This window comes from Sphingomonas taxi (assembly GCF_000764535.1).
GTDB classification, from domain to species: Bacteria; Pseudomonadota; Alphaproteobacteria; order Sphingomonadales; family Sphingomonadaceae; genus Sphingomonas; species Sphingomonas taxi.
Genome location: NZ_CP009571.1, coordinates 1855001 through 1911914 on the forward strand (window position 1 = coordinate 1855001; position 56914 = coordinate 1911914).

The 56914-nt window shown below is 67.1% G+C and carries 52 protein-coding genes and 2 tRNA genes (2 of these 54 cut by a window edge); 19 read left to right on the forward strand and 35 right to left on the reverse strand.

Features of this window, described 5'->3' with window-relative positions:
• Positions 1–1009 carry the 3' portion of a BaiN/RdsA family NAD(P)/FAD-dependent oxidoreductase gene (locus tag MC45_RS08335; protein WP_038661738.1) on the forward strand. It extends 167 nt beyond the left edge of the window, so only the last 1009 of its 1176 coding nucleotides appear in the window; the start codon falls outside the window, past its left edge; it ends in the stop codon at positions 1007–1009.
• 4 nt (positions 1010–1013) lie between these two features.
• Here MC45_RS08335 and MC45_RS08340 read toward each other — a convergent pair whose 3' ends face one another.
• Entirely contained in the window at positions 1014–1724 is a 711-nt protein-coding gene (locus tag MC45_RS08340; protein WP_081974387.1) for a M23 family metallopeptidase, read from the reverse strand.
• Positions 1725–2070: 346 nt separating this feature from the next.
• Between MC45_RS08340 and MC45_RS08345 the strand changes: the two genes are divergently transcribed.
• Positions 2071–3027, forward strand: coding sequence for an isopenicillin N synthase family dioxygenase (locus tag MC45_RS08345; RefSeq protein ID WP_038661741.1), 957 nt, complete (start codon positions 2071–2073; stop codon positions 3025–3027).
• Positions 3028–3096: 69 nt separating this feature from the next.
• Here MC45_RS08345 and MC45_RS08350 read toward each other — a convergent pair whose 3' ends face one another.
• The 5 genes from MC45_RS08350 to hflK all read right to left on the reverse strand — a co-directional run bounded on the left by MC45_RS08350 (position 3097) and on the right by hflK (position 9920).
• Positions 3097–4311, reverse strand: coding sequence for a M20 metallopeptidase family protein (locus MC45_RS08350; protein WP_038661744.1), 1215 nt, complete (start codon positions 4309–4311; stop codon positions 3097–3099).
• A 205-nt stretch (positions 4312–4516) separates the two neighbouring features.
• Positions 4517–6142: a helicase HerA-like domain-containing protein gene (locus MC45_RS08355; RefSeq protein WP_038661747.1), complete on the reverse strand. Its 1626-nt coding sequence runs from the start codon at positions 6140–6142 to the stop codon at positions 4517–4519.
• Positions 6143–6250: 108 nt separating this feature from the next.
• On the reverse strand, positions 6251–7807 hold the full coding sequence (locus MC45_RS08360; protein WP_038661750.1) for a Do family serine endopeptidase: 1557 nt from the start codon (positions 7805–7807) through the stop codon (positions 6251–6253).
• 116 nt (positions 7808–7923) lie between these two features.
• On the reverse strand, positions 7924–8799 hold the full coding sequence (hflC, locus tag MC45_RS08365; protein WP_038661752.1) for a protease modulator HflC: 876 nt from the start codon (positions 8797–8799) through the stop codon (positions 7924–7926).
• Positions 8796–9920: an FtsH protease activity modulator HflK gene (hflK, locus tag MC45_RS08370; protein ID WP_038661755.1), complete on the reverse strand. Its 1125-nt coding sequence runs from the start codon at positions 9918–9920 to the stop codon at positions 8796–8798. Before hflK ends, hflC begins: the two co-directional genes overlap by 4 nt.
• Before the next feature lie 70 nt (positions 9921–9990).
• On the opposite strand from hflK, the gene MC45_RS08375 reads away from it, so the two are divergent.
• Genes MC45_RS08375 through MC45_RS08390 form a run of 4 tightly spaced genes read left to right on the forward strand, consistent with a single transcriptional unit; the run spans position 9991 to position 12183 of the window.
• On the forward strand, positions 9991–10944 hold the full coding sequence (locus tag MC45_RS08375) for an Mrp/NBP35 family ATP-binding protein (RefSeq protein ID WP_038661758.1): 954 nt from the start codon (positions 9991–9993) through the stop codon (positions 10942–10944).
• Positions 10945–10954: 10 nt separating this feature from the next.
• Positions 10955–11386, forward strand: coding sequence for a CoA-binding protein (locus MC45_RS08380; RefSeq protein WP_038661761.1), 432 nt, complete (start codon positions 10955–10957; stop codon positions 11384–11386).
• Positions 11387–11443: 57 nt separating this feature from the next.
• Positions 11444–11791, forward strand: coding sequence for a hypothetical protein (locus MC45_RS08385; protein WP_038661764.1), 348 nt, complete (start codon positions 11444–11446; stop codon positions 11789–11791).
• The gene (locus MC45_RS08390) at positions 11788–12183 is read left to right on the forward strand and encodes a hypothetical protein (protein ID WP_038661767.1); all 396 of its coding nucleotides are present in this window, start codon (positions 11788–11790) and stop codon (positions 12181–12183) included. The genes MC45_RS08385 and MC45_RS08390 overlap by 4 nt, the downstream gene beginning before the upstream one ends.
• Positions 12184–12215: 32 nt before the next feature.
• Here the strand turns inward: MC45_RS08390 and MC45_RS08395 are convergent, their stop codons facing one another.
• A complete protein-coding gene (locus MC45_RS08395; protein WP_038661770.1) occupies positions 12216–13511 on the reverse strand; it encodes a homoserine dehydrogenase in 1296 nt (431 codons plus the stop codon).
• Between the two features lie 140 nt (positions 13512–13651).
• On the opposite strand from MC45_RS08395, the gene MC45_RS08400 reads away from it, so the two are divergent.
• Complete coding sequence (locus tag MC45_RS08400) at positions 13652–15619, forward strand: OPT family oligopeptide transporter (RefSeq protein WP_038661773.1); 1968 nt, start codon at positions 13652–13654, stop codon at positions 15617–15619.
• Between the two features lie 125 nt (positions 15620–15744).
• Positions 15745–15921: a hypothetical protein gene (locus tag MC45_RS08405; protein ID WP_156143806.1), complete on the forward strand. Its 177-nt coding sequence runs from the start codon at positions 15745–15747 to the stop codon at positions 15919–15921.
• Between the two features lie 152 nt (positions 15922–16073).
• Here MC45_RS08405 and MC45_RS08410 read toward each other — a convergent pair whose 3' ends face one another.
• The 3 genes from MC45_RS08410 to queF form a co-directional block, all read right to left on the reverse strand.
• Positions 16074–17357 carry a glycoside hydrolase family 130 protein gene (locus MC45_RS08410; RefSeq protein ID WP_038661779.1) on the reverse strand — a complete coding sequence of 428 codons (1284 nt, stop codon included), beginning with the start codon at positions 17355–17357 and terminating at the stop codon, positions 16074–16076.
• Between the two features lie 55 nt (positions 17358–17412).
• Positions 17413–19683, reverse strand: a complete 2271-nt coding sequence (locus tag MC45_RS08415) for a glycosyltransferase (protein WP_038661782.1) — start codon at positions 19681–19683, stop codon at positions 17413–17415.
• Between the two features lie 123 nt (positions 19684–19806).
• Positions 19807–20253 carry a preQ(1) synthase gene (gene queF / locus MC45_RS08420; RefSeq protein WP_038661785.1) on the reverse strand — a complete coding sequence of 149 codons (447 nt, stop codon included), beginning with the start codon at positions 20251–20253 and terminating at the stop codon, positions 19807–19809.
• A gap of 29 nt (positions 20254–20282) precedes the next feature.
• Here queF and MC45_RS08425 point away from each other — a divergent pair, with 29 nt between their 5' ends.
• From MC45_RS08425 to metC, 3 genes are all read left to right on the forward strand, one after another.
• Positions 20283–21827, forward strand: a complete 1545-nt coding sequence (locus tag MC45_RS08425) for a cryptochrome/photolyase family protein (RefSeq protein WP_038661789.1) — start codon at positions 20283–20285, stop codon at positions 21825–21827.
• Between the two features lie 64 nt (positions 21828–21891).
• Positions 21892–22746, forward strand: coding sequence for a 3-mercaptopyruvate sulfurtransferase (gene sseA, locus MC45_RS08430; RefSeq protein ID WP_038661791.1), 855 nt, complete (start codon positions 21892–21894; stop codon positions 22744–22746).
• Complete coding sequence (metC, locus tag MC45_RS08435) at positions 22736–23938, forward strand: cystathionine beta-lyase (protein ID WP_038661793.1); 1203 nt, start codon at positions 22736–22738, stop codon at positions 23936–23938. Before sseA ends, metC begins: the two co-directional genes overlap by 11 nt.
• A gap of 40 nt (positions 23939–23978) precedes the next feature.
• Here the strand turns inward: metC and MC45_RS08440 are convergent, their stop codons facing one another.
• Genes MC45_RS08440 through MC45_RS08455 form a run of 4 tightly spaced genes read right to left on the reverse strand, consistent with a single transcriptional unit; the run spans position 23979 to position 28654 of the window.
• A complete protein-coding gene (locus MC45_RS08440; RefSeq protein ID WP_038661796.1) occupies positions 23979–24389 on the reverse strand; it encodes a DUF3035 domain-containing protein in 411 nt (136 codons plus the stop codon).
• The gene (gene lspA, locus MC45_RS08445; RefSeq protein ID WP_038666936.1) at positions 24382–24891 is read right to left on the reverse strand and encodes a signal peptidase II; all 510 of its coding nucleotides are present in this window, start codon (positions 24889–24891) and stop codon (positions 24382–24384) included. Before lspA ends, MC45_RS08440 begins: the two co-directional genes overlap by 8 nt.
• Positions 24884–27670, reverse strand: a complete 2787-nt coding sequence (ileS, locus tag MC45_RS08450) for an isoleucine--tRNA ligase (protein WP_038661799.1) — start codon at positions 27668–27670, stop codon at positions 24884–24886. Before ileS ends, lspA begins: the two co-directional genes overlap by 8 nt.
• 57 nt (positions 27671–27727) lie before the next feature.
• Entirely contained in the window at positions 27728–28654 is a 927-nt protein-coding gene (locus MC45_RS08455) for a bifunctional riboflavin kinase/FAD synthetase (protein ID WP_038661802.1), read from the reverse strand.
• 80 nt (positions 28655–28734) lie between these two features.
• On the opposite strand from MC45_RS08455, the gene MC45_RS08460 reads away from it, so the two are divergent.
• A complete protein-coding gene (locus MC45_RS08460; RefSeq protein ID WP_038661805.1) occupies positions 28735–29391 on the forward strand; it encodes a prolyl hydroxylase family protein in 657 nt (218 codons plus the stop codon).
• 162 nt (positions 29392–29553) lie between these two features.
• Here the strand turns inward: MC45_RS08460 and MC45_RS08465 are convergent, their stop codons facing one another.
• The 6 genes from MC45_RS08465 to lon form a co-directional block, all read right to left on the reverse strand.
• The gene (locus MC45_RS08465) at positions 29554–32397 is read right to left on the reverse strand and encodes a TonB-dependent receptor domain-containing protein (protein ID WP_038661808.1); all 2844 of its coding nucleotides are present in this window, start codon (positions 32395–32397) and stop codon (positions 29554–29556) included.
• Positions 32398–32504: 107 nt separating this feature from the next.
• Positions 32505–34136 (reverse strand): hypothetical protein, encoded by a 1632-nt coding sequence (locus tag MC45_RS08470; RefSeq protein WP_038661810.1) that lies wholly within the window; start codon positions 34134–34136, stop codon positions 32505–32507.
• 421 nt (positions 34137–34557) lie between these two features.
• On the reverse strand, positions 34558–34890 hold the full coding sequence (locus tag MC45_RS08475) for a hypothetical protein (protein WP_038661813.1): 333 nt from the start codon (positions 34888–34890) through the stop codon (positions 34558–34560).
• Between the two features lie 169 nt (positions 34891–35059).
• Positions 35060–35134 (reverse strand) — tRNA-Val (locus MC45_RS08480).
• Between the two features lie 51 nt (positions 35135–35185).
• Positions 35186–35458, reverse strand: coding sequence for an HU family DNA-binding protein (locus tag MC45_RS08485; RefSeq protein ID WP_038661816.1), 273 nt, complete (start codon positions 35456–35458; stop codon positions 35186–35188).
• Between the two features lie 150 nt (positions 35459–35608).
• Complete coding sequence (gene lon / locus MC45_RS08490; protein ID WP_038661819.1) at positions 35609–38002, reverse strand: endopeptidase La; 2394 nt, start codon at positions 38000–38002, stop codon at positions 35609–35611.
• A gap of 150 nt (positions 38003–38152) precedes the next feature.
• Here lon and MC45_RS08495 point away from each other — a divergent pair, with 150 nt between their 5' ends.
• Both MC45_RS08495 and MC45_RS08500 read left to right on the forward strand, forming a co-directional pair.
• Positions 38153–39856, forward strand: a complete 1704-nt coding sequence (locus MC45_RS08495; RefSeq protein WP_038661822.1) for a M1 family metallopeptidase — start codon at positions 38153–38155, stop codon at positions 39854–39856.
• Positions 39857–39870: 14 nt separating this feature from the next.
• On the forward strand, positions 39871–40107 hold the full coding sequence (locus MC45_RS08500; RefSeq protein WP_038666939.1) for a hypothetical protein: 237 nt from the start codon (positions 39871–39873) through the stop codon (positions 40105–40107).
• A gap of 279 nt (positions 40108–40386) precedes the next feature.
• Here the strand turns inward: MC45_RS08500 and MC45_RS08505 are convergent, their stop codons facing one another.
• The 8 genes from MC45_RS08505 to MC45_RS08540 all read right to left on the reverse strand — a co-directional run bounded on the left by MC45_RS08505 (position 40387) and on the right by MC45_RS08540 (position 48584).
• Positions 40387–41475: a calcium:cation antiporter gene (locus MC45_RS08505; protein ID WP_038661825.1), complete on the reverse strand. Its 1089-nt coding sequence runs from the start codon at positions 41473–41475 to the stop codon at positions 40387–40389.
• 124 nt (positions 41476–41599) lie between these two features.
• Entirely contained in the window at positions 41600–42244 is a 645-nt protein-coding gene (locus tag MC45_RS08510; protein WP_038661828.1) for a hypothetical protein, read from the reverse strand.
• Positions 42245–42324: 80 nt separating this feature from the next.
• Positions 42325–42861 (reverse strand): hypothetical protein, encoded by a 537-nt coding sequence (locus tag MC45_RS08515; RefSeq protein ID WP_038661831.1) that lies wholly within the window; start codon positions 42859–42861, stop codon positions 42325–42327.
• A gap of 562 nt (positions 42862–43423) precedes the next feature.
• Positions 43424–44695 (reverse strand): ATP-dependent Clp protease ATP-binding subunit ClpX, encoded by a 1272-nt coding sequence (gene clpX / locus MC45_RS08520; RefSeq protein ID WP_037533125.1) that lies wholly within the window; start codon positions 44693–44695, stop codon positions 43424–43426.
• A gap of 120 nt (positions 44696–44815) precedes the next feature.
• Entirely contained in the window at positions 44816–45505 is a 690-nt protein-coding gene (locus MC45_RS08525; protein WP_038661833.1) for an ATP-dependent Clp protease proteolytic subunit, read from the reverse strand.
• A gap of 56 nt (positions 45506–45561) precedes the next feature.
• The gene (locus MC45_RS08530; RefSeq protein ID WP_038661835.1) at positions 45562–46494 is read right to left on the reverse strand and encodes a glycosyltransferase family 2 protein; all 933 of its coding nucleotides are present in this window, start codon (positions 46492–46494) and stop codon (positions 45562–45564) included.
• A 271-nt stretch (positions 46495–46765) separates the two neighbouring features.
• Positions 46766–48427, reverse strand: coding sequence for a trigger factor (tig, locus tag MC45_RS08535; RefSeq protein ID WP_038661838.1), 1662 nt, complete (start codon positions 48425–48427; stop codon positions 46766–46768).
• A gap of 72 nt (positions 48428–48499) precedes the next feature.
• A tRNA-Leu gene (locus MC45_RS08540) sits at positions 48500–48584 on the reverse strand.
• A gap of 111 nt (positions 48585–48695) precedes the next feature.
• On the opposite strand from MC45_RS08540, the gene MC45_RS19535 reads away from it, so the two are divergent.
• Both MC45_RS19535 and MC45_RS08545 read left to right on the forward strand, forming a co-directional pair.
• Positions 48696–48857 (forward strand): hypothetical protein, encoded by a 162-nt coding sequence (locus tag MC45_RS19535; RefSeq protein ID WP_169742536.1) that lies wholly within the window; start codon positions 48696–48698, stop codon positions 48855–48857.
• 2 nt (positions 48858–48859) lie between these two features.
• A complete protein-coding gene (locus MC45_RS08545; protein ID WP_038661840.1) occupies positions 48860–49084 on the forward strand; it encodes a hypothetical protein in 225 nt (74 codons plus the stop codon).
• Between the two features lie 422 nt (positions 49085–49506).
• On the opposite strand, the gene MC45_RS08550 is transcribed toward MC45_RS08545, so the two are convergent.
• From MC45_RS08550 to gatC, 7 genes are read right to left on the reverse strand one after another with little or no spacing between them, the layout of a single operon-like run.
• Positions 49507–50148, reverse strand: a complete 642-nt coding sequence (locus MC45_RS08550; RefSeq protein WP_245640887.1) for a peptidylprolyl isomerase — start codon at positions 50146–50148, stop codon at positions 49507–49509.
• A 16-nt stretch (positions 50149–50164) separates the two neighbouring features.
• On the reverse strand, positions 50165–50449 hold the full coding sequence (locus MC45_RS08555; RefSeq protein WP_038661843.1) for a barstar family protein: 285 nt from the start codon (positions 50447–50449) through the stop codon (positions 50165–50167).
• A gap of 10 nt (positions 50450–50459) precedes the next feature.
• Entirely contained in the window at positions 50460–51929 is a 1470-nt protein-coding gene (gene gatB, locus MC45_RS08560) for an Asp-tRNA(Asn)/Glu-tRNA(Gln) amidotransferase subunit GatB (protein WP_038661846.1), read from the reverse strand.
• Positions 51926–52336 carry a type II toxin-antitoxin system VapC family toxin gene (locus tag MC45_RS08565; protein WP_038661849.1) on the reverse strand — a complete coding sequence of 137 codons (411 nt, stop codon included), beginning with the start codon at positions 52334–52336 and terminating at the stop codon, positions 51926–51928. Before MC45_RS08565 ends, gatB begins: the two co-directional genes overlap by 4 nt.
• On the reverse strand, positions 52333–52629 hold the full coding sequence (locus MC45_RS08570) for an AbrB/MazE/SpoVT family DNA-binding domain-containing protein (RefSeq protein ID WP_052075582.1): 297 nt from the start codon (positions 52627–52629) through the stop codon (positions 52333–52335). Before MC45_RS08570 ends, MC45_RS08565 begins: the two co-directional genes overlap by 4 nt.
• Before the next feature lie 46 nt (positions 52630–52675).
• The gene (gatA, locus tag MC45_RS08575; RefSeq protein ID WP_038661851.1) at positions 52676–54172 is read right to left on the reverse strand and encodes an Asp-tRNA(Asn)/Glu-tRNA(Gln) amidotransferase subunit GatA; all 1497 of its coding nucleotides are present in this window, start codon (positions 54170–54172) and stop codon (positions 52676–52678) included.
• Entirely contained in the window at positions 54172–54474 is a 303-nt protein-coding gene (gatC, locus tag MC45_RS08580; protein WP_038661854.1) for an Asp-tRNA(Asn)/Glu-tRNA(Gln) amidotransferase subunit GatC, read from the reverse strand. Before gatC ends, gatA begins: the two co-directional genes overlap by 1 nt.
• Before the next feature lie 131 nt (positions 54475–54605).
• On the opposite strand from gatC, the gene MC45_RS08585 reads away from it, so the two are divergent.
• The 3 genes from MC45_RS08585 to MC45_RS19280 form a co-directional block, all read left to right on the forward strand.
• Positions 54606–55715, forward strand: a complete 1110-nt coding sequence (locus MC45_RS08585) for a DUF3089 domain-containing protein (RefSeq protein WP_038661857.1) — start codon at positions 54606–54608, stop codon at positions 55713–55715.
• On the forward strand, positions 55712–56173 hold the full coding sequence (gene ruvX / locus MC45_RS08590) for a Holliday junction resolvase RuvX (RefSeq protein WP_038661860.1): 462 nt from the start codon (positions 55712–55714) through the stop codon (positions 56171–56173). The genes MC45_RS08585 and ruvX overlap by 4 nt, the downstream gene beginning before the upstream one ends.
• Positions 56174–56529: 356 nt before the next feature.
• Positions 56530–56914: the start of a hypothetical protein gene (locus MC45_RS19280; RefSeq protein WP_156143807.1), read on the forward strand. 1625 nt of this gene lie beyond the right edge of the window; 385 of the gene's 2010 nt are visible here — the first part of the coding sequence; the start codon lies at positions 56530–56532; its stop codon lies off the right edge, out of view.

Consider the following 56914-nt stretch of genomic DNA (forward strand, 5'->3'; position numbering starts at 1 on the left):
GCACACCGCGCCGGACCGCTACGTCTCCGCCAATCCGCATTTCGCCAAATCGGCGCTCGGGCGATATACCGCGAGCGATTTCACCGCGCTGGTCGAGCGCCACCGGATCGCCTGGCATGAGAAGACGCTGGGGCAATTGTTCTGCGACGGCTCGGCCCGGCAGATCGTCGCGATGCTTCTCGACGAATGCGACGCGGGACGCGTCGACGTCGCGCTGTCCACGCCCTTCGGCGAAATCGGCCATGACGGCGCCGCGTTCACCGTCGCTTTGCCGGACCGCGTCGTTCGCGCGCCGCGGCTGGTGATCGCCACCGGTGGACCATCGATCCCCAAGCTCGGCGCCACCGGTGCCGCTTACGATCTCGCCCGACGATTCGGACTCAAGGTGGTCGAGCCGCGGCCCGCATTGGTGCCACTGACGCTCGGCGGCGACGAGGCGTTGTTTCGGACCTTGTCGGGCGTTGCCGCCGATGTCGTGGCGAGCGCCGGCAAGGCGCGGTTCCGCGAGGCGGCGTTGTTCACGCATCGCGGCCTATCGGGCCCTGCGATCCTGCAGGTGTCGAGCTATTGGCGACCGCGCGAGCCGATCGGCATCGATTTCGTGCCGGATGCGGATCGCGACTGGCTGCTGACCGCAAAGCGTATGCAGCCCCGTGCGACGCTGCGGCGGGCGCTGGCAGCGACGCTGCCGGACCGTCTCGCCGAGGCGCTGGCCGAACGGCTCGATCTGTCGGTCGAACTCGGCAACGTTCCCGACCGCCGGCTCGACGAGGCGGGGCGACGCTTGTCGGATTGGCGGTTCACGCCCAACGGCAGCGAGGGATTCGCCAAGGCCGAAGTGACCGTCGGCGGGATCAGTACCGCCGATCTGTCGTCCCAGACGCTGGAAGCGCGCCGCGTCCCCGGCCTGCATGCGATCGGCGAGGCGGTCGACGTGACCGGCTGGCTCGGCGGCTATAATTTCCAATGGGCCTGGGCGAGCGGCTGGGCCGCGGCGCAGGCGCTCTAGACGATCAATCCTGCGCGGCGGGGCCGTCGGTCGAGACCGGGATGGCATGCACGGCGCGATCCTGCGACGCGAGCAGATAGTCGGCGGTCGTCAGGAACGGAATCGGGTTGACCGCATGGCCGTCGATGCGGACCTCATAATGGAGATGCGGACCGGTCGAACGACCGGTCGAGCCCATCAGCGCGATCAACTGGCCGCGGGTGACGCGGGCGCCGTCCTCGACGAGGATCTTGGACAGGTGGCCGTAGCGAGTCGCGATGCCCTTGCCGTGGTTGATCTCGACCATATTGCCATAGCCGCCGAGTCGCGAAGCGTGATCGATGATGCCGTCGGCGGTAGCGTAGATCGGCGTGCCGACCGGACCGGGGATGTCGACGCCGGCGTGCATCGCCGCGGTGCCGCGGAACGGGTCGGAGCGGATGCCGAAGTTGCTGGTGAACTGGAGATGCTGAACCGGCTGGACCGAGGGGATGGCGATCGCGCCCTGCGGCCGCGTATCGAGCTTCTTCCAGCTCTGGAACAGGGTGCGGAACTGCGCGTCGGCCTTGAGGTCGGCCTGTGCCTCGGCGCCGTTGGCATCGAGCATCGGGCCGCCCTTGCCCTGCGCCGCGACCGTGGCCCGCGGGGTGCCGTCTTCCGCCTGTGCTGCGCCAAAACCGAGGGTCATCGCACCGAGCGTGGCGACGATCGTGGCTGTACGGGCGAAAATGCTCATCGGACCCCAATATGATGCGCCGCGCCCGTGATGACGGGTGCGACCTATTCCCTCGTCTCGAAACCGCAGCCCCACCGCGTCCCTGACGGCCGATATGTGCCCGCATTTCGCGGGTAACCACAAGAGCCGCTGCCCGGTCGCCGCGATCAAGCGGCTTGGGGCTGCGCCGAGTCGATGCGACACCGTCACATCGCCTGGATCGCGCGGGTTAGAAGACGGGGAACGGAGCCGGCGGTTCGGTCCGGGTTGACGGCCGTCGGCCGGGTGGCCGGGACGGCACGCCGGGGGGCATGACGCGCCCGATCGGGCGGCCTATAACGCGCGCTTCATCAAATGGATGGCTTGCATGCTCGACTCCACTTCCGCCCAGGTTCCCACGCTCAGCCTCGCCGATCAGGCCGGCGACCCCGATGGCTTCGCCGCAGCCTTCGGCGAATCGTTCGAGCGGTTCGGTTTTGCGATCGTCGCCGATCACGGCGTGCCGCAGGATCTGATCACCCGCGCCTGGCGCGAGACCGAGGCGCTGTTCGCGCTGCCCGAAGCGGAGAAGCGCGCCTATTTCGTCGCGGGCGGCGGTGGCGCGCGCGGCTACACGCCGTTCAAGACCGAGATCGCCAAGGACGCCAAGCACGTCGATCTCAAGGAATTCTGGCACATCGGTCGCGAGCTGCCGGCGGGGCATCGCTACGCCGACACGATGGCGCCCAATATCTGGCCGACGCGCCCCGAGGGCTTCAAGGACACGTTCCTCGAACTGTTCACCGCCTTCGACCGCGCGGGCGACCGGTTGCTGTCGGCGATCGCGCGGCATCTCGGCCTCGCGCCCGACTGGTTCGATCCCGCGGTGAAGGACGGCAATTCGGTGCTCCGCCTGCTCCATTATCCGCCGATCCCCGCGGATGCCGAGGGCGTCCGCGCCGGCGCGCATGAGGACATCAACCTCATCACGCTGCTGCTCGGCGCCGAGGAGGCGGGGCTGGAACTGCTCGACCGCGCGACCGGCCAGTGGCTGGCGATCAGGCCGCCCGAGGGCGCGATGGTGGTCAACGTCGGCGACATGCTGCAGCGGCTGACCAACCACGTGCTGCCGTCGACCACGCATCGCGTCGTCAATCCGCCGGTCGAGCGCCGCGGCCATTCGCGCTATTCGATGCCCTTCTTCCTGCACCCCGCGCCCGATTTCCTGATCGAGACGCTGCCGCAGACGATCAGCGCGGAGAATCCGAACCGCTATCCGCAACCGATCACGGCGCACGACTATCTGCATCAGCGGCTGGTGGAGATCGGCTTGATCAAGGGGTAGGCGCAGCGGCGGCCGGATCGGAGCGATGGGGACGGAAACTTCCGCCCCATCGGTTCATCGCGGTTCTCGTCAGTCGAACCCGCGTTCGAGATAGCGCGTCGCGACCGCGCAATGCATCGCGACGCCCTTCGCCATGACCGATTCCTCGATCGTCATCCGCGTATTGTGGAGCGGCGGGTTGGTCGCCGGGTCGCTGCCGGCGGGGGCGACGCCGAGGAAAGCGAAGGCGCCGGGGAATTTGCGCAGCACGTAGGAGAAATCCTCCGCGCCCATCATCGGCTGCGGCATCGGTGCGAAGGGCCGGCCGAGCTCGCCCGCCACTGTCTCGATCAGCGCCGCGCCGCGCGGGTCGTTGACCGTCACCGGATAGCCTTCGTCGATCCACGCTTCGGCGGTGGCGCCATGCGCCGCGGCGATATTCTCGGCGATCCGCTTGACCGCGGCGCGCATCGTCGTGCGCGTCGCCTCCGACAAGGTGCGCAAGGTGCCGAGCATGCGGACCTCGCCCGGGATGATATTGTGCGCCGAACCCGCCTCGATCTTGGTGATCGAGAGCACTGCGGGATCGGTGACCGCGATTGCGCGCGCGACATAGGTCTGGAAGGCGGTGACGATCTCGCAGGCGACCGGCACCGGATCGATGCAATCGTGTGGCATCGCGGCGTGGCCGCCCGCGCCGCGTACGACGACGTGCACCGTATCCGCCGATGCCATGATCGATCCGGCGCGGGTGATGACGACGCCGGCGGGGGCATTGGGGGTGATGTGCAACGCGAAGGCGGCGTCGGGTGCGGCGACGTCGAGCAGGCCGTCGTCGATCATGAAGCGCGCGCCGTGATGGCCCTCCTCGCCCGGCTGGAACATGAAGACGACGGTGCCGGGGAGCTGATCGCGGCGCGCGGAGAGCGCACGGGCGGCGCCGACCAGCATCGCGGTGTGCGAATCATGGCCGCAGGCGTGCATGCGGCCGGGGATGGTGCTGGCGAAGGGCAGGCCCGTCTCCTCTTCCATCGCCAGCGCGTCCATGTCGCCGCGCAGCAGCACGGTGCGGCCATTGTCGCCCTTCTGCCCGCGCAGGATCGCGATCAGGCCGCTGGTCGATTTGCCCTCGTGATATTCGAGCGGCAGGCCGGCGAGCGCCGCCTTGATCTTGTCGGTGGTGCGGCGGCAGTCGAGGCCGATCTCCGGCTCGGCATGGATCGCGCGGCGCAGGGTGACGATGTCGGCGAGCTCGGCTTCGCCGGCCGCGGTCCAGTCGCTGAGAATGGGGTCGTCGAGGGACATGATGAGGCTCCGTTTCGGGCGCCAGTTTGCGCCGGAGCGGGGATGTTGTCGAGCTTTGGGGTGTGCTCCACGTAACCCGTCATCCCGGCGGAAGCCGGGACCCATGGATACGGAACGTCGACGGTTGCGTGAAACAGCAAATTTGCCGTGACCGTGGGTCCCGGCATTCGCCGGGATGACGAAGATGGGGACGAACGACCCCCCTTCACCGCATCAGATTGCCCAGCACGCTACGCAGCACCGTTCCGACCAGACCGCCGCCCGCCGACGAGCGCCGCGAGCCCGACCCGAACACCTGCTTGCCGATCTCGTTGGCGACCTGCCGCCCGATCGACGAACTCGCCGCGCGCGTGGCCGAGGTCATGGCCTTCGACCAGGGCGAGTTGGCCGCCTCGCGCGCTGCCGCCGCGTCCGCCTTGGCCTGCGCCGCCTGCGCGCGCGCCGCTTCCTTGGCGGCCTGCGCATCCGCCTTGGCCTGCACCGCCGCCGCCTTGGCGGCATCGTCCTGCGCGCGCGCCGCCGCGGCGGAAGCCGCGGCCTCCTGCGTCTTGGCCGCGAGAATCTCCTCCGCCGATTCGCGATCGATCGCGGTGTCGTATTTGTCGCCGACCGCGTCCGTCTGGATCATCACCGCGCGTTCCTGCGGCGTCACCGGGCCGACGCGGCTGGCAGGCGGCTTGATCAGCGTGCGTTCCACCGGCGCCGGCGACCCGTCCGCCTGCAACAGCGACACCAGCGCCTCGCCGACCTTCAATTCGGTGATCGCGGTGGCGACGTCGACGCCGGGATTGGCGCGGAACGTCTCCGCCGCCGAACGCACCGCCGCCTGATCGCGCGGCGTGAAGGCGCGTAGCGCATGCTGGACGCGGTTGCCGAGCTGGCCGGCGACCGTGTCGGGGATATCGATCGGGTTCTGCGTGATGAAATAGATGCCCACCCCCTTGGAGCGGATCAGGCGGACGACCTGTTCGATCTTGTCGAGCAGCGCCTTGGGCGCGTCGTCGAACAGCAGATGCGCCTCGTCGAAGAAGAAGACGAGCTTGGGCTTGTCGGGATCGCCGACCTCGGGGAGATGCTCGAACAATTCGCTCATCAACCACAGCAGGAAGGTGCTGTAGAGCTTCGGCGCGGCCATGAGCTTGTCGGCGGCGAGGATGTTGACGATTCCCCTGCCCCGGTCGTCGGTGCGGATGAAATCGTCCATTTCCAGCGCGGGTTCGCCGAAGAAATGATCGCCGCCCTGCGTGCGCAACTGGAGCAGCGCGCGCTGGATCGCGCCGATCGATTGCTTCGAGACGTTGCCGTAGGTGGTGGTGAGTTCGTCGGCACGGTTCGCGCAATGCGCCAGCATCGCCTGCAGGTCGTCGAGGTCGAGCAGCAGCAGCCCTTCCTTGTCGGCGACGTGGAAGGCGATCGTCATCACCCCCTCCTGCACCTCGTTGAGGTCCATCAGGCGGCTGAGCAACAGCGGCCCCATTTCGCTGACCGTGGTGCGGATCGGGTGGCCCTGTTCGCCGTACAGGTCCCAGAATTGCACCGGCATATCGGCATAGGCCCAGTCGGTCTCGCCGATCTCGGCGGCACGCGCGGCGAAGGCGGCATGCGTCTTGGCCTGCGGCGAACCCGCCATCGCGAGGCCGGACAGGTCGCCCTTCACGTCCGCAACGAAGCTCGGCACCCCGACCTTCGAGAACCCCTCGATGATCCCCTGCAGGGTCACCGTCTTGCCGGTGCCGGTCGCACCGGCGATCAGGCCGTGGCGGTTAGCGCGCTTGAGGTCGAGCAGCTGCGGCTTGCCGCCGCCAAGGCCGATGAAGATGCCGTCGCTCATGTCCCGCTCCTGTGCTGGTGCCGGAGACCTACCCCGGCGTGCGGGCAAAAGGAAAGGGCCGCCGCTCGGGAGAGCGACGACCCTTCACCTGCACCGTTATGGCCAGGCTTACTTGATCTTCACCGGGATGAAGCCCGGGATCCGGCCGCGCTGCACCAGCAGCAGGACCTGCGGACGACCCGCCGCCTTCGCCTGCGCGACGAGACGGGCGACGTCGGCCGCGGTGCGGACCGGCGTGCTGTTGACCGCCTGGATCACGTCGCCGCGCTTGATCTTGCCGTTGGCGTCGCTCGAGGCGTCGACCGAGGCGACCACCACGCCCTGTACGGTGGGATCGACGCCGACCGCGCGGGCGATCCCCGGGGTCAGCGGCTGGACGTTGAGGCCGAGCGGCGCCGAGCCGCCCTGGGTCGTGCCGGCGTCGTCATCGTCATTGCCGTCCGTCTGCGAATCGTTCGGCCCGAACCCGCCGGAATCCTCGCCACCATTGGCCAGCGCCTTCAGCTGGTCGTTCGACGGACGCGTCGCGACCTGGATGTTGAGCGACGTCGGCTGACCGGCGCGCAGCACCTCGAACCGGGCGGTCGTGCCCGGCTGGAGGTTCGAGACGAGACGCGTCAGCGTCTGGTCGGGCGTGACCTGCTGGCCGTTGATCTTGGTGACCACGTCGCCTGCACGCAGGCCACCCTTGGCCGCCGGACCGGCCGGCTCGACGCGCGCGATCAGCTCGCCCTGGTTCTTCGGAATGCCGAGCGCCGCGGCGGCATCGTCGTTCACCGCACCGCCGATCGACACGCCGATATAGCCGCGGGTGATCTTGCCACCCTTCATGAACGTCTCGATGATCGGCTTGGCGGTCGCCGCGGGAATGGCGAAACCGATGCCGATATTGCCGCCCGACTGGCTGAAGATCTGCGAATTGACGCCGATCACATTGCCGTTGAGGTCGAACATCGGGCCGCCCGAATTGCCCTGGTTGATCGAGGCGTCAGTCTGGATGAACTGATCATAGGCGCCGCCCTGACCGGTGACGCGGTTGATCGCCGAGATGATGCCCGCGGTCACCGTGCCGCCGAGGCCGAAGGGCTCGCCGATCGCCAGCACCCAGTCGCCGACGCGGGCACGGCTCGAATCGCCCCACTTCACGAACGGCAGGCCGGCGGCATCGATCTTGAGCAGCGCGAGGTCCGAATCCTGGTCCTTGCCGATGACGCGTGCGGTATATTCCTTGTTGTTGCTCAGCGTGACGGTGATCGAATTGACCGTCGCGCCCTCCGCACCCGGCGCGATGACGTGATTGTTGGTCACGACATAGCCGTCAGGCGAGATCAGGAAGCCCGAACCGAGCGACGCGCCCTCGCGCTTCACCGGGGCGCCACCCTGGCCACCGCCCATGCCGCCGAACAGATCGCCGAACGGCGTGCCCGAGAAGGGATTGGCCGGCTGGCGCTGGACGATCGTCTGCTTGGTCGAGATGTTGACCACCGCGGGCTGCAGCTTGGCGACCATGTCGGCGAAGCTCATCGGCGCACCGGCCTTGGGCGCCGCCGCCTGGATCGCGCCGGGCTCGTTCTGAGCCTGTTGCGCGGTGCTCGGCTGCAGCGCCAGCGTGGCGGTCGCGCCACCGAGGAGAAGCGCACTGGTAATGGCGTAGGCGTAGCGCACTAGGAGAAAATCCTCTTCATGAAGGGCGATCGGAATTGGTGCCTTAGTGGACCCAAACGCCTGAACGCCGCTTGAATGTTCATACGCCCGAAAGCTGGGGGCTCAATCCTTGCGGATCAACGCCCCCTGCCCTCGAACTCACGCAAGTAACTGTTTCCGGGTGACAAGATGATGGACGTCGAACCGCTTGGCGCGGGTCCGCCATCCGCCCCGAAGGTGTGGCGATAGGACTGCATGGCGCGGTAGAAGTCGTAGAAGTCGGCATCCTTGGTGAAGCTTTGCGCATAGATGCGCGCCGCCGCCGCATCCGCCTCGCCGCGGATGATCTGCGCTTCCTTCTGGCCCTGCGCGCGGATCGTCGTCGCCTGCTGCTGGCGGGCGGTCGCCATCCGGGCGAGCGCGCGGTCAAGCGGGCTGCCGTCGGGCAGATCGGCATGCTTGATCCGCACGTCGACGATCTGCACGCCATATTGGCTGGCGAGCCGCTGCATGCGGGTCTGGATATTGTCCATCACCTGGTCACGCTCGGGGCTGAGCAGCGTCGCGAACGGCTGATTGCCGAGCTCGTTGCGGATCGAGCTGCCGAGCAGCGGGCGCAGCGCCTCGGTGATCGCCGCCTCGGTCTGCGAGGTGCTGCCGGTGGCGTTCACCGCCTTCAGCGGATCGATGATCCGGAAGCGCGCATAGGCATCGACCTCGAGCCGGAGCTGGTCGGACGAGAGCACCTGCTGGTTGTCGTAATCGACGTCGAGCACGCGCTTGTTGAGCCAGACCAGCCGGTCGATGAACGGGATGCGCAGGATCGGGCCGGCACCGGTACGGCCGAACTGCTCGTTCGGTTTCCACGCGTTGACGGTGCGCACCGGCTGTTCGAAGCGCAGGATGACCGCCTGCTGCGTCTCCGGCACGATGGTGATCGTCGCCGAGAACAGGATGACGAGGACCAGCGCGGCGAGGCCGAGCGCGATCGGGTGACGCCAGAGGCCGTTCACTGGCCGCCTCCCGTCGCAGGTGCAGGCTGCACCTGGGTCGCCTGCGCCGGCGCAGCATCGGGCAATCGCCGCGCGCGGTCGAGCGGCAGATAGGGCACGACGCCATTGGCTTCGACGATCGTCTTGTCGGACTTGGCCAGCACGGCCTCCATGGTCTCGTAATACATGCGGCGGCGCGTCACCTCGGGAGCGAGGCGATACTGTTCGTACACCTTGTCGAACTGCGACGCTTCGCCTTCGGCGCGGGCGACGACCTGCTTGGCATAGGATTGCGCCTGGTTGCGGACGCCCTGCGCATCCTGCTGCGCGGCGGTGACGTCCTTGAACGCATCGTTGACGCGCGCGGGCGGATCGGCCTGCTTGATGCCGACGCCGACGACGACGATGCCCGACTTATAATCGTCGAGCACCTTCTGCATCCGCTCCTGTACCTGGTTCTCGATCAACGCGCGGCCCGGCCCGAGCGCCGAGTCGAGGCTGACGTTCGCCACCACTTCGCGCATCGCGCTCTCCGCGGTGGCGCGGACGGTGTCGCGCGGCCGGTCGATCTGGAACACGTAATTCTGCGGGCTCGATATCTTCCAGCGTACCGCATAGGCCAGATCGATGATGTTCTGGTCGCGGGTCAACATCAGATTCTCGGTGCCGCTCTCCGGGAAGTTCTCGATCCGGATATTCTGCACGTCGACCTTGACGACCCGTGCGATCGGCGCCGGCATCGTCATCGCGATGCCGGGATCGAGCGTACCCGAATACCGGCCGAGATAGGTGACGACGCCGCGTTCCTGCGGCGCGATCGGGTGGATCGAGGTGTAGAGGATCCAGACCAGCAGGATGATCCCCGCGCCGATCAGCCACAGCGCCCGCGCGTTGGGCGCGCCGGGCAGGCCACCCATGCCGCCGCCATTGCCGCCCCCGCCGCCGCCGCGCGCCTTGCGCAGGAAGTCGTCGAGCGCGGTCGGCTTGGCGCCGGTCTTCCGGGCGCCGGGCGGCAGCGACCACGGGTTGCGCGGACCGCCGTTGGCGCCGCCATTGGCGTCATCGCCCTGTCCCCAGGGACCCTTGGGCGTCTCGGCAGCGAGAATGGGAGGGCGGCTTTTGCGGCCCGGCAGGATATTCATCCTTTCCTTATAAGAAGGCGGACGCGGAAAAACAGTGGCAAGCCGCCGGCGCGGGCCTATCTGGTGCCGCATGACACAAGACGTAACGATTGCCGCGGTCCGCGCCGCCGCGGGCGAGCGGGCGACGGTCCGCTTCGAGGGCACGCGCGCCGGCATCGTGCTGGACGCGACCGGGCTCGGCGGCGCCGAGCGCGATGCGCTGGAAGCCGCGGTCCGCGCCGCGGCGAGCGCGGCCTGGGCGGGCGAGGTGCGGCTGGTGGTCACCGCCGAGCGCATCCATCGTCGCCTGCTTGCGGTGGCGAGCGGCAAGGGCGGCGTCGGCAAATCGACGCTCGCCGCCAATCTCGCCATCGCGCTGAAAGCGCGCGGGCGGCGCGTCGGTCTGGTCGACGCCGACATCTACGGCCCGTCGCAGCCGCGGCTGATGGCGGCGGAAGACCAGCGGCCGACCGCGAAGGACAAGGTGCTCGACCCCGTCCCCACCCCTTATGGCGTGCCGATGCTGTCGATGGGCCAGCTCATCCAGCCGGGCAAGGCGATCGCGTGGCGCGGGCCGATGGCGGCGGGCGCGCTCACCCAGCTGGTCGATGCCGATTGGGGCGCGACCGACACGCTGGTGCTCGACCTGCCGCCCGGCACCGGCGACGTGCAGCTCACCATGGTGCAGAAGCACAAGCCGGCGGGCGCGATCATCGTCTCGACGCCGCAGGATCTGGCGCTGATCGACGCGACGCGTGCGATCGACCTGTTCGACAAGGCGGGCATTCCGATCATCGGTATCGTCGAGAATATGGCGGGCTATGTCTGCCCGCATTGCGGTGAGCTGTCCGATCCGTTCGGCAACGGCGGCGCGCAGGCGACCGCGGAGCGGCTCGGCCTGCCCTTCCTGGGCCGGGTGCCGCTGGCGATCGGCATCCGCACCGCCTCCGATGCCGGTCAGCCGCCGGCGGCGGGGAACGGCGCCGATGCGACCGCGTTCCATGCGATAGCGGGTCAGGTCGACGACTGGCTGCGCACCCATTAAGGAGACGATCATGCCGCTGACCGACGATGCCGCGATCAAGGCACTGCTGGAAGGCGCACGGACGATCGCGCTGGTCGGCGCTTCCGACCGGCCAAATCGGCCGTCTCATGGCGTGATGGCGCGGTTGCAGCAGCACGGCTATCGCGTCATCCCGGTCAATCCGCAGATCACCGGCGAGCATGTCCTCGGCGAATTCGTCTTCCGTGACCTGCATCAGCTCGGCGACCCCATCGACATCGTCGACATCTTCCGCCGTCCCGAAGCCGCCGGCGAGGTGGTCGACGAGGCGATCACGATCGGTGCGAAGGCGGTCTGGCTGCAGCTCGGGGTGATCAACGAGGCGGCGGCGGCACGGGCGGAGGCGGCCGGGCTGCAGGTGGTTATGGACCGTTGCCCGGCGATCGAGATCCCGCGGCTCGGCGTCGCCCCGATCGAGGCTTGATTCGACAGCACGGCTCGGCGAGGATGGCGGCACCGCTCGCTGTGGGAGTAGGGCTGGATGCTTGCGCTGCTGTTGCTGTTTGCCGCCCCGACCGAAGACCCCGCGACGGTCATCGCGCGATCGGCGTCCTTGATCGCCGGGGATCGCTGCACCGCCGATCCTGACAAGACCGACATCACCGTCTGCGGCCGGCGCCGCGCCGATCGCTTCCGTGTGCCGTTCGTCGTCCACGACGCGGGCGATCCCAAGCATGAGGCGGTGCGCGTCGAACGCGACCGGCTGCTCAACCGCACCAATCCGGTGCAGGAGCACAGCCCGTTCCTCGTCGGTGGCGGCATGTCCGGCGTGACGGTGAGCAGTGCGACCGGCGTCAGCGGCGTCACCAACCGGCCGCTCGCGCCATGATCTGGCTGGCGATCGCCCTCCAGACCGCGGCGGCCGGCGCGCCGGCGCCGGAGGCTCCGCAACGCTGGTCGATCCTCACTCCGCAGCCGTGTCCGCCGCAGGCCGACAAGAGCGACATCGTCGTCTGCGCCGACGGCAAATCATCGCAGACGCTGCCGCTCCCCGACGAAGCGGGCCCGGCCCCCGGCCGCGGCGCCAACCGCGACCTGAAGGCGACAACGGCGCTGGCGCTGGAAGCCCCGCCCTGCGCGGCGTCGCTCGGCGGCTGCACCGTCGGCTTCGGGCCACCGATCGTACCGCTTGTGGGCGCGCTGGCGAAGGTCGCCAAATCCGCCTTCGCCAAGAAACCGGACAAGCGCGGCCGCGTAGCGATCGACCTCAGCACACCTTAATTCCTCCCCCGCCAGGGGGGAGGAATATGGGATCACCCCAGGATCGGCATCCAGAGCGGCTGGCCGGACAGGCTCTGCGAGCCGCGCAGCTTCTCCAGGGCATGGACCACCGCGCGTTCCGGACCTTCATGCGTGACGATCGCGACGATCGCGCTGCCGTCCGCCGCGACGCCACGCTGGATCAGGCTCTCGATCGATACGCCGGCATCGCGCATCGCCGCGGCGATCTCGGCCAGCACGCCGACCCGGTCCTGAACGGTGAACCGCAAATAGGATCGCGCGCGCCGCTCGCCGGTGTCCGCCGCCGGCTCGACGGTCAGCGCCGCCGCCGGCATCGCATAGGGCGAGCCATATTCGCCGCGTGCGATGTCGATCAGGTCGGCGACCACCGCGCTCGCGGTCGGTCCCTCGCCCGCGCCGGCGCCCTGGAAGAACAGGCGGCCGACGTAATTGCCCTCCGCGACCACCGCGTTGAGCGAGCCGGTGACGTGCGCGAGCGGATGGTCGACCGGCACGAGATGCGGATGCACGCGCTGGAACAGCCCGTGCGCGTCCGCCTCGGCCACCCCGACCAGCCGCACGCGATAACCGAGCGCCGCCGCCTCGGCGATGTCGGCGGCGATGACGTGGCGCACGCCGGTCGCCGACACGTCGCCGAACGCCGGGCGCGTCCCGAAGGCGAGGCTCGCGAGGATCGACAATTTGTGCGCGGCATCGACGCCGTCGATGTCGAAACTGGGGTCCGATTCGGCATAGCCCAGCGCCTGCGCCTCGGCGAGCACCTCGGCGAAGTCGCGCCCCTCGGCCTCCATCTTCGACAGGATGAAATTGCAGGTGCCGTTGAGGATGCCATAGACGCGGCTGATCCGGTTGGCTGCGGCGCCCTCGCGCAGCCCCTTGATCACCGGCACGCCGCCGGCCACCGCCGCCTCGAACTTGAGCGGCACCGCCGCAGCCTCGGCCGCCTGCGCGAGTTCGAGGCCGTGGTGCGCGATCATCGCCTTGTTGGCGGTGACGAAGCCCTTGCCCGCCGCGATCGTCTGCCGCGCCAGCGTCAGCGCCGGGCCGTCCGACCCGCCGATCAGCTCGACGACGACATCCGCCGCGGCATGGCCGGCGAGATCGCGCATGTCGTCGATCCAGGCGAAACGGGTCAGATCGATGCCGCGATCCTTGTTGCGGTCACGTGCCGAGATGGCGACGATCTCGATCGGCCGGCCGGCCCGGCGGGTGATCAGATCGCGGTTGGCATCGAGCAGGCGGACGACGCCGCCGCCGACCGTACCGAGCCCGGCAAGGGCGACGCGCAAGGGTGTGTTGCTATCCATGGCCGCCGCCTAGCGGAAAGGCGCGTCGCCTGTCGAGACGGCGCAGCTTTATGTCGTGCACCGCGCCGCCATTGCCCGACCGCCGCGTACCGTGCCACAACCCGCCGCACTTCCATTTTGCCAGCGAGCGCATTTCCCTGATGGCCACCGCCCCCAGCCCCACCACCCGGCCCGTCGCCGAACTGACCGTTCGCGGTATCCTGCTCGGCGGGCTCATCACCCTGCTGTTCACCGCCGCCAACGTCTATCTCGGGCTCAAGGTCGGGCTGACTTTCGCCACCTCGATTCCCGCGGCGGTGATCTCAATGGCGATCCTGCGCTATCTGCCCGGCGCGACGATCCTCGAGAATAATATCGTCCAGACCGTCGCCTCGGCGGCGGGGACGCTCGCGGCGATCATCTTCGTGCTGCCCGGGCTGGTGATGATCGGCTGGTGGCAGGGCTTTCCCTATCTGCTCACCGCCGGGATCACGATGACCGGCGGCATCCTCGGCGTGATGTTCTCGGTGCCGCTGCGCCGCGCGCTCGTCGTCGATACCGACCTGCCCTATCCCGAAGGCCGTGCCGCGGCCGAGGTGCTGATGGTCGGCGCGGGCAGCCGCGCCGGCGAGGCGGAGAGCGGCCGCGGGCTGCGGCTGATCGTCGTCAACGCGCTGGTCTCGGCCGGCTTCGCCGTGCTGACCCAGACCAAATTGGTCGTCGCCGAGGCCGCGCATTTCTTCCGCGCCGGTGCCGGCGCGACCGCGATTTCGGGCGGCCTGTCGTTCGCACTGATCGGCGCGGGGCATCTCGTCGGCCTGTCGGTCGGCCTCGCGATGTTCGCCGGCGTCATCATCGGCTGGTGGATCGCGCTGCCGATCCTCACCGGCCTGTCGCCCGCCGTGGCCGGCGTCGGGATCGAGGCGTGGGTCGGCGGCGTGTTCCGCACCGACGTGCGCTTTCTCGGCGCGGGCGTGATCGGCGTCGCCGCAATCTGGACGCTGCTCAAGATCATCGGGCCGGTGCTCGGCGGCATCCGCTCGTCGATCGCGGCGAGCAAGGCGAAGCGCGGCGGCGCCGTGCTCGAACTGGGCGAGCGCGACCTGTCGATCGGCATCGTCGTCGCGGTGACGCTGGCGACGCTGGTGCCGATCGCCGGGCTGTTGTGGTCGGTGATCGCGGGCGGGCCGCTGCAGGGGTCGGCGCTGGTGCTGATCGCCGGCGCGCTGGTGTTCGTCCTGGTGCTCGGCCTCGTCATCGCCGCGGTGTGCGGCTATATGGCGGGCCTGATCGGCGCGTCGAACAGCCCGGTATCGGGGATCGGCATCCTTTCGGTGCTCGCCGCCAGCCTGATGCTCGTCGGCCTGTTCGGCCGCGGCGCCGGGCCGGATACGACGCAGGCGCTGGTCGCCTATGCGCTGATCGTCACCGGCATCGTCTTCGGCGTCGCGACGATCTCCAACGACAATCTTCAGGACCTCAAGACCGGCCAGCTCGTCGGCGCGACGCCGTGGAAGCAACAGGTCGCGCTGATCTTCGGCGTCATCTTCGGCAGCCTCGTCGTGCCGCCGGTGCTCGAACTGCTGGCGACGACGCTCGGCTTCCAGGGGGCGCCCGGCGCCGGTCCCAACGCACTCGCCGCACCGCAGGCGGCGCTGATCTCCGCACTCGCCAAGGGCGTGCTCGGCGGCGATCTCAACTGGGCGATGATCGGCTATGGCGCGCTGGTCGGCGTCGCCGTCATCCTGCTCGACGAGACGCTTGGGCGGCTCGGCAAGCTGCGGCTGCCGCCGCTCGGCATCGGCCTCGGCGTCTATCTGCCGATGGCGGTGACGCTGCCGGTGGTGATCGGTGCGGTGATCGGCGCCTTCTACGATCGCTGGGCGGAGCGGACGCCGGACGTCGAGCTCGCCAAGCGCATGGGCGTACTGACCGCCACCGGCATGATCGTCGGCGAGAGCCTGTGGGGCGTCGGCTTCGCGGTCATCGTCTACGCCACCAATTCCGACGCGCCGCTGGCGATCGCGCCGGCAGGGTTCGGGACAGTGGCGCTGATCGGCGGGACGATCGCCTTCCTCGCGCTGATCGCCGGCTTGTACCGTTACACGCGGCGATCCGTCGCCGCCTAAATGCGGCCAAGCGTTGGAACGCGGCGCACGATCGGCCGTTGAATAAGGCGAACCCGGTGATCACCCTGCCATCCCCCCCGGCCGGTGATTGCCGGGTTTTCCGTTAGCGTATCATGGGGTTCGTCGTGACATCGTCAGCACAAGAGAAGCGCGACCGACTGGCGAGGGTAAGCGAGGCGCTCAATTCCAGCGTCGCCGTGCCGACCGACACGTTCATCACCGACGATATTCCGCTGCTGTTGACCAAGCTCTCGCAGATCCCGGCCAAGCGGGGTGAGAAGCGCAGCGACGGCGCGGACTGAACGCCACGTCCCACACCAAAATGTCATCCCCGCGAAGGCGGGGATCCATAGACGCTGACATAGCGGCTTAATCCCGGCCCCGCGCGTCTGGATCCCCGCCTTCGTGGGGATGACGAAGATTTGGGATGCCCCCCACAGTGGAGGGCCATCCCTCACACCATCGCGGCGAGCATGTCCTTGATCTTGACGAAGGCGAAGCCGACCGAACTGTCGGCGATGCCATAAGGCAGGAACAGCGTGTCGCCGTGCTTGATCGCGCCGCAGCTGTAAACGACGTTGGGCACATAGCCCTCGCGGTCCTGATCCTTCGCGGCGAGGATCGGCTCGCGCGTACGGCCGAGCACCTTCGACGGATCGTTCTTGTCGAGCAGCGCCGCGCCGATCGAATATTTGCGCATCGCGCCGACGCCGTGGGTCAGCAGAAGCCAGCCCTCGTCGAGCTCGATCGGCGGACCGCAATTGCCGATCTGCACCAGCTCCCAGGGGAAGACGGGGGTCAGGATCTTCTCGCCCTCGTCCCAATGCTCCAGACTGTCTGACTTGAGCAGGAACAGATTCTCGCCGTCTTGCCGGCCGATCATCATATACTGGCCAGCGACCTTGCGCGGGAACAACGCCATGCCCTTGTTGCGCGCCGCTGGCCCCGACATCGGCACGAGGTCGAAGGCGCGGAAGTCGCGCGTGCGCAGCAGCTCTGACTGGATCACCGAGCCGTTATAGGCGGTGTAGGTGCCGATCCATTCATAGCTGCCGTCCTCATGCTGGAAATGCACGATGCGCAGGTCCTCGAGGCCCTTGGACTGCGCCTGGGTGATCGGGAAGATGACCGTGCCCGACAGCGTCGAATCGCGATGCCGCCAGACCGTGACCGGCCCCTCGGGAATCTCGTCCTCGCCGGCACCGACGACGTCGGTCGCGGTGGCGAAGGGCGGCTCGGGCGCCAATTTCAGCTCGTTGCCGCTGGTGATGATCCCCTCGCGAAAGGCAACCGAGGAGATATGCCCCTCGCCCACCGAGCGCAGGCTCATCAGGATGCGCATCGATCCCTCGGGCATGCCCGTCTGGTCGAAATGCGGCACCGCGCTGGGATTCATCAGCGCCGCCGCGGCATAGCTGTATTCGTGGCAGAAATAGGCGCCGATCAGCTGACGCTTCTCGTCGCTGATCTCGGCGCCGTCGAGGCCGAGCAGATCCTCGATCTCGTCGTAGCGCGTCATGAAGACGCGGCGCGTCTGCCAATGGCGCGCCTCGAAATCCTTGAGCACGGTCTCGAGCTGCTCGCGCGCCTCCTCCCGCGACATTTCGAGCACTTCGCCGACCAGACGCTCGGTCCGGTTGGGTGGGCCGCCCTTGCCGCCCCACGCGATGTGGAACGGCCGGACGACGACACGGGACGGATCGGCATGAAGCCGCAAGCGGTGGGTGAACAGGTCCATCGCGATTGTTAAGCCTCGCCGGTCGGGTCGTTGACTGAGCCGCCGCCCGAACCGATCAGGCGACGCGGGTCGTCCCTGCCACGCCTTGGACCGACTTTGAAAGCCCCGAAATCGCGCAACTCGCCAGTTGGAGCGCCAAAATCGATTCGGCACCCTGATTGCGGTTGAGACCGGTCGGCATCAACCCGTCGAAACAGCCACCGTCCGCCGGACTGGCGAGCGGCAGGTCGAGATCGTTCTGGCCGAGATACCAGGCATAGGCGCGCTCCGCCTCCGCCACCCAGCGCGTATCCCCGGTCGCATGCCAGGCCGCCAGACAGGCATCCACCGTCGCCTGCGCTTCCAGCGGCTGCTGGTCGAATTGCAGTGGCTCGGCATAGGGCCGGCCGAAGCTCTCGGTGCCGACGGCACGGAAACGCCCCTCGGGCGAAGTCTGCCTGCCGACGATCCAGTCGAGCGTCTCCAGCCCGCAATCGATCAGGTCCTGCCGTTCCAGCGCCTGCCCGGCGACGATCAGCGCCTGCGGCAGACGGGCGTTGTCATAAGCGAGGACGATCTCGAACCATTTCCATTCCGGCCGGCGTGCCTCGGCGAGCAGGGCGAGATGGTCGTCCGGAAAGCGTTCGAGAATCGAGCGCGCCAGATCATGGCCGGGCGACGCCTCGAGCATCGCCGCCGCGCCCAGCATCGCGAACGACTGCGCGCGCAGCGAACCCAGATCGAGCGCCAGGCTGGCGGTCGCGTCGAACATGTTGCGCGCCCAGTCGCGGTGCTTGGCGTCCTTGCCGTCGCGCGCGGTGACGCCGAGCGCCCAGATGGCGCGGCCGTTCGAATCCTCGGACCCCACGTCCTCGCACCACGTCCGGTCGAAATTCATGAAGTTGCGGAACCGGCGCTCGTCCGGATTCCAGGCATATTGCACGAACGACGCGTAGATCGTCGTCCATTTGTCGCGCTCGACGGGATCGATGTCGTCCATCGCACTCATCAGCATCAGCGCGCGGGCATTGTCGTCGATGCAATAGCCGTGACGGCGATCGGGCACCGAATAGATCGAATGCTGCAACATGCCGGTCGCGTCGCTCATCCGCTCCACCGCGGCGAAATTGGGCTTCAAGGCGCGCACGCCCTGCTGGACCTGCGCCAGACGCCGGGGGCGTGCGGCGACCGCCACCTCGGTCTCGTGCAGCGTCGCTTCGGCGAGGCGCGGCCAGATCATCGTCCGGCCGCGATCATAGGCCCGCTGCGCCAGCCGGGTGCGATCGCGCGCGCTCGACAGCAACCGGTCGATCTCGCGCGCGAAGGCAGCGACATCGCGGAAATCGACGAGCACGCCATGGCCGTCGGCGAGGATCTCCGTCGCATGAACGTAAGGGGTGGAGATCACCGCCTTGCCGACGCCGACCGCATAGGACAGCGTCCCGGAGGTGATCTGCGCCGGGTTCAGATAAGGCGTCGCATAGATGTCGGCGGCCTGGAGATAATCGATCAACTCGTCATGTTCGACGAACGCGTCGATGAACGCGACGTTGTCGCCGACGCCATGCTCTTCCGCCAGCGCCTTCAGCCGGTCGCGATAGGCCTCGCCCTCATGCGCGACGAGATTGGGATGGGTCGCGCCGAGCACGACATACAGCAGATTCGGGTGCCGCGCCGTAACGGCGGGCAGCGCATCGATGATCGTCTCGATCCCCTTGTTGGGGGCGAGCAGTCCGAAGGTCAGCACCACGTCACGACCCTGCCAGCCGAAGCGCGGCTTCAGCGTCTCGGGATCGACGAAGAGGCGATCGGGCACGCCATGCGGGATCATCGCGATCTGCCGCGGCGCCGCACCATAGACGCGGCGCAGGATGTCACGGCCACGCTCGGCCATTACCACCACCTTAGCGGCGCGGCGCAACAGACCTTCGAGCACGCGACGCTCGTCGGCATTGGGCTTCTCGAGCACGGTATGGAGCGTGACGATCACCGGCAGCGTCGTCCGATCGAGCAGCGCGAGCAGATATTCACCGGCGGGACCGCCGTAGATGCCATATTCGTGCTGCACCCAGATCGCCTGCGCGCCGCTCGCCTCGATCGTTCGCGCGGTCGACAGATAGGCGGACAGGTCGGTCTGCGGGATCGTGCCGGTCACCGCGGGCGGATAGTCGTAGCGCCCGGGATGATCGTCCATGGCATAAACGTCGACGCGGACGTCCGGAAACCGGTCGCGCATCGCCTGATAGACGTCCGTCGTGAAGGTGGCCAAACCGCACTGGCGGGGCAGGAAATTGCCGATCATCGCCAGATGCCGGATTGTCTCTCCGTTAGCCGCAGTCGGTCCCATGCCTGTTCCTTCGCTGTTGCAACATTACGGCTGTACCGCAAACCTTGCCTGCAGATGAACACGCTCGGGCGGCAAAGGTTGCAGTGATGTTGCACCGCAACCCGGATATTGGGTTAATTTTGATCAACCCCTGCCGCGATACGGCTGCACGCCCTGATCGGGCAGCCACAGGTCGGCCGGGGGCGGCCCGGACTGCCAGAAGACGTCGATCGGGATGCCGCCGCGCGGATACCAATAGCCGCCGATCCGCAGCCATTGCGGCTTCATTTCGTCGAACAGGCGCTGGCCGATGCCGACGGTGCAATCCTCGTGGAAGCCGGCGTGGTTGCGGAACGAGCCGAGAAACAGCTTGAGCGACTTGGATTCGACGATCGTCTCGCCGGGCGCATAGTCGATGACGAGATGCGCGAAGTCGGGCTGGCCGGTCACCGGACACAGCGAGGTGAATTCCGGCACGGCGAACCGGACGAGATAGGTCGTCCCGGCACGCGGGTTGGGAACATAATCGAGCACCGCTTCGTCGGGAGAGGCGGGCAGCTGGCTGGCTTGGCCGAGGTGCATTGGGGTCATGCCCCGCCATGTAGGATGTCGATCCCGATATGAAAACGCTGGTTCCGGTGCTGGGCGACCAGCTCAGCCTGTCCCTCTCCTCGCTGCGCGACGCCGATCCGGCCGAAACGATCGTGCTGATGATGGAGGTCGGCGACGAGACGACCTATGTCCGCCACCACAAGCAGAAGATCGCCTATATCCTGTCGGCGATGCGCCACCATGCCGCGGCGCTGACCGACGCCGGCTGGACGGTCGATTACGTCCGGCTCGACGATCCCGACAACAGCGGCAGCTTCACCGGCGAGATCGCCCGTGCCGTCCAGCGCCACGCTCCGGAGCGGATCGTCGTCACCGAGGCCGGCGAATGGCGCGTCGTCGCGATGATCGAGTCGTGGGAGACGGTCTTCGGCATCCCCGTCGAGATCCGCAGCGACGACCGTTTCGTCTGCGACCATGCCGAGTTCGAGGCCTGGGCGAAGGACCGCCAGCAACTGACGATGGAATTCTTCTACCGCGTCATGCGCCGCAAGACCGGGCTGCTGATGGACGGCAAGCAGCCGACGGGCGAGCGCTGGAATTTCGACAAGGAGAACCGCAAGCCGGCGAAGAACGACCTGTTCATGCCGCGGCCGCACGCCTTCGCCCCCGACGCGGTCACGCAGGAGGTGCTGGCGCTGGTCGCCGAGCGGTTCGCGGATCATCCCGGCACGCTCGACGGCTTCGCTTATGCGGTGACCGCGGCGGATGCCGAGAAACAGGCCGCCTATTTCTTCGAAAAGGCGTTGCCGCAATTCGGCGATTACGAGGACGCCATGCTGACCGGCGAGCGCTACCTCTGGCATTCGATCCTGTCGCCCTACATCAATTCCGGGCTGCTCGATCCGCTCGACCTGTGTCGGCGCGCCGAAGCGGAATATCGCGCCGGCCGCGCGCCGCTCAATTCGGTCGAAGGCTATGTCCGCCAGATCATCGGCTGGCGCGAATATATGCGCGGCATCTACTGGCGTGAGGGGCCGGACTACGTCGAGCGCAACTTCCTCGATCATCACCGCAAATTGCCCGGCTGGTATTGGACCGGCGAGACCGACATGCATTGCCTCAAGGAAGCGATCGGCCAGACGCTCGCCACCGCGCATGCGCATCACATCCAGCGCCTCATGGTCACCGGCAATTTCGCGCTGCTGATCGGCGCCGATCCGGCCGAGGTCCATCGCTGGTATCTCGAAGTCTATATCGACGCGTATGAATGGGTCGAGCTGCCCAACACGCTCGGCATGAGCCAGTTCGGCGACGGCGGGCTGCTCGGCTCGAAGCCCTATATCTCGTCGGGCGCCTATATCGACCGGATGAGCGACTATTGCGGCAAATGCCGCTACGACGTGAAGCAGCGCGTCGGCGAAAACGCCTGTCCGTACAATGCGCTATACTGGGATTTCCTCGTCCGCCACGAGGACAAGCTGGGCAGCAACATGCGGCTGCGCATGCCATATAGTACGTGGGCGAAGCAGTCTGCGCAATCTCAAAAGGATACACGCGCGCAAGCCGCAACATTCTTGCAGGCCCTCGACACGGCCGGGAAAGACGGCTATTGACGATGCCGGGCACTCCTCCCCAGTCGTTGGCCCGACTAACACGTGTGAACGTATGGAGAGAGTGATGGACGCGTTGGTGACCACCGAATGGCTTGCCGGGGAACTCGGTGCGAGCGATCTCAGGATCGTCGATGCCACCTATGTCGACGCGGCGCTCGGCCGCGACGTCGCTGCCGACTATGAGGCGGCGCATATCCCCGGCGCCGTGTTCCTGAACCTCGGCGAGCTGCGCGATACCGACAATCCGCTGCCGATGATGCTGCCGAGCGCGGAGAAGTTCGCCAGCCGCATGCAGAGCCTCGGGCTCGGCGACGGCAGCCGCATCGTGCTCTACGACGATTCGCCCTGGCATACCGCGGCGCGGGCGTGGTGGATGCTGCGCACCTTCGGCGCACACGACGTCGCGATCCTCGACGGCGGCCTCGCCAAATGGCGCGCCGAGGGGCGCGAGACGGCGAGCGGCAAGGAAACGCTGCGCCACCGCCACTTCACCGTCTGGGCGGATCACAAGGGCGTCCGCACGCTCGAGCAGATGAAGGCCAATCTCGCCAGCGGCGCCGAGCAGGTGGTCGATGCCCGCTCGGCGGCGCGCTTCACCGGCGAAGAACCCGATCCGCGCCCGGCGACGCACGCCGGTCATATCCCCGGCTCGAAGAACCTGCCCTATACCGGTCTCTTCAATTCCGACGGTACGTGGAAGCGGGGCGATGCACTCGCGACGGCGTTCGCGCAGGCGGGGGTCGATCTCGACCGGCCGATCGCATTGACCTGCGGCTCCGGGATCACCGCATCGACGCTCGCTTTCGGTCTGCACTTGCTCGGCAAGGACGCCGCGCTCTACGATGGCAGCTGGTCGGAATGGGGAGCGGATCGCTCGACGCCCAAGGCCATGGGAGCCAAGGAAACCGTTGACGGATGACACCACGACCGGCCGGCCTTTGGGGGACGCGACCCGCGTCGTCCAGGCCGGCCGGCGCTCCGAATGGACGCAAGGCATCGTCAACACGCCGGTCTGGCGTGCCTCGACGATCCTCTACGACAGCATTGCCGATCTGCGCGCCAATGCCCGGCCCGACACGCATCACCGCCTCTATTACGGCCGGCGCGGCACGCCGACGCAATGGAGCCTCGCCGACGCGCTGACCGCGCTGGAGCCGGGGGCGGAGGCGACCTTCCTCTACCCGTCCGGCGTCGCGGCGATCGCGGCGGCGTTGCTGTCGGTGCTGTCGCCCGGCGACGAACTGCTGCTGGTCGACAGCGCCTATGACCCGACGCGCGGCCAGGCGATGCAGTTGCTCAAGCGCTTCGGGATCACGACGCGCTTCTACGACCCGCTGATCGGCGCGGGGATCGAGGCGCTGATCGGCCCGGCGACCAAGGCGATCTTCCTCGAAAGCCCGGGCAGCCTGACCTTCGAGGTGCAGGACGTGCCGGCGATCGTCGCGGTCGCCAAGGCCCACGGGCTGACGACGCTGCTCGACAACACCTGGGCGACGCCGCTGTTCTTCCCGGCGATCGAGAAGGGCATCGACCTCACCATCCTCGCCGCGACCAAATATGTCGTTGGCCATTCCGACGCGATGCTCGGCGCGGTGACCGCGGCGCCGGGCCATTATGCGCGGCTGCGCGATACGAGCTATCAGCTCGGGCAGGTCGCCTCACCCGACGACAGCTGGCTCGGCAGCCGCGGCTTGCGGACGATGGCGGTACGGCTCGCGCAGCATCAGCGCAGCGCGCTGGAGATCGCGCACTGGCTGGCCGAACGGCCGGAAGTGGCACAGGTGCTGCACCCGGCCCTGCCCTCCTGCCCCGGCCACGATACGTGGGCGCGCGACTTCAAGGGATCGAGCGGGCTGTTCTCATTCGCGCTGAACGGCGGCGGCGAGGCCGCGCGCGCGGCGCTGATCGATACGCTCGAGCTGTTCGGGATCGGCTATAGCTGGGGCGGGTTCGAGAGCCTCGCCATCCCCGCCGACCCGGCGCGGATCAGGACCGCGGCGCCGCGGGACTATGCCGGACCGATGGTGCGGTTGCAGATCGGTCTGGAGGATCCGGCCGACCTGATCGCCGATCTGGAGCGGGGATTGGCGGCGTTCCGGGCCAAATTGTAACCTAAATTCCTCCCTCGCTGACGCGAGGGAGGAATTTAGGTTACTGCGCCGATGCCTTGGCGTCCTGTCCGTCACCTTCCGGCGCCGCGACGATGTCGCGCGTCGTCGCGCCCTTGTCGACGACGTTGGTTGCGGGGTCGCCGACCGACGAGCGGATGCCGGTGTCGGCCGAATCGCCACCGGCCTGGTTGACGACGCCATTCTCCGCCGCGCTGCGCTGCGTGTTGCCGCCAAACAAGGCGTCGAGCGTCTGCGCCTGCGAGGCATTGTCCTGCGGGCGGGCGGCGCCGGGCTGCGGCGGGACCAGCGAATAATCGGGCGGGATCACCAGCGGCGCCTGCCGCGCGACGGCGAATTCGTCGGGCCGGGCGCGATCATAGCCACGCTTGCCGCAGCCCGAGAGGAGGACGACGCAGGCGAGGCCGGCGAGAATCGGAACTGACTTACGCATGGGGATTCTCCGAGGGGATGTCGCGCTTGTCGCGCATCAGGAGCGCGCGGACAAGCAGCACCAGCACGCCGAGGGTGATCGCCGCATCGGCGACGTTGAACACAAGGAACGGCCGCCAGTCGCCGAAATGCAGATCGGCGAAGTCAACGACATAGCCGAAGCGCACCCGGTCGACGATATTGCCGAGCGCGCCGCCCAGGATCGCGCCGAGCGCCATCTGGTCGGCGCGATGCGGCTCGCGCGTCATCCACACCGCCACCGCCACCGCGATCGCGCCGGTCATCGCGACCAGCGCCCAGCGCATCGTATTCGTGTCGGCGTGGAGCAGTCCCAGCGAGATGCCGTGGTTGGCGACGAAGCGCAGGTTGAAGAACGGCGTGATCGTCCGCTCCGCGGTCAGCTCGTCGAGCTGCAACACGTCGGTGATCGTCACCTTCGTCACCTGATCGACGACGAACAGCAATGCCGCGGTCAGCAGCCCGGCGATCGGGGCCTTACGCATGGGCGACGACATCCTCGCAGCGCGCGCACAGATCGCCGTCCACGGTCACTTCGGGCAGATGGCGCCAGCAGCGGCCACATTTGCGATAGTCGGTGCGCGTCACCGCCACCTCCTCGCCGGCGTCGACCTTCGCGACGATGAACGTCTCGGCCAGCGCCTCGGCCGACAGCGGCAGGTCGGGCACCGTCACCTCCGCCTCGAGGCTGGAGCGCACCGTCTTCTCGCGGCGCAGCGGCTCGATCGCCTCGGTCACGCTGGTGCGCAGCCGGCGCACGTCGGCCCAGTCGGTACCGAGCGGCTGGTCGCCGGGCAGCGCCGGCAGTTCGGGCCATTCGAGGAAATGCACCGAACCGTCCTCGCTCGGGAAGCGCGCCTGCCACACCTCTTCCGCGGTGAAGCAGAGGATCGGCGCGGCATAGCGCACCAGCGCGTGGAACAACGTGTCGAGCACCGTGCGATAGGCACGCCGCTTCGGATCGCCCGGCGCATCGCAATAGAGCGAGTCTTTGCGGATATCGAAGAAGAAGGCCGACAGATCCTCGTTGGCGAAGTCGGTCAGGCGGCGCAGATAGCGGTTGAGCTCATAGCCGTTCGCCGCCTCGCGCAGGTCCATGTCGAGCTGGCCCAACAAGGTGAGCACGTAGCGTTCCAGCTCGGGCATCGCCTCCACCTCGACCCGCTCGCTCTCGTCGAACCCGTCTAGCGCGCCGAGCAGATAGCGGAAGGTGTTGCGCAGCTTGCGATAGCCGTCGGAGGCGGTGCCGAGCACTTCCTTGCCGATCCGCACGTCGTCGAAATAATCGGTCGACGCGACCCACATACGCAGGATATCCGCCCCGCTCTCGCCGATCACTTTGAGCGGATCGACGACATTGCCGAGGCTTTTCGACATCTTGCGCCCCTGCCCGTCGAGCGCGAAACCGTGCGTCAGCACCGCATCGTACGGCGCGCGGCCGCGCGTGCCGCAGCTTTCGAGCAGCGACGACTGGAACCAGCCGCGATGCTGGTCGCTGCCCTCGAGATACAGATTGGCGCGGACGTCCTCGCCGTAGCGCGCCTCGACGGTGAAGACATGCGTCGAGCCGCTGTCGAACCAGACGTCGAGGATGTCGTTCTGCGGCTCGTAATCCGCCAGGTCATAGTCGGGGCCGAGCAACGTCTGGTGATCCGCGGTGAACCACGCATCGGCACCGCCGTCGCGGAAGGCGGCGACGATCCGCGCATTGACCGCAGCGTCGTTGAGATAGTCGCCGGTCTCGCGATGCACATAGAGTGCGATCGGCACGCCCCATGCCCGCTGCCGGCTGATGACCCAGTCCGGCCGCCCCTCGACCATCGAGCGGATGCGGTTCTGCGAGCGCGCCGGCACCCAGCGCGTGTGCTCGATCGCGTCGAGCGCAGTCTCGCGCAGCGTCGCGCCGTTCGACGCACCTTCGCCACCATTGAGGATCGGCCGGTCCATCGGGATGAACCATTGCGGCGTCGCCCGGAAGATCACCTTCGCCTTCGACCGCCACGAATGCGGATAGCTGTGCGCGAAATCGTCCGACGCGGCGAGCAGCGCGCCGACCGCGCGCAGGTCCGAACAGATCGGGCCGTCGGCGCCGACGAACTTCTTGTTGATGACGCTGCCCTGCCCGCCGAGCCACACCCAGTCGGGCCGATAAAAGCCGGCGCCATCCACGGCGAAGACCGGTTCCAGTCCATGGGCCTTGCACAGCAGGAAGTCGTCCTCGCCATGATCGGGCGCCATGTGGACGAGGCCGGTGCCGGCGTCGCTGGTGACGAAATCGCCCGACAGGAACGGCCGCGGCCGCGCGAAGAAGCCGCCGAGCGAATGCATCGGATGGCGCGCGGTCGCCCCCTCCAAAGCACTGCCCTTGACCAGAGCGATCACGGTTTCGGGCGCGATGCCGGTGCGCTTGCCGAACGCCGGCACGAGGTTCTCCTCGACGAGGAACCGCCGGCCGCCGCTTTCGAACAACACGTAGTCGAGCGCCGGATTATAGGCGAGCGCCTGGTTGACGGGAATCGTCCACGGCGTCGTCGTCCAGATCACCGCGGTCGCACCGACCAGCATCTCGCCCTCGGGCGCGGTGGCGATCTCGAAGCCGACGTCGATCTGCGTCGAGACGACGTCCTCATATTCGACCTCGGCCTCGGCGAGCGCGGTCTTCTCGACCGGCGACCACATCACCGGCTTGGCGCCGCGATAGAGCTGGCCGCTCTCGGCGAATTTGAGCAATTCGCCGACGATCGCCGCCTCGGCGTCGTAGTTCATCGTCAGATAGGGATCGGCCCAGTCGCCCATCACGCCCAGCCGCTGGAACTGGTCGCGCTGCACGCCGACCCAGCGGTCGGCATAGGCGCGGCATTCGGCGCGGAACTGCGCGACCGGCACCTCGTCCTTGTTCTGCTTCTTGGCGCGATACGCCTCCTCGACCTTCCACTCGATCGGCAGGCCGTGGCAGTCCCAGCCGGGAACATAGGGCGCGTCCTTGCCCATCAGCGACTGGCTGCGGACGATGATGTCCTTCAGCACCTTGTTCATCGCATGGCCCATATGGATGTCGCCATTGGCATAGGGCGGGCCGTCGTGGAGGATGAACAGCTCGCGCCCCTTACGCTGCTCGCGCAACCGGTCGTAGACGCCGATCCGCGCCCAGCGTTCGAGAATCGCCGGCTCCTTGGCGGCGAGGCCCGCCTTCATCGGGAAATCGGTCTTCGGCAGGAAGACGGTGTCGCGCCAATCTTTCGGCGTGTCGGGGGCGTCGGTCATATGTCTGGCGGTCTTATCGTGAGTGTCGGTCAGCACAAAGCGCATAAACGAGATGGGTTAAGCATCGAGCAACACCCGGGCGCGCGCGCAATCGCGCTCCATCTGCGCGGTCAGCGCATCGAGGCCGTCGAATTTCGCCTCGGGCCGCAGATAGTCGATCAGCGCCACCTCGATCGATTGCCCGTACAGGTCGCCGGAGAAATCGAAGAAATAGGGTTCGAGCAATTCCTTGGGCGGATCGAAGGTCGGCCGGATGCCGAGGTTCGCCGCGCCCTTGAGCAGGCGCCCGTCGGCGAGTCGCGCGGTCACGGCATAGATGCCGTAGGCGGGGCGCAGATATTTGCCCATGTCGACGTTGGCGGTGGGATAGCCGATCGTGCGGCCGAGCTTGTCGCCGTGCTGCACCAGCCCCTCGATGGCGAACGGCCGCGTGAGCAGCCGCGCCGCGCCGCGCGGGTCGCCGTCGCACAGCAAGGTGCGGATGCGGGTCGACGACACCGGCTCGCCGTCGAGCGTCACCGCGCCGACCGTCTCCGCGACGAAGCCGTGCGCGCGGCCGCGCGCGGCGAGCAGCCGGACGTCGCCGCTCTTGCGATGACCGAAGGTGAAATCCTCCCCCGTCACGACGCCGGCGACGGCGAGATTGGCGTGCAGCCGCTCGGCGATGAACGCTTCGGCAGACAGTGCGGCAAGCGCCGCATCGAACGGGAAGACGACCATTGCGTCGACACCCGCCGCGGCGAACAGCCGTTCGCGCTGGTCGAGTGTGGTCAAACGGAACGGCGGCGCGTCGGGACGGAAGTGGCGCACCGGGTGCGGATCGAAGGTCGCGACCAGCGCGGGACGCCCCTCGGCACGCGCGCGCGCCACCGCCCGCCCGACCACCGCCTGGTGTCCGAGGTGAAAGCCATCGAAATTGCCGAGCGCGACGATCCCGCCCGCCAGATGCGACGGCACCGCCGAGCCACCGTCCAGCCGCTCCATCGCCGCGGCCTTAGGACGCGCGCCGCCACGGAGCAACAGGCGGCTGGCGACATAGGCTGACGCTATAGTAAGATCGTGGCATGACCACCCTCCCCTCCCTCGGCAACGGCCTGACGCCGGAGCCGATCGTCGCCTGCATCCTGTCGCAAGCCGGCGTGCAGAAGGTGCCGAGTCCCAAGCTCGACCTGTTCATCGCCCGCGGCTTCATCGGACCGGTGCTGTGCGACGCGCTGATCGAGCGGATCGACGCTGTGCGCCGCCCCTCGACGATCGCCGACCCCAATGGCGATTCCGCCTTTCGCACCAGCGAGACCGGCGACCTGTCGGCCGATGACCCGGTGGTGCAGGCGGTGGAGGCGCGGCTGGCGGCGTTCACCGGCCTCGACCCCGCGCACGGCGAGCCGTTGCAGGGCCAGCGCTACGCGGTCGGGCAGGAGTTCAAGGGCCATACCGACTATTTCGAGCCGCAGGGCGCCGACTTCGACCGCTATTGCTCGGTGGCGGGCAACCGGACGTGGACGGTGATGGTCTATCTCAACACGCCCGAGGCGGGCGGCGCGACGCGCTTCAAGGCGGCCGACAAGATCATCCAGCCGGAAACGGGGAAGCTGGTCGCGTGGAACAACCGCCGGCCCGACGGGTCGCTCAACCCGGCGACGCTGCATCAGGGGATGAAGGTACGCGAAGGGGTGAAATACGTCATCACCAAATGGTATCGCGAACGGGTGTGGGCGTGATCCCAATTCCTCCCCCGCCAGGGGGAGGTGGCAGTGCGCAGCACTGACGGAGGGGGAGGATGGGGCGGGAGCCCTGTTACGAGCCTTCCGCCCCATCCTCCCCCTCCACCACTCGGCTAGCGCCGAGCGGTCCCCCTCCCCCTTGCGGGGGAGGATTTTCAATCAGAACGTTGCGCTTACGCCGAGGCTGAACACGCGGCCGAGGTTATACCGATTGATATACACCTCGTTGCCGTTGGCGAAGGTCTGGCTCTCGCGATAGCGGGTGCGGGTCAGGTTGCGCGCCTCGGCCTTGATCTCGAACTTGCCGCCCATCAGCTCGACGCCCTGCCGTGCGACGAGATCGAGGCGGATGCCGGGATGCTCGACGATGTCGGGCTGGAAACCGGTGCCGCCCAGCAGCGACGGACCGCGATTGGTCACGCGCTTGCTCGCATAATTGAACAGCAAGGTGATCTGCGACAGCGCCGCGCTGTCCTCGATGCCGAGTTGCAGATTGACGAGGTGGTCCGACTGCCCCGTCAGCGGTGCACCGTCACGGAACAGCGACGAGGCCGGTGCGAAGCCGACCGCGCAATTGCCCACCGCCTGCGTCGACGAGGCGACCGACGGCGCGCAATTGCTGTCCGCGGTGATCTTCGACTTGGTGTAGGTGTAATTGGCGACGAGCAGCGCACGCCGCGTCGCGAAGAAGTCGCTGCCGAACACGTCGGCGAGCGGGAAATACTTCTGCAGCTCGACCTCGCCGCCGTACAGCGTCGCCTTGGGCAGATAGGTGAAGCCGGTCTGCAACCGGTCGTCGGCGCCGGTGTAGAAGCCGACCTGCTCGATCGGATTGTCGATCCGCTTGTAGAAGCCCGCCAGCGTGAAGCGCTGGTCGCGCTTGAAGAACCATTCGTAGCGCGCTTCGAGATTGTAGAGCTTCGAATCGCGGAGCAGCGGATTGCCGAAGAACAGGCGATCCGAATCGGGATCGCGGAATTGCTGCGGCGCGAGCTCGCGGAACTGCGGCCGCGAGATCGTCTTGGCGGCGCTGGCGCGCAGCTGCATGTCGGCGGCGAAATTCCAGGTCAGCGTCGATGCCGGCAGGAAGTAATCGTTCTTCAGCCGCGCAAGGCCGGTGGTGACGCCGAACGGCGTGACCCGCTCGTCGCCGCGTTCGTAGCGCACGCCGATCACCGCGCGCAGCCCGTCGAACGCCTCGCCCTCGGCCTGCACATAGCCCGCATGGACGTCGAGGGTGGCGTCGTAGCGATAGGCGCCCGCCGCGGTGTTGAACTGCAACTGGATCGTGCAGGGCGCAGTATTGGCGGTCGACGGACAGGCGTTGTTGAGCACGTCGGGGCTCAGCAGATAATCGGGGCGCAGCAGATTATAGGGATAGCCCGGCGCGGTGCCGCCGCCGTTCGACGTCTGATAGTTGAACTGCAGGCGCGACGAGGTGCGGTCGGTGCCCTGGTAGAAATACCCCGCCGACAGCGTGATCGGGCGATCGCCGTCGATCTTGTACGACGTGTCCGCCTGACCGGTCCAAAGATTCTCATTCAGCTCGCTGAAGATGATCGATGCGAAGGGGGTGAAGCGCTGCGTCACCTGATAGGCGCCGTTGCACTGGAAGCCGCCCGCCTGTTGCGCGCCGTCGCTGGTGATCGGCAGACCGGTGGTGGTGGTCGCCGAGCAGAGATAGTCGAACTGGCGCTCGTAGGGCGCGTTGCGCTTCGAATTGGCATAGGCGCCGCGCACGTCGAGCTTCAGCGCGTCGGTCAGCTTGAACTCGCCGACCAGCTGCGTCTCGATCAGCTGGCGTTCGAACCAATTGGTGTTCTGCTGGAAACGCAGTCCGCTGGCGTTGTTGTACAGCGTCGCCGCCGAGCCGCGCCCCTGCTTCAGCGTGTCGTGGATGTAGACGTTGGTCCAACGCAGCGTGTTCTCGCCGAACTCCAGCCCGACGCCAATCAGCGCATTGGCGACGATGCGATTGTCGGTCAGCAGGGTGCTGAAATCGTTGCGCAGCGTGCCGTCGGCCGAGACGCTGTCCTGCTGGTTGGCGAAACGCGTGCGGAAGGTGTTGCTGGCGCTCAGCGAGGCGATCACGCCGAGCCGCGACGAACCGATGTCGTAGACCGAGCCGCCGCTGATCTCGCCCGACCAATTGGCCGGCAGCTGGTTGTTGCGCTGGAGCAAAGTGGTCGAGGCGTTGGACAGCTGCGCGACCTGCGCGGCGGGGATGATGCCGCTGCCGTTGGGCGCATTCTTGATGAACGCCGGCACCTTGCGCGTGCCGTCGTCATAGCCGATCCAGTCGGCGTCGCCGCCGGCATAGGTATAGCCCAGCTCGCTGGTGGTTGCGTCGTCGGCGGCGATGGTCGCGCCGAACGAAACGAAATTCTTGTCGGGGATCGCCTTGGTCGTCAGGTTGATCACGCCGCCGCCGAACTCGCCGGGATAATTGACCGAATAGGTCTTCTGGACCAGCGCCGAGCCGACGATCGTCGTCGGGAAGATGTCGAGCGGCACCGAGCGGCGCAGCGGTTCGGGGCTTGGCAGCGGCGAGCCGTTGAGCAGCGACGAGGAGTACCGATCGCCGAGGCCGCGAACGTAGACGAAGCCGCCGCCGACCACCGACAGGCCGGTGACGCGGGTCAGCGCGCCGGCGATATCGCCCTCGCCGGTCCGCGCGATATCGGCGCTCGACAGCACCGAGACGATCTGCGGCGTCGAGCGGACGACGTTGGGGATGTTGCGGCCGACGACGACGATGTCCTCGACATCGCCGTTCATGCCCGGCGCGGACACTTCGACCGGCGCCTCCTGCTGGTCGGTGGAGGTCGGCGCCGCGGTCTGCGGATCGGTCGCGCCGCCGGGGCTCGACGTCGCGGGGGTCGAGGTCTGCGCCGGCGGCGGGGCCGGCGCGGCGGTGCCGCCCGCGGTCTGCGCGAGAACCGCCGGCGCCACGAGGGTGGAGGACATCAATAGAAGGGTGGCGAAAGCGAGCCGCTGCGGCATGACCGTCAATCCCGGATCAGGAGTCTGGATACAGGTGTCCGCAGGTGACGGGATCGCCACCTGCGGCATCGATGCTGGGATGGGGCGCCGTCAGGCACCCCATGGCCTCAGCGGCCCTGGCAGGCGAAATAGACCGAGTTGAACGACGGCGGGCCGAAGTCCTGCAACGCCGAGTCGGCGGGACGGACCGTGCTGCGGCCGCCGCTGGTCTGTTCGCCGGCGATGATGTTGACGCAGGCGACGTTGTTCACCGTCTTCACCACGCCGTTGACGAAACGCATGTCGGAGCCGCCACGCTGGCGGATCGCGGCGGGCGCCAGCGCGGTCTGGATGAAGGTGAAGTTGGCGTAGGTCGCGAAGGTGCGCGGCAGCAGGTCCTCGGCGTTGTTCGAATCGATCTCGGTCGAGAAGCTGTCGACGGTCGCGCCGCTGGTCCGCTGCGCCGCGATCATGAACTGGATGAAGCCGCGATAGCCGTTGTCGATGTCGAAGCCGTCGTCGTCGGCGCCGGTGATCGCGATATATTTCAGGTTGCTGGTGCCGCCGAATATCTCGATGCCGTCATCCGCCGAATTGTGGCTCTGGATATGGTCCAGCGTCGTGCCCGAGCCGGTCGCGCCGAGCGTCAGGCCCTGCAGCTCGTTGCCGTCGCTGATCGCGATGCCCGAATAGCGGATCTGGACGTAGGACATCGTTCCGCTCGAATCGGCGGTGTCGGTGCCGCCGTAGAAGCGGCCGGTGACGCCCTCGATCGCGAGCTGGCACGGCGTCGCGTTGCTGCCGCCGCTGCCGGTGGCGCAGACCGCGGTCGGCGCGCGGCCGAGCAGGATGATGCCGCCCCAATGGCCCTGGCTGGTCTCCGATTCGCCGGTCGACGAGCTGACGTTCTGCTGCGAGGTGAAGATGATCGGCGCGCTGGCGGTGCCGATCGCGTTGAGCTTCGATCCGCGGTTGATCAGCAGCAGGTCGTTGGTCGATTCATTGGCGTTGGCGAAGACGGTGACGCCCGGCTCGACGGTCAGCGTCACGCCGGTGCCGCCGCTCGCGCCGAGATCGGTGCCGACCTCGGTCTGGCCGGTGAAGCGATAGGCGATGCCGGCGATGCGCGGCAGCGTCAGGCTGGTGGTGATCGCCTGCGGGATGTCGCAGACCTTGAAGCCGCCGATCGTCGCCGCGGTGGCGGTGTTCGCCGCACCGCTCGCGGTGGTGGTACCGGTCGGGCAGGCCGCGCCGCTCGCCAGCGTGCCGATCGCCGGCACCGCCGTGCAGCGCGCACCGCTGCCGCCGAACTCCGCTGCGGTCGAATTGCAGGTCCAGCCCTGGAAGCTGGTATCGCTCGGCCCGCTCAGCGCACCGACGTAATTCGTCCGGGTGAAGAAGGCGTTGATCGCCGACGGATCGGCCGCCGTGGTCAGCGAGGTCGCCGAGGTCGGATAGACGCCGTTGAGCGTCGAGCCGGTGCCGTTGACGTTGTTGTTGCTGCCCGCGTTGACGATCGCGAGTTGCTCGTCCGCGGTGATCGTGATGCTGTTGACGGTCGTGGCGGCGGCGAATTGCGCGGCGGTGATCGCCGAGGGGGTCGGCGTCGGGGTGGGCGCGGTCGGCGTCGGCGTCGGGCTGACGATCACGACGCTGCCCGCACCCGGCGAGGCGACGCTGTCGGCACCGCCGCAGCCGGCGAGCGCCAGGCACGCGGTTGAAGCCATGAGGATTGCGCCGATGCGCGTGTGGCTCGCCATGATCGAAAGCTCCCGGTCGTAGTCGTTGTGACGGCCGGCCGAGGCTCCCCCTTCGACCGTTCCCTGAAGCCCCGGTACGAGCGGTAAATGACTCCTGAATGAGATTCAGGAGACGTTTTGGTGACGATGATGTGACGAGTTTGTTACGGCAGCGGCTGGGCGACAGCGCGACGCATGGGACGCAAGCCACTGAATGCCAGTGAAATTCCTCCCCCGCCAGGGGGAGGTGGCAGGCCGGAGGCCTGACGGAGGGGGAGGATACAGTAAGCGTGGCGTATGCGGAAACGCCCCCTCCACCACCCGCTGACGAGGGCGGTCCCCCTCCCCCGCTAAAGCGAGGGAGGAATTCGCATTCTGCCCCCAAACGCAAAACGGGCGCCCTCCTTCCGGAGGACGCCCGCCACGCATCAAGCCGGGAAGCTTACTTCTTGCCTTCCGTCACGCCGATCGCGGGGACCGAGACGGTTTCCCTCTCGGTCTTGACCTTGGGCACTTCGACCGTGGTTTCCTTGGTGCCGACGACGACCTTCTTCGAATCGAGATCCACCGCCGGCAGCGAGCCGCCCTTGGCGCTGACGTCGACGGTCGGCAGCGAGCCCTTCTTGGTGACGTCCGCGCTCCAGAAGCCGGTCAGGAACAGCAGAGCGACGATGATGATCGCCACCACGGCCACGATCGCCAGCACACGGCCCGCGCCGCCGCGGCGCTCGACGATGACGCGGTCGCCGTTACGGTCGGTCGTATAGTCTACCATGATCTCTCTCCCTTTGAACTGAAGAGCTTAATCCGGAGATCGGGCGATTGTTCCCGATCCGCAACGACCAAAAGGGGGACCGGACTGCCCCACGCCCGGCGCGCCGGCCGCGACGCACCGTCGCCAGAAACCAAAAAGCCCGCCGATCATGCGATCGGACGGGCTGATATGGTGGGCGCGACAGGGATTGAACCTGTGACCCCACCCGTGTGAAGGGTGTGCTCTACCGCTGAGCTACGCGCCCGAAACTTGTCGGAGGCGGGCCTTTACGGGCAGCCGCCGCCGCTGTCCAGTCTCAGTTCACCGAATCTTTCAGGCCCTTGCCGGCCTTGAACTTGGGCTGGTTGGACGCCTTGATCGTCATCGGCTCCAGCGTGCGGGGATTGCGGCCCTGCGACGCCTTGCGCTTGGAGACGGAGAAGGTGCCGAACCCCACCAGACGAACCTCGTCGCCCTTCTTCAAGCTGTCGGTGATCGCATCGAAGACCGCTTCCACCGCCTTGATCGCATCGCCCTTGGCGAGCCCCGAGGTGTCCGCGACCGTCGCGATCAGCTCTTGCTTGTTCATGGAATACTGCCCCTTCGAACCCTGAAAAGAATCATTGCCAAGCCAGAACGACCAATAAGGCCGCCCCGACCGGCAGAGTCAATCGATACCGTTGCGCTCTGTAAGGCGCAGCGGTTTCAAAACGTTAACGACGGCCTAGCCGCCCTTGGCTCAGTGATGCAACTCACCGCCCGCAGGCGCAACCCCCGCCGGGGGCAATGCGGCGAGTTCATCGGCATCCGTCCACTCGATCGCCGACAGCGGCTCGGTCAGCGCCAGCTTGAGCACCTCGTCGACATGCGCGACCGGCACGATGGTCAGCCCGTCCTTGATGTTCTGCGGAATGTCGGCGAGGTCCTTTTCGTTCTCCTGCGGGATCAGCACCGTGGTGATGCCGCCGCGCAGCGCAGCAAGCAGCTTCTCCTTGAGCCCGCCGATCGGCAGCACGCGGCCACGCAAGGTGACCTCACCGGTCATCGCGACGTCCTTCTTCACCGCCACGCCGGTCAGCGTCGAGACGATCGAGACCACCAGACCGATACCCGCCGACGGCCCGTCCTTCGGCACCGCCCCTTCGGGGAGGTGGATGTGGATGTCCTTGCGGTGGAACAGCGACGGCTTGATGCCGTAGCTCGGGCTGCGCGCCTGGACGAAGCTGAAGGCGGCCTGCACCGATTCCTTCATCACGTCGCCCAGCGTGCCCGTGGTCTTGACCGCGCCCTTGCCCGGCACGGTGACGCTCTCGATCGTCAGCAATTCGCCGCCCACCTCGGTCCAGGCAAGCCCGGTGACCGCGCCGATCTGATGCTCGGTCTCGCCGAGCCCGTGGCGGAACTTCTGCACGCCCGCGAACTCGCCGAGATTGTCGGGCGTCACCGTGACGCTGGTCGCCTTGCCTTCGAGGATCTGGCGCAGCGCCTTGCGCGCCAGCCGCGCGATCTCGCGCTCCAGCGTACGAACGCCCGCCTCGCGCGTGTATTTCTGGATCAGCGCGCGCAGGCCGTCGTCGGTCAGCGTGAATTCGCCCGGCTTCAGGCCGTGCGCCTCGATCTGCTTCTCGATCAGATGGCCCTTGGCGATCTCGACCTTCTCGTCCTCGGTATAGCCTTCGAGGCGGATGATCTCCATCCGGTCGAGCAGCGGCTGCGGCAGGTTGAGCGTGTTGGCAGTGCAGACGAACATCACGTCGGACAGATCGATGTCGATCTCGAGATAATGGTCGTTGAACTTGCCGTTCTGCTCGGGGTCGAGCACCTCGAGCAGCGCCGACGCCGGATCGCCGCGAAAATCCTGACCGAGCTTGTCGATCTCGTCGAGCAGGAACAGCGGGTTGGACGTGCCAGCCTTCTTGAGGTTGGTCACGATCTTGCCGGGAAGCGAACCGATGTACGTACGGCGATGGCCGCGGATCTCGGCCTCGTCGCGCACGCCGCCGAGGCTCTGGCGGATGAACTCGCGCCCGGTCGCCTTGGCGATCGACTTGCCGAGGCTGGTCTTGCCGACGCCCGGCGGGCCGACGAGGCAGAGGATCGGCCCCTTCAGCTTGTTGGTGCGCGCCTGCACGCCGAGATATTCGACGATCCGGTCCTTGACCTTCTCCAGCGCGTAATGGTCCTCGTCCAGCACCGCCTGCGCCGCGGCAATGTCCTTCTTGATCTTGGACTTCTTGCCCCAGGGCAGGCCGAGCAGCACGTCGAGGTAATTGCGCACGACGGTCGCCTCGGCGCTCATCGGCGCCATGGTCTTGAGCTTCTTCAGCTCCGACGTCGCCTTGCTGCGCGCCTCCTTGCTGAGCTTGAGCGTCGCGATCTTCTGCGTCAGCTCGGCGATCTCGTCGCCGTCGCTTTCGTCGTCGCTATTGCCCAGCTCGCGCTGGATCGCCTTCAGCTGCTCGTTGAGATAATATTCGCGCTGCGTCTTCTCCATCTGGCGCTTGACGCGACTCTTGATCTTCTTCTCGACGTGCAGGACGCCGAGCTCGCCTTCCATCAGCGCATAGGCCATTTCCAGCCGCTTGACGGGATCAAGCTCGACCAGCAGCGCCTGCTTGTCGGCGACCTTGACCTGCACGTTGGCCATGATCGCATCGCCGAGCTTCGACGCCTTCGTGATCTCGCCGAGCTGCTGCGCGGTCTCGGCCGGCAGCTTCTTGTTGAGCTTGGCATAGGTTTCGAACTGCTCGACCGCCGAGCGCATCAGCGCCTCGACCTCGATACCCTCCGCCTCGCGCTCCTCGAGCATCTCGACGGTCGATTGCAGAAAGCCGTCGCCCTCCGACAGCTCGCCCAGGCGACCACGCGCCTTGCCCTCGACCAGCACGCGCACGGTGCCGTCGGGCAGCTTCAGCAATTGCAGCACGGTCGCGGTGACGCCGACCTCGTACAGGTCCTCGCGGCCGGGATCGTCCTCGGCGGGGTCGAGCTGCGCGACGAGGAAGATCTCCTTGTCCGCGCCCATCGCCGCTTCCAGCGCGGCGACCGATTTGTCGCGTCCGACGAACAGCGGCACGATCATGTGCGGGAACACGACGATGTCGCGCAGCGGCAGAACGGGGAATGTGATCATGGATACTCCGGTGCCACCTCGAACGGGGTGGCTTTGATACACTATATGGGGATCGGGGCGTATCCATCAATCGTCGCGCTCACGGCACGGCAGGTCTTGTCATCCTTCCGCCGAGCGCCGAAACCCGCCGCTTCCATCCGGGAGTACAGAATGCCGCTACGCCTGCCGTTCGCCGCCCTATTGCTGCTGTCGGCCAGCGCTTATGCCGCCGAACCGGGCAAGCCGCCGCTCAGCGCACAGACCGCCGCCTCGGGCGGGCCGCTCGACGCCGCGCAGAAGAAGGTGACGTTCGACACCGCCGACCTGCAATTCGAGGTCGATCCCGAGCGCGAGGTCATCAACGCCACCGCGACGCTCGTCTTCACCGCCAAGGAGCGGATCGACCGGCTGGTGGTCGATCTCGACAAGAATTTCACCGTCACCGCGGTGACCGTCGACGGCGTCGATTCGGCGGGGTTCAGCAACCCCGAAGGCCGGATGACGATCAAATTGGTCAAGAAGGCCGCCAAGGACGCTAAGCTCACCGTCAAGATCACCTATGGCGGCCGTCCGCATACCGCGGTGCGCGCGCCGTGGGACGGCGGCTTCGTGTGGGCCAAGACGCCCGACGGCAGTCCGTGGATCGCCACTGCGGTGCAGGGCGAGGGCTGCGACCTGTTCTGGCCGTGCATCGACTATCCGACCTACGAGCCGCAGAAGGTGACGCTGCACATCACCGTGCCCAAGGGGCTGAAGGCGCCGTCGAACGGCAAGTTGCTCGGCGTCGACCATCTCGACGACGGCCGCAGCACCTGGAACTGGGAGGTCGCGCACCCCAACCCCTATACGATCGCGCTCAACGTCGGCCCGTATGAGGAGCTGACCGGCACCTACAAGAGCAAATACGGCAACGAGATCCCGATGTATTATTGGTATCTGCCCGGCGAGAAGGAGAAAGCGGAGAAGCTGTTCGCCGAATTCGCGCCGACGCTCGACTTCTACGAAAGCGTCGTCGGCCCCTATCCCTGGGCGAACGAGAAGGTCGGCGTGGTCGAGACCCCGCACAAGGGCATGGAGCACCAGACGATCAACGCCTACGGCAACGACTATGCCAAGGCGCCCGAGGGCTTCGACTGGCTGTTCCAGCACGAATTCGGCCACGAATGGTTCGCCAACCAGATGACCGCGCCCAATTGGGACGACTTCTGGATGCACGAGGGCTTCACCGAATATATGCAGCCGCTCTACGGCCGCTGGCGCGACGGCGACGCGCGCTATGCGGCGATGATGCTCGACATGCGGCCGAAGATTCTCAACCAGTCGGCGCTGGTCGCCGGCAAGCCGCAGACCGCCGACGACGTCTACAAGACCGCGCCGGGCCGCGGCGGCGACATCTATTACAAGGGCGCGTGGGTACTCCACACGCTGCGCAACGCGATCGGCGACAGGCAATTCGACGAGATCTTGCGCTGGACCGTCTACGGCCGCGCCGATCCCGCGCCGGGCAATTTCCAGCCCGTGTTCCGCACGACGCCCGAGTTCATCGGCTACGTCAAGCAGGTGACGGGGCAGGATTGGCAGTGGTTCTTCGACGTCTATCTCTACCAGGCGGCGCTGCCCAAACTGACCGCGACGCGCAATGCGACGCAGCTCACGCTGAAATGGACCTCGCCGACCAACAAGCCCTTCCCGCTGCCGGTCGAGGTGTCGGTCGACGACGTCGTCCAGAAGGTGGCGATGACCGGCGGCGTCGCGACGATCACCGTGCCGGCGGGCGCGCACGTCGTCGTCGATCCGATGGCGCGCGTGCTCAAGCAGGACGACGCGATCGACGCCTATCAGGCGTGGAAGGCCGCGCAGCCCAAACCCAAGTGATCGAGGAGCCTGCGATGACGACCCAGCCCTGGACCGCCCGCGCTGCCGAAATGGCGGCAATCTTCATGGTCGGCGACGGCCTCGTCGGCCTCCTCCAGCCGCGTCGCCACGTCGATCTGTGGAAGGAGGAGGCGCTCGGCGCGGAAAGGACGGTCGCGCCGTTCGTCGACCGTCCCGGCCGGCGGCAACTCTATGCGCTCGCGCAGATCGCCGGTGGACTGTGGCTCGCCAGCCGCCAGCGCCCGCGCTAGGCCGGGTCGACGTTCCAAGCTTGGCGAAACTTCCTCCCCCGCCAAGGCAAGGCTATCGCATATGACTGCGGGGACGAGGATCAAGCCGCTTCCACATATTCTTCGTCACCCCGGACTCGTTCCCGGGTCCACCGGGCCGCAAGAGAATGGTGCCCTTTCAAGCCGTTCTCCTCGCCGCAGGGTGGACCCCGGAACGAGTCCGGGGTGACGGGGTGGGGTTGGAAGGCGGTGCGCTCACATGAACGTTCATATGCGACCCGCGCTAGGCCACGCGCGCCTCTACGGCACCACCGTGGTGAACAGATACGCCGCGAAGATCACCAGATGCACCACGCCCTGCAGCACCGTAGTCCTCCCGGTGCCGAGCGAGATCGTCGTCACGAACAGCGACAGCGCCAGCAGCGTCATGCTCTTCGCCCCGATCCCCAGCGCCAGCGGCAGACCGAGCACCAAGCTGACGATCGCCACCGCCGGGATGGTCAGTCCGATCGTCGCCAGCGCCGATCCCAGCGCGAGGTTGAGGCTGGTCTGCAACCGGTCGCGCCGCGCCGCATTGTAGGCGGCGAGGCTTTCCGGCGCGAGCACCAGCGCGGCGATCACCACGCCGACGATCGCCAGCGGCAGCCCGGCGGCGAGGATCGCCGCCTCCACCTGCGCCGACAGTCCCTTGGCGAGCAGCACCACGACGACCAGCGCGACCAGCAGGATGCCGAACGCGATCCACGCGGTACGGTCGCTCGGCGGCGGTGCATGCTCTTCCGGCGCGATGTCACCCGCGGGCAGGAAATAGTCGCGATGCCGCACCGTCTGGACCAGCACGAACGTGCCGTAGAGCACCAGGCTGACGATCGCCACGAAGATCAATTGCGACGGCGCATAGGTCGGCCCCGCCGCGCTGGTCGTGTAATTGGGCAGGATCAGCGACAGGACGACCAGCGCGGCGAGCGTCGCCAGCGCGGCACTGATCCCGCGCAGCGTGAAGCGCTGTTCACCATGCGTGATCCCGCCGGTCAGCAGGCACAGCCCGATAATGAAGTTCAAGATGATCATGATCGCCGCGAACACCGTGTCGCGCGCCAGCGCGGCGACGTCGCCCGATCCCGACAGCATCAGCGAGACGATCAGCGACACCTCGATCACGGTCACCGCGATCGCCAGCACCAAGGTCCCGAACGGCTCGCCGACGCGATGCGCGACGACCTCTGCATGATGCACCGCCGCCACGACCGCGCCGATCAGCACGACCGCGGCGACGATCGTGCCGATCGTCCCCATCGCATAGACGGACAGCAGCACCACCGGCACGCCGAGCGCCGGGAACAGGATCGCCCATAGCGGCAGCCCCATCCAGCCCTTGGTCACGGTCATGCTTTCGTCTCCAGATCGTTACGCAAGGCCAATGCTCTTGCGCCGCGAAAAGGTCCGTATTGATCGCCGCAGCGGAATGCCATTAACACTTTGATACGGATCAAGAGCAATACACCGGTCCCGTTTATCGCCCCTGTGCGGCGCGCGCCTGCGCCGGACGGTCGAACGCCTGATCGCGATAGCGACCGTCTTTCTCCACCCAATGCAGGAAGAGGTGCGCCGACCAGCTATTCGGATTGGCCTCGAGCCGGCCGTGCCGGTGATGCGTCCCCTGATACAATACCCCGTCGCCCGGCTGCATCGCGACCGACGCATAGGGTTGCGTGCCGAAATCGTCGCTGACCTGCGGCTGCGGCACCTCGCTTCGCTCGGTCGCGACCGACAGCGCCCATGGCCGGTCGTCACCGTAAGCGATGGTCAGCGACAGGCTGTGCTCGCACGCCTGCCGATCCGAATGGACCCGGCAGACGTCGCCCTGCTGATAGGCGCGGAAATAGGCATAGGTCGGCAGCAGCTCGCACCCCACCACCTCGGCGACCCGCGGCGTCAGCCCCCACAGGAAGGTGAGCATCGGCGCATATTGGAACGCATAGACCTCGATCGCCGGCTGGCGCAGCAACGGCCCGCGAGCGGTGAAGCTCTGCAACGGGCGCCCCGCCGCCTGCAGATCGGCCTGCATCATCCGGTAGAAAGCGAGCAGCACCTCGGGCACGAACAGATGCGGCAGGCCGACATGGCCGTCGCGATGGTAGCGTTCCGATAAGGTCATGGTCCGGCTCGTCTTTCTGGCGTCGCTCCGGGTCTAGGACGCCGACGCGGCGGGCGCCATGCCTGTTTCGCCGGCGGCGGTCAGTCGCCCATGACGAGCAGGATGGCCGGGAACAGGTTCTGGAGGACGTGCACCGCCACGACGACCCCGACCGCCCACCAGAAGCCGCGCGGCCGCCACGTCACGTAGAGCGTCGAGAAGATCAGGAACGGCCACCAGATCACCGCCCCCCACCACGGCGAGGCGAGGCTGTGCGCAATTCCCCACAAGGCGCTGCTCGCGAGGACCGCCTGCCACCCGCACAGCCAGCGCAGCAACAGGCTGAGGACGCCCGCCATGATCAGCGTCTCGACGACGGGACTGAAGCCGGCGACGAGGAACAGCTTCACCGGTCCCGAGGTATCGCCGAGATCCGGCCCGGGATTGCCCGGCACGAAATGATCGATCGCGGTGCTCAGCGCGATGCTGCCGACGATGGTCAGCAGCCAGCCGACGAGGATCGCCAGCCACGGCCGCCGGTCGCGGAACAGCAGCGGCGGCAGTATCGCGAGCGGTCCGCGGCCTTCGTGCCATAAGGGGCTGAGGCCGGGTGCGGTCTCGATCCGTGTCGTTGCCATCGTCGCTCCGTCGTTTGAACGCCCCCGTGGGGCCGGCAACGTTAACGCCGGATGAGGCGATGCGACGCGCGGGCGACATCACGCCATCGTTTTCGCCGGCAATTACGACCTCTCGGATGCGACGCGCGGCCCGCCCGACCGATCACCCCGGTCCGCCAAGGACTTTTGCAGATCCTCCCGGCGACCCGGCAAAGGCGGGCGTCTGCAAAAACGTCGAATGCACCTAGCGAAGGTGAGGAATTCGTCAGCTATCGCGCTCCCGCGGCACGAGCACGCGTCAAAACCTCACCAGTGCTCCCGCACAAAACCTCGCCAGTGCTCCCGCGCAAAACCTCGCCAGTGCTCCCGCGCAGGCGGGAGCCCAGGAGTCCCGCACGCTACCGGACGTTGTTCCGCTTGGCCCTGGGTTCCCGCCTTCGCGGGAACACTAGAGATGGGGCGGACGCGCCGGCGCCTCTCGACCAATGCGGCAATGCCAGAGATACCAGTGACCAGCCACCGCCCCACGAAAAAGGGGCGCCGCTCGCGCGACGCCCCTCCTCATCATGTCCACAGGAATGGATCAGGCCGCGGCGCCCGCCCCGTCCTTCTTCTTCTCGGCATAGACGCGGATCGGTTCCTTGCGGCCCTCGATCACGTCCTTGTCGATCATCACCTCGTCGACGCCGTCCATGCCGGGCAGGTCGAACATCGTGTCGAGCAGGATCGCCTCAAGGATCGAACGTAGCCCGCGCGCACCGGTCTTGCGCTCGATCGCCTTCTTGGCGACCGTCACCAGCGCATCGTCGGTGAAGTCCAGCTCGACCTGCTCCATCTCGAACAGCTTCTGATATTGCTTCACCAGCGCGTTCTTCGGCTCGGACAGGATCTTGACCAGCGCCGGGATGTCGAGATCCTCCAGCGTCGCGATCACCGGCAGACGGCCGACAAACTCGGGGATCAAACCGAACTTGAGCAGATCCTCCGGCTCGGTCTGGCGCAGCAGCTCGCCGGTGCGCTTCTCCTCGGGCGCCGCCACATAGGCGCCAAAGCCGATCGACTTGCCCTGCAAACGATCGCCGATGATCTTCTCGAGGCCCGAGAAGGCGCCGCCACAGATGAACAGGATGTTCGTCGTGTCGACCTGCAGGAATTCCTGCTGCGGATGCTTGCGCCCGCCCTGCGGCGGTACGCTCGCGGTGGTGCCTTCCATCAGCTTGAGCAGCGCCTGCTGCACGCCCTCGCCCGACACGTCGCGGGTGATCGACGGATTTTCCGCCTTGCGGCTGATCTTGTCGATTTCGTCGATATAGACGATGCCGCGCTGCGCGCGCTCGACGTTATAGTCGGACGCCTGAAGCAGCTTGAGAATGATGTTCTCGACATCCTCGCCGACATAGCCCGCCTCGGTCAGCGTCGTCGCATCCGCCATGGTGAACGGCACGTCGAGGATGCGCGCCAGCGTCTGCGCCAGCAGCGTCTTGCCGCAGCCGGTCGGCCCGACGAGCAGGATGTTCGACTTGCTCAGCTCGACGTCGGCACCCTTGGCGCCGTGGTTGAGCCGCTTGTAATGATTGTGCACCGCCACCGACAGCACGCGCTTGGCACGCTTCTGGCCGATCACGTAATCGTCGAGGACGTCGCAGATCTCCTGCGGAGTCGGCACGCCGCCGTCCTTCTTGGACACCAGCGCCGACTTCGTCTCCTCACGGATGATGTCGTTGCACAGCTCGACGCACTCGTCGCAGATGAACACGGTGGGTCCGGCAATCAGCTTGCGGACCTCGTGCTGCGACTTGCCGCAGAACGAGCAGTAGAGGGTGCTCTTCGAGTCGCCACCGCTCAGTTTCGTCATTCAAACTTCCTTGTCGCGGGTGAGGCCCCGCTGGTGAGGCCGGTCATGGTAGACCGGCCGTTACGCAAACCACAACGCCCAAACGTCCCTAACGGCACGGCCGGGCGCGGAACTGCGCCTTTATGCCGCTTGGGCAACGTCTTCCGAGGGGCTCGGACGCTTGTCGAACACCTCGTCGACCAAACCGAATTCCTTGGCTTCATGCGCTTCCAGGAACGTGTCGCGATCCATCCGGCGCTCGATCTCCTCGATCGGCTGGCCGGTATATTGCGCGTACAGCTGGTTCATCCGGGCGCGGATACGCAGGATTTCCTTGGCCTGGATCTCGATGTCCGACGCCATGCCTTGCGCCCCGCCCGACGGCTGGTGGATCATGATCCGCGCGTTGGTCAGCGCCACACGCATGCCCGGCTCGCCGCTGGCGAGCAGGAAGCTGCCCATCGACGCCGCCTGACCGATGCAGACCGTGCCGACGCGCGGACGGATGTACTGCATCGTGTCGTGGATCGCCATGCCCGCCGTGACGACGCCGCCCGGCGAGTTGATGTACATGAAGATGTCCTTCTTCGGGTTCTCGGACTCGAGGAAGAGCAGCTGCGCGGTGATGAGGCTGGCCATGCCGTCCTCGACGCCGCCGGTGACGAAGATGATCCGCTCGCGCAGCAGGCGGCTGAAGATATCGAACGAGCGCTCACCGCGGTTCGACTGTTCGATGACGATCGGCACGAGCCCCGCTTGGGTCTGCTGCAAACCAAGGCCGGCACTGGCCATCGGGCTCATGAAGTCGCCGGTCTCGAACGGATTATGCATGAAAATCTCTCTATATGCCCCGAAGATCGCCAACATCGGCGCTCCCGCGGGGGAGTTCAAGCCCCGGCGGTCGGAGCGGGATGGGTCAGATAGGCGAGCCGGCGCACCTCGCGCCGCCCGCGCACCACGGTATCGAGGATCAGACCGGCGAAGCCGCACAGCGCGGCGATGATCATCAGCCCGGTGATCAGGATCGCGGTCGGGAAGCGCGGCACCAGATGCGTGTGCATATAGGTGATCGCCAGCGGCACGCTCATCGCCACCGCGATGCCGGCGAGCAGCGCGCCGATCACCCCGAAGAACAGCAGCGGCCGCTCGATCCGGTACAGCGTCAGGATGGTGTTTAGGATGCGGAAGCCGTCGCCATAGGTGCTCAGCTTCGACGCCGACCCCTCCGGCCGGGCATAATAAGGCGTCTCGATCTCGGCGCAGGGCATCTTGAGTTCGAGCGCGTGGACGCTGATCTCGGTCTCGATCTCGAAGCCCGAGGACAGCGACGGGAAGCTCTTGACGAAGCGGCGCGAGAAGACGCGATAGCCCGACAGGATATCGGTGAAGCTGCGCCCGAACAGCCGCGCGAGCATGCCGGTGAGCAGCGCGTTGCCGAAGCGATGGCCGCGGCGATAGCTTTCCTGCACCTGGCTGATCCGGCTGCCGACGACCATGTCGCATTGCTCATCGAGCAGCCGCGCGACCAATGCGGGGGCGGAGGCTGCATCATAAGTCGCATCGCCATCGGCCATCACATAGACGTCGGCATCGATATCGGCGAACATCCGGCGGACGACATTGCCCTTGCCCTGGATGCGCTCGGTCCGGACCACGGCGCCGGCTGCGCGCGCGACCACGACGGTGTCGTCGGTCGAATTGTTGTCATAGACGTAGACGGTGGCGTCCGGCAGCGCGGCGCGGAAGCCGGCGACGGTCTGCGCGATCGCCGCAGCCTCGTTGTAGCAGGGCAGCAGGACTGCGATCGTCGGTTGCGTCACGGGTGAATCCTCATCGCGGCGCTCGGCATGCGTCTACCCGATATCCGTCCGTTTGCCCTGAGCCTGTCGAAGGGCTGTGAGTCTCACGATGCTTCGACAGGCTCAGCACCAACGGGTTTGGCATAATACACTGCGTTTTGTCATCCCCGCGCAGGCGGGGATCCAGACGCGCAGGTCTCCGATCGAGCCGCAGCGTCAGCGTCTATGGATCCCCGCCTACGCGGGGATGACGATGGGTGGGGAGGGGACCGCGGCCCCTCCCCCATCAGTCTCAGCCCTCGCTCGACGCAGCGGCCTTCTTCGCGCGCGGCTTCTTCGCCGGAGCGTCGGCGGCCTCGGTGCCTTCCGCCGCTTCCGCTGCGACCGGCGACGATTCGGTCACCGCGGTCTCGGCCTCGACCGGCGCGGCGGCCTTCTTGGCGCGCGGCTTCTTGGCGGGCGCTTCGGCACCGGCATCCTCGGCCGGGGTCTCGGTCGCCGCATTGTCGCCCTCGGCGACCGGCTTCTTGGCGGCGGCCTTCTTCGGCTTGGCCTCGCCCGCGGCCTTCTTCGCCTTGGGCTTGTGGTTGTCGTGATCGTGCGTGTGCGTGCCGGTCGCGAAACCGTCCTCGCTCTCGATCGCGGCTTCCAGCTCCTCGCGGGTCGCTTCGCGGTCGGTCACCTCGGCCTTGTCGAACAGGAAGTCGACGACCTTGTCCTCGTACAGCGGCGCGCGCAGCTGGGCGGCCGCCATCGGCTCCTGCTGGACATACTGGATGAAGCGCTGCTGGTCCTCGCCGCGATACTGCTGCGCGGCCTGCGCGATCAACCGGTTCATCTCCTGCTGCGACACCTCGACGCCGTTCGCCTGGCCGATTTCGGACAGCAGCAGACCCAGACGCACGCGGCGCTCGGCGATCTTGCGGTAATCGTCGCGCTCGGCTTCCATCTCGGCGAGCGCCGCGGCGGGATCTTCCTCGTGCGTCGCTTCATGCTCCAGCTGCTGCCAGATCTGCGCGAACTCGGCCTCGACCATCGACGGCGGCACTTCGAAATCGTGACCCTCGGCGAGCTGGTCGAGCAGCTTGCGCTTCATGTGGGTGCGGGTGAGGCCGTTATGCTCCTGCTCGATCTGACCCTTGATCAGGCCGCGCAGCTGCTCGAGGCTCTCGAGCCCGAGGTTCTTGGCGAGATCCTCGTCGATCTTGCTCTCCGCGGCGACCTGAATCTTCTTGACGGTGATCTCGAAGGTCGCGGGCTGGCCGGCGAGCTCCTTGGCGCCGTAATCCTCGGGGAAGGTCACGTTGAGCACCTTCTCCTCGCCGAGCTTCACGCCGACGAGCTGCTCCTCGAAACCGGGGATCAGGCGGCCCGAACCGAGCTCGACGCCCATGTCGGTGCCGGTGCCGCCGTCGAAGGCGACGCCGTCGGCGGTCTTGCCGACGAAATCGACGGTGACGAGGTCGCCGGTCTCGGCGGCCTTGTCGTCGGCGTCATCCCACTTCTTCGACTGGTCGGCGAACTTCTGCAGCTGCTCGTCGACCAGTTCGTCGGCGACGGGCACGGTCAGCCGCTCGAGCTTGAGCGAATCGATCGCCGGTGCCGGGACGGCCGGCAGCACTTCCAGCTCGACGGTGACCGCGGCGTCCTGGCCGGGTGCGTAATCGTCGTTGAGCGCGACCGAGGGCTGCATCGCGGGACGCAGCGCCTTGTCGGCGATTAGCTGCTGCACGCCCTGCTGGATCGCGCTGTTGAGCGCGTCGGCGGCGAGCGATTCACCATGCATCTTGCGCACGAGATTGGCCGGGACCTTGCCGGGGCGGAAGCCGGGCATCTTCACCTGCGGCGCGATGCGCTTCACCTCGGCATCGACCTTGGCATCGATGTCCTTGGCGGTGATGGTCAGCGTGTAGGCACGCTTCAGGCCCTCGTTCAACGTCTCGACAGTCTGCATGTTCGGCCTTCAATCTTGAGAAATCTGACGGAAATTCAATAAGGCTGCCGTCCCGCCCGAAAGCGGCGGGACTGGTGCGGGCGAAGGGACTCGAACCCCCACATCTTGCGATGGCAGGACCTAAACCTGCTGCGTCTACCAATTCCGCCACGCCCGCACAAAGGACCCGCCGTTGGGCGCGCGTCTATACCAGCGTAGCGCCCGGGGGCAAGCGAAGAGGCAACCGGCGCGCACCCGGAACGTTGGGTCATATGAAGGAGAGACCGACATGGCAACCCAGCCCCCACCCGAAACGCCGGCCCCCACCCCGCAACCGGTCCAGCCCGATTCACCGCCGCCCGAGATCCAGACGCCCGCGCCCGACGTCGACGTCCCCTCGCCGACGATCCCCGCCACCGATCCCGGCACATCGCAGCCGGCGGAGATCTGAGCATGAGCACCGATCCCAACGCCCTTCCCGAGGACGCACCGGACAGCAATCCGGACGCCCGTGAGGACGAGCGCAGCGACATCGAACAGGCGGTCGAAGCCCGCGCCGACGCGGTCGCCCGCGGCGAAGGCGGCGAGGAACCCTCGCGCTTTACCGACACCGGCGCCTTCGACGGCAACAGCGGCACCGGCGGCGAGGTCAAGAACCAGGACCTGACGCAACAATGACGAGGCGGCCCTGCGGGGCCGCCTTTTTTGCAGGTTGGCCCTGCCCCACTCCGTCTCCGTTGGTTGGCCTCGCCGCACCCCCATCCATTCGCCCTGAGCCTGTCGGAGGGCATTGGGTCTCAGGGCGGTGTGACGGGTCCGACGCCGGCGAGCCAGCCAGCGACCATATGCCGGAACGTCGGATGTCTATCGAGGCGAGGAAGATTTTGCGCGCAGAGACGCAGAGACGCAGAGGCGCAGAGAGGCAATGACCTCACCGCGAACGCCCAGACCCAAATCCGGCGACGACGAAGGCGCTCCGCGCCGCGCGTGACACCTCCGCGTCTTTGCGCCTCTGCGCGAACCATCATCTACTGATGGATCAGACCATGCCCCTGACCGATACCGTCTAACTCCCCCTCACGGGGACAAATCGATGCGCGCTATTTCACCCGCCGCGCGGTGAGGATCGTCACCTTGGTCACCGGCACCTCGCCCTTGAACGCGCCGCGCAGCGTCGCGGTCGGCGACACCGGCGCGTCGAACACCTTCAGGATGGTATCCTGCCCCTCGACGACATGGCCGAACGCTGCATAGCCGAGATTGTCGCCCGGCTTGCTCGGGTCCGCATCGAACGACGGCTGGTCGCCGATGCTGATCGTGAACTCGCCGCGCGCGCTGCCCGGTTCGAACCGCGCGGTCGAAACGGTGAAGTCGGTATGGCGGATCCCCGTCTGCGTCGTCGGCTCATGCTTGATCGGCGGCAGCAGCCGCTTGATCTCGCCATCCGGCCCGAATTGCACGAAGCCGAAATGGTCGCCGATCTTCACCGCGCGATAGAAGCTCACCCCGTCGAGCCGCTTGCCGTCGACATATTTGAGGAAATTGCCCGCGCTGATCGGCGCATGCACAATATCCGCCTCGATCACGAACCGCCCGACGCTGGTCTCCAACGCGACGCGCGGCAGCGCCGGCGTCGGCTGCGGCGTGGGCACCGGTGCGGCCGCAGGCGCAGCCTGTTGCGCCGCCACCGGCACCGCGACGAGGGACATGGCAAGCGTCGCGACCCGAACGAAACCGATCATCCCTGCTCTCCCCAATTCAGACGAACCGCAACCGCACATCCCGCCCAAATTCCGCACGGGCATCGTCGAACACCTGCTCCGCACGCCGCACATAGGCAAGCTCGTCCGCCGGCAGGTCGCCGACATGGCGGACGATCACCTCGAACGGCGGCGCCAGATCGGCGATGCCGCCGCCGAGACAATCGAACAGCGCATCCAGATTGCCGCCGACCCACGGCTCCGCGCCGAGCCGCGGCAGCAGCGCGGCGTAGAAGTCCGCCCTGCTCCGCCAGCCGCGCCCGTCGAGCTCGATCGTCGTCACCGCGCGGCGGTCAGGCGAGCGCCTTCTTGAGCAGCTCGTTGACCACCGCCGGATTGGCCTTGCCCCCCATCGCCTTCATCGTCTGGCCGACGAAGAAACCGAACAACGTCTCCTTGCCGCCGCGATATTGCGCGAGCTGGTTGGGACTCCTGGCGATCACCTCGGCGATCACCGCCTCGATCGCGCCGGTATCGCTGGTCTGCTTGAGGCCGCGATCCTCGACGATCTTCGACGGCGCATCGCCCGTCTCCAGCATCACCTCGAACACCTGCTTGGCGAGGCTGCCCGACAGCGTACCGTCGGCGACCAGCGCGAGCAGCTCGGCGGCCTGCGCCGGCGACACCGGCGAATCGGCGATATCGCGCCCGGTGCGGTTGAGCGCGCCGAACAGCTCCGACGTCGTCCAGTTCGCCGCCGCGACCGGCTTGGCCCCGGCATCGAGCAACGCATCGAACCAGCGCGCCGCCTCGACCTCGGCGGTCAGCACGTCCGCCTGATAGGCCGAGATGCCGAGCGATTCGTACCGCTTGCGCTTGGCGTCGGGCAGTTCGGGAAGGCTAGAGCGGCACTCGGCGAGGAACGCCTCCTCCAGTTCGAGCGGCAGCAGGTCGGGATCGGGGAAGTAACGGTAATCGTGCGCGTCTTCCTTCGAGCGCATCGAGCGGGTGGTGCCGCTCTCGACGTTGAACAGCCGCGTCTCCTGGACGATGCGGCCGCCGTCCTCGATCACCTCGACCTGGCGCTTCGCCTCATATTCGATCGCCGCCATGACGAAGCGCACCGAATTGACGTTCTTCGTCTCGGTGCGCGTGCCCAGTTCGCCGCCCGGCTTGCGCACGGAGACGTTGACGTCGGCGCGCATCGAGCCTTCTTCCATATTGCCGTCGCACGAGCCGACGTAGCGCAGGATCGCACGCAGCTTGCGCAGATACGCCCCCGCCTCGGCCGGCGAGCGCATGTCGGGCCGGCTGACGATCTCCATCAGCGCGACGCCCGAGCGGTTGAGGTCGACATAGGAGCGCGTCGGATGCTGGTCGTGCATCAGCTTGCCGGCATCCTGCTCGACGTGGATGCGCTCGACGCCGATCGTCTTGGTCGCGTCGGGGTTCTTGTCGTCGGGGCTGATCTCGATCGCGCCCTCGCCGACCAGCGGATGATAGAGCTGGCTGATCTGATAGCCCTGCGGCAGATCGGCGTAGAAGTAATTCTTACGATCGAACCGCGACCAGCGATTGATCTGCGCGTCGATCGCCATGCCGGTGCGCACCGCCTGCCGGATGCACTCCATGTTCGGCACCGGCAGCATCCCCGGCATCGCCGCATCGACGAGGCTGACCTGCGTATTCGGCTCCGCCCCGAACGCAGTCGCCGCGCCCGAGAACAATTTGGCGTTGGAAGTGACCTGCGCATGGACCTCGAGGCCGATCACGACCTCCCACTCGCCGGTGGCGCCCTGGATGCGGTAGCTGGTCTCGGTCATGGATGCGTCTCTGGGGTGATGAGGGTAAGGTCTGGAAAATAGGTCGCGAGCCGGCGATCGCGGGTCATCAGCGTCGCGCCGAGCACCTGAGCGTGGCCGGCGATCAGGAAATCGGGCAACACGCGCTCCCGCTTGCCGCCGCGCCGACGATAGTCGCCGAAAGCCCGGCCACCGGCAAGCGCCGCCTCGACCGTCAACGGCAGCACCTCGACGTGCAGGGTTTCGAGATCGTCGAGGACCATGTCCGCCCGGCATGATCCAGCGATGATTTCCGCCAGGACGATGTGGTTGCAGCCAAGGACATCCGATTGTTCCGCTGCAACGACGGTACGGCGCGACCATTCGGGTTCGTAGCCGGTGGCATTACTGAGCAGATCGGCGATGATGTTGGTGTCGAGCAGGATCACGGCAGCGGTTCGTCACCGCGAATGTCGCGCACGAAGTCCGCTCCCGATTGCGTGAACTGCGGACGTTCGCGGATCCGCGCAAAGAAGGCCGCAAGCCGCGCCTCCCGCTCGTCCGGCGTTTCGTCCGGCCAGCGCTTGCCCGGAACGACCACCGCCTCGCCGCGATCGTTGATCCCGACATCCACCGGCCGCCCCGGCACCAGCCCGATCGCGTCGCGCACGTCCTTGGGGATCAGCACCTGACCCTTGCTCGTCATGTTCGTCGTCGTGCGCTTGTCGAGTAAAGTCGCCATCACCCGCCTCCGGTGTTACCAAGGTAACACCTCACGCGACGATCGTCTACCACCACGCCTGCGGCCGCGCCGTGAAGCCCGCCCGCTGCTCGATCGCCAGCCCGGCGTTCAGCACGCCCTGCTCGTCGAGCGGCTTGCCGATGATCTGCAACCCCAGCGGCAGTCCCTGTTTGTCGAGCCCGCCCGGCACGCTCATCGCCGGCAGGCCTGCGAGGCTCGACGGTACGGTGAACACGTCGTTGAGATACATGGCGATCGGATCGGCCGACTTCTCGCCGAGCGCGAACGCCGCCGACGGCGCTGTCGGCGTCAGCAGCACGTCGCACTGTTCGAACGCCCGCTCGAAATCGCGCGCGATCAGCGCCCGGACCTTCTGCGCCTGCGTGTAATAGGCGTCGTAAAAGCCCGCCGACAGCACATAGGTGCCGATCATGATGCGGCGCTTCACCTCGGGGCCGAAGCCGGCGGCACGGGTCGCGGCATACATGTCCTGCAACCCCGCCCCGCCCCCGGATTCATTGGCGGGCAGCTCGCGCAGGCCGTAGCGCACGCCGTCATAGCGTGCGAGGTTGGACGAGGCCTCCGCCGGCGCGATGATGTAATAGGCCGGCAGCGCATATTTGGTATGCGGCAGCGAGACCTCGACGATCTCCGCGCCCGCGTCGCGCAGCCAGTCGATCCCCGCCTGCCACAGCGCCTCGATCTCCTCGGGCATGCCGTCGACGCGATATTCCTTGGGAATACCGACGCGCTTGCCCGCGAGATTGCCCGACAACCCCTGTTCCCAGCGCGGCACGTCGAGCTGGAGCGAGGTCGCATCCTTGGCGTCGAACCCGGCCATCGCCTCGAGCAGGATCGCGCAGTCGCGCACGTCGCGCGCCATCGGCCCCGCCTGATCCAGCGACGAGGCGAAAGCGATCGTCCCCCAGCGCGAGCAGCGGCCATAGGTCGGCTTGATGCCGCTGATCCCGGTGAACGCCGCCGGCTGGCGGATCGAACCGCCGGTGTCGGTGCCGGTCGCGCCCGGACACAGCCCCGCCGCCACCGCCGACGAACTGCCGCCCGACGAGCCGCCCGGCGCCAGCGGCGCGTCGCTGCCCGGCCGCCGCCACGGCGAGATCACGTTGCCGAACGCGCTGGTCTCGTTCGACGAGCCCATCGCGAACTGGTCCATGTTGAGCTTGCCGAGCATCCCCGCGCCGGCATCCCACAATTTCTGCGAGATCGTCGATTCGTAGGTCGGCACGAAGCCTTCGAGGATATGGCTCGCCGCGGTGGTCGCGACGCCGTTCGTGCAGAACAGGTCCTTCATCCCGATCGGCACGCCGGCGAGCGGCTTCAGCGTCTCGCCCGCCGCGCGCGCGGCATCGGCGGCGCGCGCCGCGGCCAGCGCATGATCGGGCGTCTCGACGAGGAAGGCGTTGAGCGGCTTGGCCTTCGCCACCTTCACCACGAAGGCGTCGGCGACCTCGACCGCGGAAAAAGCGCCGCTGCGCACCCCGTCGCGCAGGGCGGCGACGCCCAATTCGGTCAGCTCGGCCATTATTCGATCACCTTGGGAACGGTAAAGAAGCCATGCTCCGCCTGGGGGGCATTGGCCATCAGCGCGTCGCGAATGCCGCCGCCGGTCAGCGGATCGGCATCGGTCACGTCCTCGCGCAGGCGCAGCTGGTTGGGGATGACCGCGGTCATCGGCTCGATGCCGGCGGTATCCACCCCTTCCAGTTGCTCGATCCAGCCGAGGATGTTGCTGAGTTCGGGGGCGAGGCGCGCGGCATCCTCGTCGGTGATCGCGATGCGCGCGAGCGCGGCGACCTTCTTCACGGTGGCGGTGTCTACGGACATGGCCTTGCGCCTATCAGAGGCGGCTCGGCGGATGCAACCTCCGCTTGCGTGACCGCGCGCAACCGTATGTTGCCAGTTCGCCGGGGCTCGTCCATCAGGCGGCCTCCCTGCCCTGCCCGGAACCCGCACGCTTGGCCCGCAAATTCCTCTACGTCTTCGCGTTCCTGATCGCGCTCGTCATCGCCGGCGCCTTCGCTTACCGGCTCTACGGCGTCGAGATCCTGCGCATGGCGCTGGTCCCGTCCGAGGCGTTCAGAGCGCAGCCGCGCGTCGACCCGAAGCGCTATGACGATCGCGCGATGTGGATCGCCCGCCCCGACATCCCGGCCAATCCCGCGCTCTGGACCCCCGCCGGCTACACGCCCGAGGCGAAGCCGAAGGCGGCGGTCTTCTTCATCCACCCCACCTCGTACATCGGCCGCGACCATTGGAACGCGACGCTCGACGATGCCGAGACCAATGCGCGCGCCGCGATCTTCCTGCGCGGCCAGGCGAGCGCGTTCAACGCCGCCGGCGAGATCTGGTCGCCGCGCTACCGGCAGGCGACGTTCGGCGCCTTCCTGACCAGCGTCGCCGACGCCAATCGCGCGCTCGACCTCGCTTATGGCGACGTCGCCGCCGCCTTCGCCACCTTCGTCGGGCAGGTCGATCCCAAGCGGCCGATCATCCTCGCCGGCCACAGTCAGGGCGCGCTCCACCTCACCCGCCTGCTCCGCGAACAGATCGCCGGCAAGCCGATCGCCAAGCGCATCGTCGCCGCTTATGTCGTCGGCTGGCCGGTGTCGAAGACCACCGATCTTGCCGCGCTCGGCCTGCCCGAATGCACCCGCGCCGATCAGGCGCGCTGCCTGCTGTCGTGGGAGAGTTTCGCCGAGCCCGCCGACCCGCAGCAGATCACCGACGTCTACGACCAGACGCAGGGGTTCGACGGCCGCCCGCGCCGCGACACGCCGCTCGTCTGCACCAACCCGCTGACCGGCACCGCCGACGCCGTCGCCCCCGCCGCCGCCAACCAGGGCACGCTCTACCCCTCGGCCGATCTCAGCAGCGCGACGATCGCGCCCGGCAAGGTGCCCGCGCGTTGCGGCCCGCGCGGCTTCCTGCTGATCGGCGAGCCGCCCGAGGTCGGCAGCTACGTGCTCCCCGGCAACAATTACCACGTCTACGACTACAGCCTGTTCTGGGCCAACGTCCGCGCCGACGCGCTGCGCCGGCTCGCCGCATTCGGCGCGAAGCGATGATCACCCCCGACCGCGCCGTCTTCCGCGAGGCGCTGCCGGCGGGCGGGCGGCTGCTCGGCCTCGACCTCGGCAGCAAGACGATCGGCACCGCGCTGTGCGACGCCGGCTGGAGCTTCGCCAGCCCCGCCGAGCTGATCCGCCGCAGCAAGTTCACCAAGGACAAGGCGGCGCTGGTCGCGCTCGTCACCGCGCAGCAGGTGAAGGGGCTGGTGCTCGGCCTCCCGCTCAACCTCGACGGTAGCGAGAGCCCGCGCAGCCAGTCGACCCGCGCCTTCGCGAAGAATTGCGCCGACCTCGGCCTGCCGATCCTGCTGTGGGACGAACGCTGGTCGACGGTGGCGGTGGAGCGCACGATGATCGAACAGGACATGAGCCGCGCCAAACGCGCCGAGCGGATCGACAACCTCGCCGCGGCGCACATCCTGCAAGCGGCGATCGACGCGCTGGTGATGGTTTAGGGGGGGAGGTCCGGTCTCGACTGATCCAGTCTGTTCCAGTCGGCGGAGAACTGTGGATCAGCGATGGTCATTCGCTATATCCTGACGGCGCATCCCGTCAGAAAACAGGCCTGCTATCCAGATAGCATGAGCTGAACAGCCCGCGCATTGACTTCGAAACCCGAATTTTGTCGGGACCGCGCGAACGGGGCTTCCGCTCGCCGCGCTCTCGATATAGATACGCGCGATGATCACGCTTCCAGTCCTGGCCACGATTGAACATTGTCCCTTCTAAAAACGGGGAACTCAAGACGCATAGGTATAAAATGGAAGACGTGAAATTTACGGAAGTCGCTACCGCTATGTCGCGGCCCACGATGGCTACCCGCGGCAACAATCTTACGGTCGCGAGCATGCCGACACCGTTCGTGCCGCCGAATTTCGAAAGTGTAGACGGGCGCGACCTTAGCGCGTGCGAAGTGATCCTTATTAAAGCCTCGGCCGCCGTCGGTAAGTCGACTCTTGCGCGGGCTATATCAGCGACACAGGGCATTCCAATTCTGGATCTTGCCCATACGCCGGTGGCAACGGGATCGCTGATCGGCATCTTGAACGACTATCAAGGTGCTATTTCGCCTGTATCAGAGTTTCATGCCGGCGCGGCGCCGATATTAGTAGACGCCCTAGATGAGGGTCGCCTTCGTTCTGGCGACAACGGCTATCTCAGCTTTATAGAGTCTTCCGCGCAACTCATTCTTCAGG

Bases quoted from the DNA above. Each gene is read 5' to 3' on its own strand.
- MC45_RS08470 (WP_038661810.1), bottom strand. From the start codon at position 34,136: ATGGCGAGCCACACGCGCATCGGCGCAATCCTCATGGCTTCAACCGCG.
- MC45_RS08375 (WP_038661758.1), top strand. From the start codon at position 9,991: ATGACACAAGACGTAACGATTGCCGCGGTCCGCGCCGCCGCGGGCGAG.
- MC45_RS08510 (WP_038661828.1), bottom strand. From the start codon at position 42,244: ATGACCTTATCGGAACGCTACCATCGCGACGGCCATGTCGGCCTGCCG.
- MC45_RS08340 (WP_081974387.1), bottom strand. From the start codon at position 1,724: ATGAGCATTTTCGCCCGTACAGCCACGATCGTCGCCACGCTCGGTGCG.
- MC45_RS08525 (WP_038661833.1), bottom strand. From the start codon at position 45,505: ATGCATAATCCGTTCGAGACCGGCGACTTCATGAGCCCGATGGCCAGT.
- MC45_RS08500 (WP_038666939.1), top strand. From the start codon at position 39,871: ATGACGACCCAGCCCTGGACCGCCCGCGCTGCCGAAATGGCGGCAATC.
- MC45_RS08345 (WP_038661741.1), top strand. From the start codon at position 2,071: ATGCTCGACTCCACTTCCGCCCAGGTTCCCACGCTCAGCCTCGCCGAT.
- MC45_RS08380 (WP_038661761.1), top strand. From the start codon at position 10,955: ATGCCGCTGACCGACGATGCCGCGATCAAGGCACTGCTGGAAGGCGCA.
- ruvX (WP_038661860.1), top strand. From the start codon at position 55,712: ATGATCACCCCCGACCGCGCCGTCTTCCGCGAGGCGCTGCCGGCGGGC.
- MC45_RS08410 (WP_038661779.1), bottom strand. From the start codon at position 17,357: ATGGACCTGTTCACCCACCGCTTGCGGCTTCATGCCGATCCGTCCCGT.
- MC45_RS08475 (WP_038661813.1), bottom strand. From the start codon at position 34,890: ATGGTAGACTATACGACCGACCGTAACGGCGACCGCGTCATCGTCGAG.
- MC45_RS08460 (WP_038661805.1), top strand. From the start codon at position 28,735: ATGACCACCCTCCCCTCCCTCGGCAACGGCCTGACGCCGGAGCCGATC.
- MC45_RS08415 (WP_038661782.1), bottom strand. From the start codon at position 19,683: ATGGGACCGACTGCGGCTAACGGAGAGACAATCCGGCATCTGGCGATG.
- gatC (WP_038661854.1), bottom strand. From the start codon at position 54,474: ATGTCCGTAGACACCGCCACCGTGAAGAAGGTCGCCGCGCTCGCGCGC.
- MC45_RS08465 (WP_038661808.1), bottom strand. From the start codon at position 32,397: ATGCCGCAGCGGCTCGCTTTCGCCACCCTTCTATTGATGTCCTCCACC.
- MC45_RS08570 (WP_052075582.1), bottom strand. From the start codon at position 52,629: ATGGCGACTTTACTCGACAAGCGCACGACGACGAACATGACGAGCAAG.
- MC45_RS08515 (WP_038661831.1), bottom strand. From the start codon at position 42,861: ATGGCAACGACACGGATCGAGACCGCACCCGGCCTCAGCCCCTTATGG.
- gatB (WP_038661846.1), bottom strand. From the start codon at position 51,929: ATGACCGAGACCAGCTACCGCATCCAGGGCGCCACCGGCGAGTGGGAG.
- MC45_RS08505 (WP_038661825.1), bottom strand. From the start codon at position 41,475: ATGACCGTGACCAAGGGCTGGATGGGGCTGCCGCTATGGGCGATCCTG.
- MC45_RS08390 (WP_038661767.1), top strand. From the start codon at position 11,788: ATGATCTGGCTGGCGATCGCCCTCCAGACCGCGGCGGCCGGCGCGCCG.
- MC45_RS08455 (WP_038661802.1), bottom strand. From the start codon at position 28,654: ATGGAGCGGCTGGACGGTGGCTCGGCGGTGCCGTCGCATCTGGCGGGC.
- MC45_RS19535 (WP_169742536.1), top strand. From the start codon at position 48,696: ATGGCAACCCAGCCCCCACCCGAAACGCCGGCCCCCACCCCGCAACCG.
- lon (WP_038661819.1), bottom strand. From the start codon at position 38,002: ATGATCACATTCCCCGTTCTGCCGCTGCGCGACATCGTCGTGTTCCCG.
- MC45_RS08425 (WP_038661789.1), top strand. From the start codon at position 20,283: ATGAAAACGCTGGTTCCGGTGCTGGGCGACCAGCTCAGCCTGTCCCTC.
- MC45_RS08355 (WP_038661747.1), bottom strand. From the start codon at position 6,142: ATGAGCGACGGCATCTTCATCGGCCTTGGCGGCGGCAAGCCGCAGCTG.
- MC45_RS08550 (WP_245640887.1), bottom strand. From the start codon at position 50,148: ATGATCGGTTTCGTTCGGGTCGCGACGCTTGCCATGTCCCTCGTCGCG.
- sseA (WP_038661791.1), top strand. From the start codon at position 21,892: ATGGACGCGTTGGTGACCACCGAATGGCTTGCCGGGGAACTCGGTGCG.
- MC45_RS08395 (WP_038661770.1), bottom strand. From the start codon at position 13,511: ATGGATAGCAACACACCCTTGCGCGTCGCCCTTGCCGGGCTCGGTACG.
- MC45_RS08545 (WP_038661840.1), top strand. From the start codon at position 48,860: ATGAGCACCGATCCCAACGCCCTTCCCGAGGACGCACCGGACAGCAAT.
- MC45_RS08385 (WP_038661764.1), top strand. From the start codon at position 11,444: ATGCTTGCGCTGCTGTTGCTGTTTGCCGCCCCGACCGAAGACCCCGCG.
- hflK (WP_038661755.1), bottom strand. From the start codon at position 9,920: ATGAATATCCTGCCGGGCCGCAAAAGCCGCCCTCCCATTCTCGCTGCC.
- ileS (WP_038661799.1), bottom strand. From the start codon at position 27,670: ATGACCGACGCCCCCGACACGCCGAAAGATTGGCGCGACACCGTCTTC.
- queF (WP_038661785.1), bottom strand. From the start codon at position 20,253: ATGACCCCAATGCACCTCGGCCAAGCCAGCCAGCTGCCCGCCTCTCCC.
- MC45_RS08400 (WP_038661773.1), top strand. From the start codon at position 13,652: ATGGCCACCGCCCCCAGCCCCACCACCCGGCCCGTCGCCGAACTGACC.
- tig (WP_038661838.1), bottom strand. From the start codon at position 48,427: ATGCAGACTGTCGAGACGTTGAACGAGGGCCTGAAGCGTGCCTACACG.
- lspA (WP_038666936.1), bottom strand. From the start codon at position 24,891: ATGCGTAAGGCCCCGATCGCCGGGCTGCTGACCGCGGCATTGCTGTTC.
- gatA (WP_038661851.1), bottom strand. From the start codon at position 54,172: ATGGCCGAGCTGACCGAATTGGGCGTCGCCGCCCTGCGCGACGGGGTG.
- MC45_RS08440 (WP_038661796.1), bottom strand. From the start codon at position 24,389: ATGCGTAAGTCAGTTCCGATTCTCGCCGGCCTCGCCTGCGTCGTCCTC.
- MC45_RS08350 (WP_038661744.1), bottom strand. From the start codon at position 4,311: ATGTCCCTCGACGACCCCATTCTCAGCGACTGGACCGCGGCCGGCGAA.
- MC45_RS08485 (WP_038661816.1), bottom strand. From the start codon at position 35,458: ATGAACAAGCAAGAGCTGATCGCGACGGTCGCGGACACCTCGGGGCTC.
- MC45_RS08495 (WP_038661822.1), top strand. From the start codon at position 38,153: ATGCCGCTACGCCTGCCGTTCGCCGCCCTATTGCTGCTGTCGGCCAGC.
- clpX (WP_037533125.1), bottom strand. From the start codon at position 44,695: ATGACGAAACTGAGCGGTGGCGACTCGAAGAGCACCCTCTACTGCTCG.